General features: G+C 36.9%; 52 protein-coding genes and 6 pseudogenes (1 of these 58 running past the window's edge). 8 read left to right on the forward strand and 50 right to left on the reverse strand.

The features are described from left to right. Positions 1-955 precede the first annotated feature (955 nt). From JCM15092_RS08235 to map, 23 genes and pseudogenes are all read right to left on the reverse strand, one after another. Complete coding sequence (locus JCM15092_RS08235; protein ID WP_024994250.1) at positions 956-1,507, reverse strand: hypothetical protein; 552 nt, start codon at positions 1,505-1,507, stop codon at positions 956-958. A 20-nt stretch (positions 1,508-1,527) separates the two neighbouring features. After that, positions 1,528-2,937 carry an amidophosphoribosyltransferase gene (locus JCM15092_RS08240; RefSeq protein ID WP_024994251.1) on the reverse strand — a complete coding sequence of 470 codons (1,410 nt, stop codon included), beginning with the start codon at positions 2,935-2,937 and terminating at the stop codon, positions 1,528-1,530. 145 nt (positions 2,938-3,082) lie between these two features. Then, the gene (locus JCM15092_RS08245) at positions 3,083-4,210 is read right to left on the reverse strand and encodes a universal stress protein (RefSeq protein WP_024994252.1); all 1,128 of its coding nucleotides are present in this window, start codon (positions 4,208-4,210) and stop codon (positions 3,083-3,085) included. Between the two features lie 71 nt (positions 4,211-4,281). Beyond that, a complete protein-coding gene (locus JCM15092_RS15465; RefSeq protein WP_034541774.1) occupies positions 4,282-4,545 on the reverse strand; it encodes a hypothetical protein in 264 nt (87 codons plus the stop codon). 122 nt (positions 4,546-4,667) lie between these two features. Continuing rightward, the gene (locus JCM15092_RS08255) at positions 4,668-5,354 is read right to left on the reverse strand and encodes a phosphatase PAP2 family protein (RefSeq protein WP_024994253.1); all 687 of its coding nucleotides are present in this window, start codon (positions 5,352-5,354) and stop codon (positions 4,668-4,670) included. 10 nt (positions 5,355-5,364) lie between these two features. After that, positions 5,365-6,111, reverse strand: coding sequence for a tetratricopeptide repeat protein (locus tag JCM15092_RS08260; protein WP_024994254.1), 747 nt, complete (start codon positions 6,109-6,111; stop codon positions 5,365-5,367). Between the two features lie 20 nt (positions 6,112-6,131). Then, positions 6,132-7,943 (reverse strand): BatD family protein, encoded by a 1,812-nt coding sequence (locus JCM15092_RS08265; protein WP_024994255.1) that lies wholly within the window; start codon positions 7,941-7,943, stop codon positions 6,132-6,134. Between the two features lie 33 nt (positions 7,944-7,976). After that, on the reverse strand, positions 7,977-8,675 hold the full coding sequence (locus JCM15092_RS08270; protein WP_024994256.1) for a tetratricopeptide repeat protein: 699 nt from the start codon (positions 8,673-8,675) through the stop codon (positions 7,977-7,979). 7 nt (positions 8,676-8,682) lie between these two features. Beyond that, positions 8,683-9,703 (reverse strand): annotated as a pseudogene (locus JCM15092_RS15470) (vWA domain-containing protein). Positions 9,704-9,715: 12 nt separating this feature from the next. Next, a complete protein-coding gene (locus tag JCM15092_RS08280) occupies positions 9,716-10,714 on the reverse strand; it encodes a vWA domain-containing protein (RefSeq protein WP_024994257.1) in 999 nt (332 codons plus the stop codon). A 23-nt stretch (positions 10,715-10,737) separates the two neighbouring features. After that, on the reverse strand, positions 10,738-11,832 hold the full coding sequence (locus JCM15092_RS08285; RefSeq protein ID WP_024994258.1) for a membrane exported protein: 1,095 nt from the start codon (positions 11,830-11,832) through the stop codon (positions 10,738-10,740). Positions 11,833-11,837: 5 nt separating this feature from the next. Beyond that, positions 11,838-12,707 carry a DUF58 domain-containing protein gene (locus JCM15092_RS08290; protein ID WP_024994259.1) on the reverse strand — a complete coding sequence of 290 codons (870 nt, stop codon included), beginning with the start codon at positions 12,705-12,707 and terminating at the stop codon, positions 11,838-11,840. An 81-nt stretch (positions 12,708-12,788) separates the two neighbouring features. Beyond that, positions 12,789-13,784 carry an AAA family ATPase gene (locus JCM15092_RS08295; protein ID WP_024994260.1) on the reverse strand — a complete coding sequence of 332 codons (996 nt, stop codon included), beginning with the start codon at positions 13,782-13,784 and terminating at the stop codon, positions 12,789-12,791. Between the two features lie 286 nt (positions 13,785-14,070). After that, positions 14,071-15,585 carry an HU family DNA-binding protein gene (locus JCM15092_RS16595; protein WP_024994261.1) on the reverse strand — a complete coding sequence of 505 codons (1,515 nt, stop codon included), beginning with the start codon at positions 15,583-15,585 and terminating at the stop codon, positions 14,071-14,073. A gap of 16 nt (positions 15,586-15,601) precedes the next feature. Then, entirely contained in the window at positions 15,602-15,874 is a 273-nt protein-coding gene (locus JCM15092_RS08305; protein ID WP_024994262.1) for an HU family DNA-binding protein, read from the reverse strand. Between the two features lie 70 nt (positions 15,875-15,944). After that, positions 15,945-17,243, reverse strand: a complete 1,299-nt coding sequence (rimO, locus tag JCM15092_RS08310; RefSeq protein WP_024994263.1) for a 30S ribosomal protein S12 methylthiotransferase RimO — start codon at positions 17,241-17,243, stop codon at positions 15,945-15,947. Further along, complete coding sequence (gene ftsY, locus JCM15092_RS08315) at positions 17,243-18,199, reverse strand: signal recognition particle-docking protein FtsY (RefSeq protein WP_024994264.1); 957 nt, start codon at positions 18,197-18,199, stop codon at positions 17,243-17,245. The genes rimO and ftsY overlap by 1 nt, the downstream gene beginning before the upstream one ends. A 172-nt stretch (positions 18,200-18,371) precedes the next feature. Continuing rightward, positions 18,372-18,527 carry a DUF4295 domain-containing protein gene (locus tag JCM15092_RS16855; RefSeq protein WP_005841293.1) on the reverse strand — a complete coding sequence of 52 codons (156 nt, stop codon included), beginning with the start codon at positions 18,525-18,527 and terminating at the stop codon, positions 18,372-18,374. A 9-nt stretch (positions 18,528-18,536) separates the two neighbouring features. Continuing rightward, entirely contained in the window at positions 18,537-18,725 is a 189-nt protein-coding gene (rpmG, locus tag JCM15092_RS08325) for a 50S ribosomal protein L33 (protein ID WP_024994265.1), read from the reverse strand. Positions 18,726-18,744: 19 nt separating this feature from the next. Further along, complete coding sequence (rpmB, locus tag JCM15092_RS08330) at positions 18,745-19,005, reverse strand: 50S ribosomal protein L28 (RefSeq protein WP_024994266.1); 261 nt, start codon at positions 19,003-19,005, stop codon at positions 18,745-18,747. Positions 19,006-19,107: 102 nt separating this feature from the next. After that, positions 19,108-19,608: a CinA family protein gene (locus JCM15092_RS08335; protein ID WP_024994267.1), complete on the reverse strand. Its 501-nt coding sequence runs from the start codon at positions 19,606-19,608 to the stop codon at positions 19,108-19,110. 10 nt (positions 19,609-19,618) lie between these two features. Next, positions 19,619-20,638, reverse strand: coding sequence for a tRNA (adenosine(37)-N6)-threonylcarbamoyltransferase complex transferase subunit TsaD (gene tsaD / locus JCM15092_RS08340; protein ID WP_024994268.1), 1,020 nt, complete (start codon positions 20,636-20,638; stop codon positions 19,619-19,621). 20 nt (positions 20,639-20,658) lie between these two features. Continuing rightward, positions 20,659-21,512 (reverse strand): annotated as a pseudogene (map, locus tag JCM15092_RS15480) (type I methionyl aminopeptidase). Positions 21,513-21,800: 288 nt separating this feature from the next. Here map and JCM15092_RS15485 point away from each other — a divergent pair. Both JCM15092_RS15485 and JCM15092_RS15490 read left to right on the forward strand, forming a co-directional pair. Continuing rightward, a complete protein-coding gene (locus JCM15092_RS15485; RefSeq protein ID WP_034541778.1) occupies positions 21,801-21,992 on the forward strand; it encodes a winged helix-turn-helix domain-containing protein in 192 nt (63 codons plus the stop codon). A gap of 229 nt (positions 21,993-22,221) precedes the next feature. Continuing rightward, a pseudogene (locus tag JCM15092_RS15490) lies at positions 22,222-23,471 on the forward strand (sensor histidine kinase). 4 nt (positions 23,472-23,475) lie between these two features. Here JCM15092_RS15490 and JCM15092_RS08360 read toward each other — a convergent pair. Beyond that, positions 23,476-24,675, reverse strand: a complete 1,200-nt coding sequence (locus tag JCM15092_RS08360; protein ID WP_024994269.1) for a DNA recombination protein RmuC — start codon at positions 24,673-24,675, stop codon at positions 23,476-23,478. Positions 24,676-24,830: 155 nt separating this feature from the next. Here JCM15092_RS08360 and JCM15092_RS08365 point away from each other — a divergent pair, with 155 nt between their 5' ends. Further along, positions 24,831-25,649 (forward strand): Cof-type HAD-IIB family hydrolase, encoded by an 819-nt coding sequence (locus JCM15092_RS08365; protein WP_024994270.1) that lies wholly within the window; start codon positions 24,831-24,833, stop codon positions 25,647-25,649. Between the two features lie 7 nt (positions 25,650-25,656). Here JCM15092_RS08365 and JCM15092_RS08370 read toward each other — a convergent pair whose 3' ends face one another. Both JCM15092_RS08370 and rlmD read right to left on the reverse strand, forming a co-directional pair. Beyond that, on the reverse strand, positions 25,657-26,547 hold the full coding sequence (locus JCM15092_RS08370) for an RluA family pseudouridine synthase (protein WP_051532524.1): 891 nt from the start codon (positions 26,545-26,547) through the stop codon (positions 25,657-25,659). A gap of 134 nt (positions 26,548-26,681) precedes the next feature. Further along, positions 26,682-28,099: pseudogene (gene rlmD, locus JCM15092_RS15495) on the reverse strand (23S rRNA (uracil(1939)-C(5))-methyltransferase RlmD). Positions 28,100-28,296: 197 nt separating this feature from the next. Here rlmD and ppdK point away from each other — a divergent pair. Together ppdK and JCM15092_RS17055 are read left to right on the forward strand one after the other, a co-directional pair. Further along, positions 28,297-31,020, forward strand: coding sequence for a pyruvate, phosphate dikinase (gene ppdK, locus JCM15092_RS08380; RefSeq protein WP_024994272.1), 2,724 nt, complete (start codon positions 28,297-28,299; stop codon positions 31,018-31,020). A gap of 288 nt (positions 31,021-31,308) precedes the next feature. Further along, positions 31,309-31,836: pseudogene (locus tag JCM15092_RS17055) on the forward strand (transposase); the annotation flags it as partial. A 15-nt stretch (positions 31,837-31,851) separates the two neighbouring features. On the opposite strand, the gene JCM15092_RS08390 reads toward JCM15092_RS17055, so the two are convergent. From JCM15092_RS08390 to JCM15092_RS08400, 3 genes are read right to left on the reverse strand one after another with little or no spacing between them, the layout of a single operon-like run. Beyond that, positions 31,852-32,691 carry an MBL fold metallo-hydrolase gene (locus JCM15092_RS08390; protein ID WP_024994274.1) on the reverse strand — a complete coding sequence of 280 codons (840 nt, stop codon included), beginning with the start codon at positions 32,689-32,691 and terminating at the stop codon, positions 31,852-31,854. A gap of 39 nt (positions 32,692-32,730) precedes the next feature. Then, positions 32,731-33,537 (reverse strand): Mrp/NBP35 family ATP-binding protein, encoded by an 807-nt coding sequence (locus JCM15092_RS08395; RefSeq protein ID WP_024994275.1) that lies wholly within the window; start codon positions 33,535-33,537, stop codon positions 32,731-32,733. A 26-nt stretch (positions 33,538-33,563) separates the two neighbouring features. Beyond that, positions 33,564-33,965 carry a 4Fe-4S binding protein gene (locus JCM15092_RS08400; protein WP_024994276.1) on the reverse strand — a complete coding sequence of 134 codons (402 nt, stop codon included), beginning with the start codon at positions 33,963-33,965 and terminating at the stop codon, positions 33,564-33,566. 224 nt (positions 33,966-34,189) lie between these two features. On the opposite strand from JCM15092_RS08400, the gene JCM15092_RS16600 reads away from it, so the two are divergent. After that, the gene (locus tag JCM15092_RS16600; RefSeq protein WP_051532519.1) at positions 34,190-34,777 is read left to right on the forward strand and encodes a radical SAM protein; all 588 of its coding nucleotides are present in this window, start codon (positions 34,190-34,192) and stop codon (positions 34,775-34,777) included. A gap of 436 nt (positions 34,778-35,213) precedes the next feature. Here the strand turns inward: JCM15092_RS16600 and JCM15092_RS08410 are convergent, their stop codons facing one another. The 20 genes and pseudogenes from JCM15092_RS08410 to JCM15092_RS08505 form a co-directional block, all read right to left on the reverse strand. Continuing rightward, positions 35,214-37,025: a TonB-dependent receptor plug domain-containing protein gene (locus JCM15092_RS08410; protein WP_024994277.1), complete on the reverse strand. Its 1,812-nt coding sequence runs from the start codon at positions 37,023-37,025 to the stop codon at positions 35,214-35,216. Between the two features lie 53 nt (positions 37,026-37,078). Continuing rightward, the gene (locus JCM15092_RS08415; RefSeq protein ID WP_024994278.1) at positions 37,079-37,375 is read right to left on the reverse strand and encodes a carboxypeptidase-like regulatory domain-containing protein; all 297 of its coding nucleotides are present in this window, start codon (positions 37,373-37,375) and stop codon (positions 37,079-37,081) included. 746 nt (positions 37,376-38,121) lie between these two features. Further along, on the reverse strand, positions 38,122-38,583 hold the full coding sequence (locus JCM15092_RS08425; protein WP_024994279.1) for a C-GCAxxG-C-C family protein: 462 nt from the start codon (positions 38,581-38,583) through the stop codon (positions 38,122-38,124). Between the two features lie 297 nt (positions 38,584-38,880). After that, positions 38,881-39,054 carry a hypothetical protein gene (locus tag JCM15092_RS17220; protein WP_159101380.1) on the reverse strand — a complete coding sequence of 58 codons (174 nt, stop codon included), beginning with the start codon at positions 39,052-39,054 and terminating at the stop codon, positions 38,881-38,883. A 39-nt stretch (positions 39,055-39,093) separates the two neighbouring features. Then, complete coding sequence (locus JCM15092_RS08435) at positions 39,094-39,498, reverse strand: acyl-CoA thioesterase (RefSeq protein WP_024994280.1); 405 nt, start codon at positions 39,496-39,498, stop codon at positions 39,094-39,096. A 52-nt stretch (positions 39,499-39,550) separates the two neighbouring features. Next, a complete protein-coding gene (locus tag JCM15092_RS16610; RefSeq protein WP_051532521.1) occupies positions 39,551-39,979 on the reverse strand; it encodes a P-loop NTPase in 429 nt (142 codons plus the stop codon). Continuing rightward, the gene (locus tag JCM15092_RS16615; RefSeq protein ID WP_051532522.1) at positions 39,973-40,413 is read right to left on the reverse strand and encodes a 4Fe-4S binding protein; all 441 of its coding nucleotides are present in this window, start codon (positions 40,411-40,413) and stop codon (positions 39,973-39,975) included. Before JCM15092_RS16615 ends, JCM15092_RS16610 begins: the two co-directional genes overlap by 7 nt. Beyond that, positions 40,394-41,284, reverse strand: a complete 891-nt coding sequence (locus tag JCM15092_RS08445; RefSeq protein ID WP_024994281.1) for a nucleotide-binding protein — start codon at positions 41,282-41,284, stop codon at positions 40,394-40,396. The genes JCM15092_RS16615 and JCM15092_RS08445 overlap by 20 nt, the downstream gene beginning before the upstream one ends. Beyond that, entirely contained in the window at positions 41,259-41,621 is a 363-nt protein-coding gene (locus tag JCM15092_RS08450; RefSeq protein ID WP_024994282.1) for a NifB/NifX family molybdenum-iron cluster-binding protein, read from the reverse strand. Before JCM15092_RS08450 ends, JCM15092_RS08445 begins: the two co-directional genes overlap by 26 nt. Before the next feature lie 11 nt (positions 41,622-41,632). Continuing rightward, the gene (locus JCM15092_RS08455; RefSeq protein ID WP_024994283.1) at positions 41,633-41,821 is read right to left on the reverse strand and encodes a DUF5320 domain-containing protein; all 189 of its coding nucleotides are present in this window, start codon (positions 41,819-41,821) and stop codon (positions 41,633-41,635) included. Positions 41,822-41,833: 12 nt separating this feature from the next. After that, positions 41,834-42,151, reverse strand: coding sequence for a NifB/NifX family molybdenum-iron cluster-binding protein (locus JCM15092_RS08460; protein ID WP_084488507.1), 318 nt, complete (start codon positions 42,149-42,151; stop codon positions 41,834-41,836). A 13-nt stretch (positions 42,152-42,164) separates the two neighbouring features. After that, positions 42,165-42,698: a DUF134 domain-containing protein gene (locus JCM15092_RS15515; RefSeq protein WP_024994285.1), complete on the reverse strand. Its 534-nt coding sequence runs from the start codon at positions 42,696-42,698 to the stop codon at positions 42,165-42,167. Positions 42,699-43,123: 425 nt separating this feature from the next. Next, positions 43,124-44,215 (reverse strand): Sb-PDE family phosphodiesterase, encoded by a 1,092-nt coding sequence (locus JCM15092_RS08470; RefSeq protein WP_024994286.1) that lies wholly within the window; start codon positions 44,213-44,215, stop codon positions 43,124-43,126. Next, a complete protein-coding gene (locus JCM15092_RS17060; protein ID WP_148296630.1) occupies positions 44,216-44,623 on the reverse strand; it encodes a hypothetical protein in 408 nt (135 codons plus the stop codon). It lies immediately after the preceding gene. Further along, a complete protein-coding gene (locus JCM15092_RS08480) occupies positions 44,544-45,728 on the reverse strand; it encodes a BACON domain-containing protein (protein WP_148296631.1) in 1,185 nt (394 codons plus the stop codon). The genes JCM15092_RS17060 and JCM15092_RS08480 overlap by 80 nt, the downstream gene beginning before the upstream one ends. 30 nt (positions 45,729-45,758) lie before the next feature. After that, positions 45,759-47,560, reverse strand: a pseudogene (locus JCM15092_RS15520) (RagB/SusD family nutrient uptake outer membrane protein). A gap of 19 nt (positions 47,561-47,579) precedes the next feature. Continuing rightward, the gene (locus JCM15092_RS08490) at positions 47,580-50,849 is read right to left on the reverse strand and encodes a SusC/RagA family TonB-linked outer membrane protein (RefSeq protein ID WP_024994289.1); all 3,270 of its coding nucleotides are present in this window, start codon (positions 50,847-50,849) and stop codon (positions 47,580-47,582) included. A gap of 54 nt (positions 50,850-50,903) precedes the next feature. Beyond that, positions 50,904-51,482: a calcineurin-like phosphoesterase C-terminal domain-containing protein gene (locus JCM15092_RS17555; protein WP_235782305.1), complete on the reverse strand. Its 579-nt coding sequence runs from the start codon at positions 51,480-51,482 to the stop codon at positions 50,904-50,906. Further along, complete coding sequence (locus JCM15092_RS15525; protein ID WP_235782306.1) at positions 51,377-52,855, reverse strand: metallophosphoesterase N-terminal domain-containing protein; 1,479 nt, start codon at positions 52,853-52,855, stop codon at positions 51,377-51,379. Before JCM15092_RS15525 ends, JCM15092_RS17555 begins: the two co-directional genes overlap by 106 nt. Positions 52,856-53,372: 517 nt before the next feature. After that, positions 53,373-53,927, reverse strand: a complete 555-nt coding sequence (locus tag JCM15092_RS08505) for an NAD(P)H-dependent oxidoreductase (protein ID WP_024994291.1) — start codon at positions 53,925-53,927, stop codon at positions 53,373-53,375. Positions 53,928-54,118: 191 nt separating this feature from the next. On the opposite strand from JCM15092_RS08505, the gene JCM15092_RS15530 reads away from it, so the two are divergent. Next, positions 54,119-54,934, forward strand: a complete 816-nt coding sequence (locus JCM15092_RS15530; RefSeq protein WP_024994292.1) for a DUF3298 and DUF4163 domain-containing protein — start codon at positions 54,119-54,121, stop codon at positions 54,932-54,934. 39 nt (positions 54,935-54,973) lie between these two features. After that, on the forward strand, positions 54,974-57,085 hold the full coding sequence (locus tag JCM15092_RS08515; protein ID WP_024994293.1) for a M3 family metallopeptidase: 2,112 nt from the start codon (positions 54,974-54,976) through the stop codon (positions 57,083-57,085). Positions 57,086-57,141: 56 nt separating this feature from the next. Here JCM15092_RS08515 and JCM15092_RS08520 read toward each other — a convergent pair whose 3' ends face one another. After that, positions 57,142-57,671, reverse strand: partial view of a tetratricopeptide repeat-containing sensor histidine kinase gene (locus JCM15092_RS08520; protein ID WP_024994294.1) — the final stretch only. 1,444 nt of this gene lie beyond the right edge of the window; the window shows 530 of its 1,974 coding nt (coding positions 1,445-1,974); the start codon falls outside the window, past its right edge; its stop codon occupies positions 57,142-57,144.

Genomic DNA, 57,671 nt, shown 5'->3' on the forward strand with positions numbered 1-57,671 from the left:
TATTGTTATATATAATAAATCCATGCATTGTTTTAATACTGCATCTATGTATAAGAATGTTTATCAAAATATTAAGCAATTGTGTTGTTAACATTTTTTCAAGGGCTATTAAAGAGTACTTAAATATCACATTATTAATGGTTTTCTCTACGCTTAATATTTTGTAAATCAGATATTTATTATAGGAATTGATGCGGACATGTATACTATAACGACATTATTTCATATATACTTGTTAGCTGATATGATCGGCATAATGGTTGGTAAAAATTATTGGTGATAAATTTAAATGGTAAATTCTTGTCTAAAGGAGAGCACTGAATCTAGGTCGAGAGAAAAATGATATAATTGCAAAATAATTATGAAGATCATTTTTTCGTTTAATGCATAGGTATTTGAGTTAGAATAATTATCAAACAAGTATGAATTAATAATAAATACGATTGAACAAATATTAGTTTCTTTACAAAAATGACTAAGAAATTTATTGAGAAGATAACAAATATAGCGATACTTCATATTATCTGTATTTCATTATAATTTACAATGCTTTTAGAAATTCGGACTTTTGAATACACATCTGTGAATGATTTGAAATGGCTTACTATATAAAAATGATATAATTGGTATTATGTTTAATTAGATTTATGCAAATAATAATCTATTTTTAAGTTCTCATATATCGTGTAGAATGAGAATCACTACTCCACATCTCTCGTTTCACCTACTATTTTAATATAAACTATTTCAAATGAACCAAGAATTTAATCTTATGATTGTTGTAGTTATATTATGAAATAAACTACAATAGTCTTTCAAATTCTATTTATTCATTTTATATATTTCTGAGATTATTCAATTATTATATTTCCTACATCAATAAAAAAATCAAAGTAAACTTACTCTGGACTTTTATCTATTTATTTTTTATAGAATTTATATTCAATAATCAATATCAGTTTAATGGAACCTTCTCGAAATTATAACCTAGCCATTTTAACTCTATTGAAGCCCCTATTCTATACATTATTCTGCATGTTCTAGCAAAGATATAAAAAGCAAGTTTGCTTTGTGGCTCAATCTTTTCATGACGAATCATACTTACTGCAGTCTCGCCACATTTACGTATAACTATCTCTAGGTCAGCAGCTTTCTCACTTTCTAGAGGGATCAATAGTATATCTCTTATAATATGTTCATCCATATCGTCGAAACCTTGTTCTCCGTAGAAATTCTTATAACCATATTTAGAGAATATTTCCCAATCTAAGTCCCATCCATATGCAACAGCCATACCAAGGAAACTAGCCCAAGCAACTGACACTGTCGGATAGTCAGGAATCTGTATTGCTGCATCTGCGATATATTCAGGAGCAATAACTTTCCAATAATCATCAATGTCGTCGGAATTAAGTAGCACTCCATCAAGCATTTTACATGCTGTACAGATTCGAAGTAATTCATTTTGAAGTTTCTCTTCGAAGACATCTAGATATCTATCTTCCATAAATAAGACTTAATAGTTAATTAGAAATGGCTACTTCCATCAAAACAATATGTACAAACCTTACATTTTGGTAGCCCAATTGCTTCAATTAAAGTTTCTAATGTATTGAACTTTAGAGAGTTAAGTCCAAAGCGTTCTCTTATTATCTCAACCATCTTTGTATATTCAGGAGAGTCAGTCTTTGCATATTTTTCAAGGTTTTTGTTAGGGTCACCTTCTAACTCTTCTATAATACGACGTGTGATAAGTTCCATTGGACTTTTTGATGCAGTAAATCCAACAAATTGGCAAGCGTAGATCAATGGTGGACACGCTATTCGCATATGAATCTCTTTAGCACCATATTCGTAAAGTACTTTTACATTGTCACGTAGCTGTGTTCCTCTAACAATAGAATCATCGCAGAAAAGTACCCTCTTATTTTGCAGAAGAGCTCTGTTGGGAATAAGTTTCATCTTAGCTACTAATGATCTCATTTCTTGATTACTAGGAGTGAAACTTCTTGGCCATGTAGGAGTATATTTTGCTATAGCTCTGTGATAAGGGATACCTTTTCCTTCTGCATAACCTGTCGCCATACCAACTCCTGAATCAGGAATGCCACAAGCACAGTCGGCTACCGAATTATCTTTCTTTCCCATTATGTAACCACTTCTGAAACGTACCTCCTCAACATTTTTACCTTCATAGAATGATGTAGGGAATCCGTAGTAAACCCATAAGAATGAGCATATCTGCATCTCCTCATTTGGTTTTCGAAGCTGTTCTATCTTATCTGATGTGAATCTTACAATTTCACCTGGTCCGACATATCTTTCTATTTCATAATCTAGATTTGGGAAGCTTGTCGATTCGCTTGAAGCTGCAAAAGCTCCATCTTTTTTACCTATTATAATTGGTGTTCTACCCAATTTATCTCGTGCAGCGATGATGCTTCCATCTTCACAAAGGATTAGTATTGAACAAGAACCTTTAATTTTATTGAAAAGGTTTTCAATACCATCGACGAAGTTTTTTCCCTGTATTATGAGTAGTGATATAAGTTCAGTCTGATTTGTTTTGCCGGAGCTAAGCTCTGTGAAATGCATGTTTTGAGCCAAAAGTTCTTTTTCTAACTCATCAATATTGCATATTTTAGCAACAGATGCGATAGCGAATCTACCGAAATGTGAACTTATAACAATGGGCTGTGCATCAGTATCACTGATAATTCCAATACCGGAATTTCCTTCAAATTTTGGCAACTCATCTTCAAATTTTGTTCTGAAATATGTACTTTCAAGATTGTGTATAGAACGGACAAATTCTCCTTTTTGATTTAAAGTGGTAAGACCTCCCCTTTTTGTTCCAAGATGTGAATTATAGTCTGTGCCGTAGAATAGATCTGTATGACATCGGTTGCGTGAAGCAACACCAAAGAAACCTCCCATTGTATTTGTATTAAGAGTTAATGAATTTGTTTGCAAAAGTATAAATAAAATTCATGTTATTTACTCATGTAAGGACAAAAAATAAAGGATTTACTCGATGCAAATCCTTTATTTTAAATTATTCATTTTGTATTAAATTCTTCATCTATTTTATAACTAAAATAGGTGTATTTGCATGGAAAATCATTTTTCTAGCAATGCTTGGATTAAATAGTCGGGCAAATATATTCCGCTTATAATTTGTTATTGCAATCACATCTATATTCTCCTGTTTCACAAAATTGTCAAGGTTAGAAAGCAGATGATCCTCTTCTATAACATTGTATTCTATTTCAAGATCAGGATACTGTTTTTGGAAATAGACCTTCACTCCTGCCAACCTTATCTCATCCCAGGCATTCTTATCATTAGTTAGATTAATAAGTGATATCGAGAACTTGTATGGGGCAAACTCTTTCATTAATGTGTCGAAAGCAATGAGGTCGCGTTGATCAAATGTAGTAACAAAAGCTATCTTCCTTGCATCTTCAAATGTCTTAATAGGAGTATGTTCAGGAATAGCATATACAAAACACTTAGCCCTCTCGATTACTTCTGCAGTAACACTTCCTATAAGGTCAAGGTCTTTCTGACTCTTACCTCTTGTTCCCATGATAATAATTTGTGGGTTATATTCATTTGCATAGTGCAATATCTCCTCTTCCGGGATACCATCACGCAGAACACACTTATACTTTACGTCAGGAAATTCCTTTGATGCGATTTTCTCCTTTATAGAGTCGGATAATTTGTTTAGTTCAATGTGAATACTATCCAACATGGTCTTGTATGAGTCCTCATTTTCAACTTGAAGATTGAAGCTATCAGATCCGTAAGGTAGTGATGGATAGTAGATTGGGCTGAAATAGACATGTAGCAATACAACTTCCGAATTAGTAGCTTTTGCAAATGAGAATCCTATCCTACATGCAATAAGAGAGTAATCAGAGAAGTCGATAGGAATAAGTACCTTTCTTTTTTTATCAAAATCGTCGTTGCCACCCTCCTTCTCTTTTACTATATCATCGGCAAGCCATGCTGAGCTTTCAATGATGGATAGAGCCTTTGGAAGGTCAGATTCTTTTATTCTAACTCTTACTCCAGTAGAGATTATTGGCTGGATAAGATTAATATTATGAATATACGATTCTATTCCTTCGTTTGCCAACACATTCTTGAGGATTTGCGCTTTGGCATAAGTCAAGATAGCTAGAGTAACAAGTTTATCTTCCATAACTTCTTTTTTTATTATAACATAAATCCCAAGAGAATTGTTTATAATCTCTTGGGATTTTCTTAATTTTTTTAAGCTATTTCTTTATTTTTCTCTTTTAAAATCATAAGAGCTTTGTCCAAAACAGTTGTATCATCTAACATAACCAATCCTCCGTCGGGTCCCGGTTCAATATGGATACCTACCGATTTACCGTAAACAAAGTTATGTCCTCCGAAGAAATTTCTTACTGTATCAACAGTAAGATTCAATTCATCTGCAATTCTATGCATGCTTCCGGTTGGTAAAGAATCTTTTATTTTACGCAACTCATTGAATGTAATAGTCCTATTCATAGCGTATTATTTTTAAGTTAATTATCATCGGTTATTTATCAAATCACAGCATAAACATAATAAATTAATGATATAATTCAAATTTTATATGATGAATTTTTATTGATACTTTATAATTGATTCTAAAACATGCTGGAGAGCATCAAACTAAGGATCGAAATTAAAATCAATGTAAGAATGAATGTGAGGTAAAGTATTGAGATCTCATTCGAATGATACTTTTTCGAATAGTATGATGAAGCCGGTATATATTTATAGCAAATCTTCTTGTAGAGGTAGTATACAGAGACACCACACAAAATACCTACAATTATACCTGCAATTATATCACCAGGGAAATGAACTCCTAAATATATTCTCGAGTATGAACTTAAGCATGCCCAAGTCAGCATAATGAACAATACTGATTTTCTCCTTACCAGCATGTAGATGAATGTAGTTATAGCAAACGTGTTTGCTGCATGACTTGAGATAAAGCCAAATCTCCCACCCTTGTATCCTCTTACAGTATCTACAATATTCATTATCTGAGGGTCGTGTGTTGGTCGCCATCTGTGAAACAACGGTTTGAATATACCAGAAGAAATTTGATCGGCAACAGTTACTACCAGAGCGATAGCTATGACGGTAAACAAAAAAGTCTTGATGTCACAGTTCTTATATATCATATACAGCAATGCTATTGCTGTAGGTATCCATATATATGAAGTGGTAGCGAACCACATAAATCCATCAAGGAATAGTGAATCGCTACCATTTAACTTTAGCAATAACTCTTTATCAAATTGTATGATACTGTTTATATCCATAAATCAGAGTCTAAATTATTTCTATATCTTTTGTTTGTACCCAACCTACGTTTCCATCTTCAAGTTTAATCTCTTTCCAATTCTTCATGGTATTGTCCTTTATAGTCACTTTTGTACCTTCGTGAAGTACGAAAAGATCGGTTCCCTCTCCGTTAGGAGTGTTCTTTATAGGCACGCTTGGAGTCATGATAATAGCACTGTCATGGCTTATTAATTCTGTTTTCTTTTCATAAGCAAATACATTTGATGTCAGACAGATAACTAACATTGCAATAGCCGATATGAATCCTATTTTCCTATAGATCACTTTATTACCAAAGATGTAAAGAGCAACCATAAGAAGAGTAATTATGAAAGTAACGATGGCAAGGTTGGCCCAGCTCTTCTCACTCTGTGTATTTATCAGATCTTTGGTCCAGGTAATGAAGAACATTTCGCTTGCCGGTGTAATCTTATCTACTGTCTTACTCTTTACAAATTCAAGGCTCGCTCTAGTATCATTATCTCCTGGATTTAGTAGAAGAGCCCTTTCGTAATTCAATATTGCTTTAGCAATTTCATTCTGTTTGTAGTAACTGTTGCCAAGATTATTATACACATCAGCCGACTCACCATTTTTTTGAAGCAGTTCCTCATATATTTGAGCAGCTTTAGCGAAGTTTTTCTTAGCGTAAGCATCATCAGCCTGTGCCTTAGTCTGTGCATTTAAAAGGAAGCAGCTACACAGCAATATAAATATTATATATATTTTTTTCATAATAGTCCTCTCCTCTTCTTTCAATGTTTAATACTATTTTCCATCTTGCTTATTACATTTATAGCAGATGAGTAAACCTTATCCATCGCTTCATTTGGATTACCTGGAGCATATCTTGCGAACTCACACTCATTAAGAGTATTGATGAACTCATTTTTCAGCTCTTCAGAGACTTCGTGGTCATTTAGCTTCTCTTCAATATTATCTTTTGAAAGCTGTGAAACCGGTATGTTCAACTTGTCACTAATATATCCCCACAATGCTTTCAACACCTCGTCATAGAATGCATCTCTCTTCTTCTCAGCAAGGAGTTTTCCAGCAAGACGCATACGTTTTGTAGCTACCTTATTAGCTTTTTTGGTCTTAACCTTAGCGACATTGGCATTCTCTATGGCCTTCTTTCTATAGATGATTACGAAAGCGGCAAATAGTATAAATGGTATTATAAACCAGAGTAAGTATGCAACAGAACCAAAGAAGTAGTCTCCTTTTGGTGTGAATGTTGTATCTCCTGTTTTGATATATCTTACATCATTTGCTAATACCTTTACATCTTCCTTGTTGGTAAAGTTAGCAATAATCTGATCTGCATTTCCTGCACCTTTCTCTACCTTAAGAGGGAAAGACTGAGTCTTTATTGTCTTGTATGAGTTGCTGCCCAAGTCGAAATAAGTGAACTCGATAGGTGGTATGGTAAAGTCTCCTGCCTGTCTTGGTATAGCAAGATATTCAATGACTTTATTACCGTTAAGACCATTTCTTGTGAGGTTGAATTTATTATCAACCTTCGGATCGTATGTCTCAAAATCTTCAGGGAACTTTATCTCAGGAGTTTTAATAAGCTTCAGGTTACCTGTACCCGAAATGACAACCTTAATGGTAATGGCATCATTAGTTCTAAGCTGTGATGTATTAGCTGATGCACTGATAGTAAACTTGCCCACAGCGCCTGAAAAATTAGCAGGTTTTGATGGCAGAGGTTTTACGTTTATAGTAATCTTAGGAGTTACAATCTTCTTCTTTACCTCCTGAACACCTCCTCCATTGAACAGAGCCTCGAAAGGATCATCTGAACCGACTCTCTGTTGGATAATACCCTCGAATGTCAGTGAAGGTATCTGAAGCTTTCCTGTCTGTTGTGGAAATAGGACATATTGACTCCATACTGTTGTATTATAGTTTCTCCCATTATAACGCTCCAAAGAGAATGACTTTTGCTGTGGAAGAGGAACTTCCTGATTATGGAAACCGTTGAAATCAGGAGCTTCCGGTATAAGCTGAACAAGATTTACAAGAGTATAGACTTTATATGTAACCAATATAGCTTCCTGCTCGTATACGTTGGTACGGTTGGCTGTGACAGTAATGAAGAGGTCATCTTTTGATATTCTAGTACTTGAGGAACGGGATGATGAGCTTCTACTATTACCCCCTGATACTCCACCTGCTTTATCAGGAGGAAGAACCTTTATCCTTACAGAGTTTGATGTAATATTACTTCCATCTACATTAGCTGAAGCTGCAGGGATGGTGAAAGTACCCTCTTTATCTGCCAAAAGAATATATGTATATGTCAGAGTACTTGAAGATGAAACTTTTCCGTTCACAATACTTGTGCTGCTCTGCTGTGAACGGCTAGGGCCCATAAGTACCTCAAATCCTTTCATTGATGGAGCACGGAAGTCGCGAACATTTTGATTATTAAATGTATAAGTCAGCCTGAACTGATCACCGCTTACTACAACATCTGGTGCAGAAGCGACTACAGATACATTATCAGCATAAACAAATGCCGAGAGTGTTATAAATATTAAGAAAAATAATTTCCTCATCTCATTCAAAATTTAATTCACAAAAATATACAATTACCAGTCTTTATCCAACTTTTTGCCTTGAATCTGGATCTGCTTCTTTACTTTATCCTGTATATCTTTCTCATCCTGAGTCACAGCATTAAGAAGTTGTTCAGCATTCTCTTTTGACATTTGGCTCTTGTTCTGTTGTTGTTTGTTATTATTGTTCTGGTTTTGATTCTTATCCTTATTTTGATCTTTCTTGTTTTGATCTTTCTTATCGTCCTTCTGATCCTGTTTCTTCTGATCTTTCTTATCCTTATTCTGTTGTTGCTGTTGTTCTTTCAGCATTTTCTGTGCGAGAGCAAGATTGTATCTTGTCTCATTATCCTTAGGATTTCTCTTCAGAGATTCTTTGTACATTTCGATACACTCAGGATATTTCTTAGAAGTCTGCAAGATAACTCCCATGTTATGATAAATCTGGGCCAGCTTTCCTTTATCTTTCTCTATTTTTGCTGTAGATTGATACATCTCCATAGCCTCCTTAGCCTTTTGCTGCATAAGGAGTGAGTTTGCCAGGTTGAACATGGCATCTGTTGACTGAGGATTCTTTTCCAATGCTTTTCTGTAGTCAACCTCTGCTTTTACAAAAACACTGTCGTTATAGAGTTTATTTCCACTACGGATATAATCTCTGTAACTCTTCTGAGCAAAGCAGCCACCTGAAATGCAGAGCATGAAAAAAAGTATATATATTTTTTGTAGCATAAGTCATTTATTTAAATAGTCTGACATTTTTGAATAAAGGATTCTTACGATCCAATAATATCATCTCAATTATTAAAATGATAAAAATCAACCATGCAATAGCCTGGAACTGTTCGTTATATTCGCTGTAAACCTGACTCTCAACATCTGTTTTTGAAAGCTTACCAATCTCGCTGTTCAATAGACGTTCTGCTGAGTTTGTGTTATCAACACGAATATACATGCCATTACCGGCTTTAGCCAGATCCTTACACATCTGCTCATTAAGACGGGTTATGATTACATTGCCCTCTCTGTCCTGACGGAAGTTATTACTTCCATTGCCAACAGGTATTGGAGAGCCATCAGGAGAACCTATACCGAGAACAAAAACGTGAATACCTTCTTGCAGCCTCAGTTGCAGCTTCTACAGCACCACCTTCATGGTTCTCTCCATCTGTGATTAGTATTATAGCTCTTGCTACATTTTCCTGTTGTGTAAAACTCTTCATTGCAAGATTAATAGCTCCTCCAATATCAGTACCTTGAGTAGTAATCAACTCAGGAGTAATAGATTCCAGGAACATCTTTGCCGATATGTAATCGCTTGTAATAGGTAGCTGAGTAAAGGCTTCACCCGCAAATACGTTGAGTCCTATCTTATCATTATTAAATGTATCGATAAGACGTGAAATCAGTTTCTTTGCTTTCTCAAGCCTGCTTGGAGTGACATCCTCAGCGAGCATTGAGTTAGATATATCAAGTGCAATCACTGTTTCCACTCCTGCCCTTTTTACTGTTTCCAGTTTAGAACCGAATTGTGGTCTGGCCAACATCAATATAGTAAGTGTAAGAGCAGAAAACATAAGCCAGAATTTAATGTCCGGTCTATATTTTGATATGTTAGGCATCAACTCTTTCAAGAGTTTTGGGTCACCATATTTTTTTATTCTATTGCGGCGTTTCCAGTTTGAATATAAGTACAACGCAACGATAAACGGCAATATGATAAGCAAATATAGATAATATGGGTCTGCGAATCGAAACATAACTTTCTTGTTTTAAGGTATTTTCTTTAATAGAGTATTACGGAGGATTATCTCTAAAAGAATACAGATGAATGCTATAATTGCAAATATCTGATACTCTTCCTCACGCGTACTGAACTCTTTTACATTCAGCTTAGTCTTCTCTAATTGATCAATTTCTTTATATACAGCCTTCAACTTATCTGTACTTGTAGCACGGAAATAGTTACCATCTGTTGCCCCGGCAATCTCAGTAAGAGTCTTTTCGTCAATCTCCACTGGAACATTTACATACTGCACTCCGGCATAAGTTGGCATTGGATATGGTGCGGTACCATTTGTTCCCACACCTATAGTATATACACGGATTCCGAATTGTTTTGCTATATCTGCAGCTGTCGATGGAGATATATCGCCACGGTTGTTGCTACCATCTGTAAGAAGTATTATAACCTTCGATTTTGCCTTGCTGTCTTTAAGTCTTGATACAGCGTTGGCAACTCCCATACCTATGGCAGTTCCATCCTCAATAAGTCCTTTCTGTGCAATATCACATTTAATGCCATTAAACAAGTTCAGTAGCACTGCGTGGTCAACAGTTAGCGGACATTGAGTGAATGCCTCTCCGGCAAAGATTGTAAGACCAATGTTATCGTTTGGGCGTCCGTTGATAAATTCTGTTGCTACCTCTTTGGCAGCCTCAATTCTGTTTGGTCTGAGGTCTTCTGCAAGCATACTTGTAGAGACGTCCATCGCAAGCATTATATCTATTCCTTCTATCTCAGAATTTTGCCAGTTATCAGTTGTCTGAGGACGTGCCAGAATTAAAATAATCATAATTATAGTGATGATACGCAACAGGAATGGTGCATGCATCATATAATTTCTCCATGTCTTGGGTGCATTTAGATACATCCTCGTTGTGGAGATCTGTAGTGATGGTTCTGTCTTTTTTCGCCTTAATATATACCATGCAATGTATGGTATCAATAAAATCAGCAAAAATAGATATTCAATATTTGCAAAAGTCATCTTCTTAATTTTTTAATATTATGCTACCATAGGTAGTATATGTCACGTACAATTATATAGAGGATAATAATACCGGCTATGATAAGTGCACCTATGCAACTCATTAATATAATTCTACCAATTTTAGAACGTTTTTCCTCAATAGTGATCTCAGTCGGCTGAGGTTTCTCATTTGGATCGGGTTCAATCTTGGTATCGTTTATAAACTCTACTGCATTGACAAGGTTCATATCGTTCTCGTTCATAAGAGGAGAATGTTTTGCAAACTTCACCAGGTCGGCAGTATGGAATAGTTCTACAAGATCCTTTATTGACTCTTTATCCTTTTCACGACTAAGCATATCAATAATTTCACCAGAGGTCATCTCCATTGCATTGAAACCAAATCTCTTTTCCATATATGTTCTAAGCACATCTGTAAGTTCTGTATAGTAAGCCTTAGGATCAGATATACGTAGATTCTTATCAGCCTTAATCTCTTCAATCTTCTTGAGAGCCTCCTGATGAGGTGGCAGTTTTGGCTCAATCTTTATTCTCTTAATGATAGGTTTATTGTCCTTATATCGTTTGTATAGATAAAATCCAAGTGCACCAAAAGCAAATAGCAGTATTGATAAATATACTATAGTTGAAAGATCTTCCCATGTTATAGGAATTTTGCGTATATCCTTTGGCCCGAAGAACTTTTCAGGGTGAAGAGTATCAACAGGGATTGAATAGACCTTTAATGCAAGTGCTTTCGACATATACTTTTGACCATCTACAAGAACTTCCATCGGCGGCAGGTAGTAAAGTGCCGAGTCGAATGAAGTTATTGTATATTGCTGAGAAATAAGCATTCTCTTCTTGTCATTAAGATATTGTGTATCCGGTTTGGCAACATCAACCACTTCAACGCCTTTGATTATTGTGTCTTGAAAAAGAGGCAACTGAAGACGTTGTTTGGCATCCATGCTTACCTCGAGCTTAATCTTTGCCTGTTCGCCTATGAGCAACTGCAAAGAGTCGATACTTGCATTTACTGTCACATGCTGTGCAGAGACAGTATATGAAGATAGAGCAAGAGTTAATATAGCAAAGAACTTGCATGCACCTTTTGTTATATGTAATACTTTCATATTCATTAGTTTCGTTTTGCAAATAAGTTCAGTAATGATCTTACATAATCCTCATCAGTTCTTACAGATACATAGTCAACATTGCTTTTTGTGAAGATATCACTTAGTACATCCTGTTTCTTTTTCCACCACTCGCCATGAAGCATTCTAATCTTCTTGGATGATGTATCGATCCACTTTTCAACTCCTGTTTCTGCATCTCTGAAATTTACCAGACCTACATCAGGAAGTTCGGCTATGCGTCTGTCGTATACCTGTATAGCAATAATATCATGTCTTCTGTTAGCAATGGTAAGTGCAGTGCTGTACTGATTTTCATCAATAAAGTCGCTGAGAATAAATGCAGTACACTTCTTCTTTATAACGTGAGTAAGATACTCTATTGCCACTTTAATATCTGTTTTCTTGCTCTCAGGCTTGAAGTCCAAAAGTTCACGTATGATAAATAGAATATGTTTACGACCTTTTTTAGGAGGAATAAATTTCTCTATCTTATCCGAGAAGAATATTACTCCGATCTTATCATTGTTCTGTATAGCCGAGAATGCAAGGGTAGCGGCAATCTCTGTTACCATATCCTTTTTGAACTGTGTCTCAGAGCCAAAGTCAAGAGAGTTTGAAACGTCGACAAGCAATATCACAGTGAGCTCTCTCTCCTCTTCGAACACCTTCACGAAAGGTTTGTTGTAACGAGCCGTAACATTCCAATCAATATCACGAACGTCGTCTCCGTATTGATATTCCCTGACTTCCGAAAAGGCCATACCCCTACCCTTGAAGGCAGAGTGATACTGACCTGCAAATATATTATTTGAAAGTCCTCTGGTCTTTATCTCTATCTGACGTACCCTTTTTAATAATTCGCTTGTTTCCATTCTATAAATTAAAATGCAGATTTTTAATATTCATAAAAATCTATGTTAACAAAATATTCGCATTATGGAAAAGGCGATCTACTAAGGCACTTCGACTTTATTTAGAATTTTGCTTATTATTTCGTCAGCAGTTACATTTGATGCCTCTGCTTCGTATGTAAGGCCGATACGGTGACGCATAACATCGTGAGCAACGGCACGTACATCCTCAGGGATAACATATCCGCGGCGTTTGATGAATGCATAACTTCTTGCTGCAAGAGCAAGGTTGATAGAGGCACGAGGTGAAGCACCGAAACCGATAAGATTTGTAAGTTCTTTCAAATCGTATTTCTCTGGGAAACGAGTTGCAAAGACTATATCAACGATATATTGTTCAATCTTCTCATCGATATAAACCTGACGTACAACTTTTCTAGCCTCTATAATTTCCTCTTTAGTAAGAATAGGACGGATATCTATCTTGTCACCAGAAATGTTCTGACGAATAATCTTCTTCTCCTCCTCAAGTTTTGGATAGCCGATAACTACTTTCATCATGAAACGGTCAACTTGAGCTTCTGGAAGTGGATATGTACCCTCCTGTTCAATTGGGTTCTGTGTAGCCAAAACTAGGAATGGTTCAGGGAGTTTGAATGTCTCTTTGCTAAGTGTAACCTGTCTCTCCTGCATAGCTTCCAAAAGTGCACTCTGTACTTTAGCCGGTGCACGGTTAATTTCATCTGCAAGTACGAAGTTTGCAAAAATAGGTCCCTTATTAGCTATAAACAGCTCATCTTTCTGACTGTATATCATTGTACCGATAACGTCGGCAGGCAACAAGTCCGGAGTAAACTGAATACGGCTATATTTTGCATCAATCAAAGATGCAAGCGTTTTGATTGCTAAAGTCTTTGCTAGTCCTGGTACACCTTCAAGAAGGATATGCCCGTCAGACAAAAGTCCAATAATTAAAGATTCAATCAAATGTTTCTGACCCACGATGACCTGGTCCATACCTGTCATCAAATTGGTTACAAATGCACTTTGTCCCTCTATTCGTTCGTTGAGTTCACGAATGTCAATTGCTTCAGCCATAATTTAAATATTTAAGTTTTTCATTTTTATTGTTTAATTACGAACCACACTTTTTTCTGTTCGTTTGATGAAGCCAAAATTACTCCATTTAATTAACTGAAACAATTAATTTTCATTAAAAAAGGAAAGCATTATATCAAATTTTAAAGCTTATTGAATTAAAGTTTTATAAAAGAACAATACTTTGGTAAAAGGCTTCTACCAGCGACAAAATATGTATGTTGTAAACTACAGTAAAGAAAAAAGCAAGTATAAATACTAAAAATTATACTTGCTTTTTTGATAATTAATTCTGGGGCTTCAGTTCCGGGACTTTAACTTTGGTACCTATTCTTACCTTGTTTCCATCCTCACCTAACGTCTCCTTATTATATTCCAATATATATTTATAAAGTTTCTTTGTTCCGTAATACTTCAAAGCTACCCTCATTATTGTTTCTCCCTCCTTCAGGGTGTGAGTAGTTTTTGTTCCGGAAATTTTATAACTTATGTTTTCATCATAATTACTATTTCCTGTGACACTGTTGCTTTCAACCTTAGGCTCAACCTTTACACTCTCGGTTTTCTTAGTAGCCTCCGGCTTTGTAGTATTAGCTTCAACTTTCTTATCTGTTGCACTGCTCTCTTTCTTAAGATTTTCCTCTTTAATGCTCTTTACGCTGTCTTGAATAACAGGAGCTACAGCTAAAGTATCAGGTATAGTGTCCGTACTGTTTTTAAGTGCAGTACTATCTACCGCAACAGGTTCAGGATTATCTAATGTTGTTGAAGAACCATAATTAAAATAGTAGTACAGAAAACCTGCAAAAGCAAGGATTAATATAATTGCAATATAGAGTAGTATATTGTACTTTTTCTCTTTACTGTTATCTTCTATCTGACTGTCATCATCTACCTCCTCATTCTCGTCATTATTGCTCTTGTCAATAGATTCATTGTCCTCTACCTTCTCTTCTTCAGTTTCATTTTCATACTCTGTTGCTGAAAGCTCAGTCAACTTTTCATTTATGATGTTAGTTGCGGCTATTTCTTCAACAACTTCTACTTCTTTAGCCTTAGGCTCTGTATGAACTTGTTCTTCAACTTCTGAATAGTCTTCTTCGAAAGTCTGCTCAAACTCTTCAGTCTGTATTGTCTCTTCAGCTTGATCTACATTCTCAGCCTGATCTACCTCTTCATCATCATTGATAATTTCCTCAGCTTCAGCAGATGTATCAGCAAAGCTAATTGGTAAAGTTTCTTCTTCGGCTTCTATCTTAACCTCATTGTCATCGATATTCTCAGCAGTAATTTCCTCTGAAATTTCACTCTCATCTTCAACGTTCTCTTCAACATTCACCTGCTCTTCTTCGGCATTTTCACTCTCCTCAACGAAGTTGTCAGTATCTAAGCTCTCCTCCTGAAGGTCCTCACTGGATTCATCTGATGATATATTTGATGGATTCTCAAGAATTACATCAGTATCCTCAAAGTTAGTACCATCATTAAGTATTACTGTATCGAAATGCGAGAATGGTTTATTGATTATATTTTTAAGAGTTGAATCCGGAATAAAAGATATTTTGGAATGTCCCTCAATTCTGAATCGTTCTCCTGAATTTACATTGATACTCTCTCTGCTGTCTACATCTATAAGTTTAAACGTTCCAAGTCCTTTGATTTTAACCAGTTTCTCGGTCGAAAGTGTATCTTCAATCAGGTCAAACATTCCTTTAACAAAAGCTTCGGCATCTTTTCTCTCCATAGAATGCTTTTGTATAAGACTTTCAATAATATCTTGTAGTGTGATTTTCTTATTCATCTCTTTAGATATATGGTTATTTAAACTTCTCTTTTAAAAGGCTGCTGGGTTTATATGATAAAACTAATTTTGGAGGAACCAACATTCTTTGCTGTGTTGCCGGGTTTACAGAAATTCTCTCGAGTTTCTTTTTCACCTCGAAAGTTCCAAATCCGTGAATAGAGATAATATTGCCCTCTTGAAGTTCTTGGGTCATAATACCAATTACAGAAGACGTTAGTTGCGAAATATCCTTGTTAGTATATCCCAACTTGGCAGATAGTTCCGATATGAATTCTTTATTGTTCAATGTTTGTATAATTAATTTAGTTGCTATTTTACAAAAAAAAACAATTACTTCCAAATTCTGTAAAATAATGTCATTTTATAACACCATAAAGATCATAATCTTCGCTATCAGTTATTTCTACATTGTAGAAATCTCCTATATTTAGTTCTTCCCCATTCATCTTTATCAAAACCTCAGGATCTACTTCAGGTGAATCGAACTCAGTTCTGCCTATATAGTATTCACCTTCTATCCTGTCAATGATAACTTTAAATGTCTTTCCTACTTTAGCCTCAGAGAGTTCTGCAGAGATAGTCTGTTGCATATCCATAATTTCATCAAGCCTTTTTTGCTTGACTTCGTGAGGTATAGCATCTTCATACTCTTTGGCGGCAAAAGTGCCCTCCTCTTCCGAATATGCAAAAGCTCCCATTCTGTCGAAACGAACCTTTCTTATGAACTCTTTAAGTTCTTCGAAATCTAGTTCGCCTTCTCCAGGGTGTCCCACCATAAGAGTGGTACGTATATGTATTCCTGGAACCTCTTTTCGTAGGTTCTCAATTAGTTCGTAAGTCTCCTTTTTGGTAACGTGACGACGCATTTTAGTAAGCATATTGTCACTTATGTGCTGCAAGGCAATGTCAAGATATTTACATACATTGTCGTTCTCTCTCATTACTCTCAATAGGTCAAGTGGGAAGTGTGAAGGGTATGCATAATGTAGTCTTATCCACTCCACGCCCTCTATCTGTGCCATCTTCTCTATTAGTTCAGGAAGCTTCTGATTTTTGTAAATATCTACTCCATAGTATGTCAGTTCCTGAGCAATTACTTGGAACTCTTTCACACCTTCACTTACAAGCTCTCTGACCTCATCGAGTATCTCTTCCATAGGTCTTGAAATGTGATTGCCTGTAATGATTGGAATTGCACAGTATGAGCATTTTCTGTCGCATCCTTCAGAAATTTTGAGGTATGCATAATGTTTAGGAGTCGTTATAGTACGCTCTACTGCAAGTTCTTTCTTGTATGTTTTGCCAAGATCTTCAAGCAACTCTTTCCAATTGAATTTACCGTAGAACTTATCTACTTGTGGAATCTCAACTGCCAGCTCCTTGAGATATCTTTCAGAGAGACATCCCATGACATATAGTTTTTTCAGTTTACCCTCCTCTTTAGCCTGGCAGAATTCCAGAATCATATTAATCGATTCCTCCTTTGCATCACCAATAAATCCGCAAGTATTAATTACTGCAATTTCTCCCTGAGGATTATCTGAATCATGAGTTACTTTATATCCGTTAGCTTCAAGTTGTTTGATCAACTTCTCTGAATCAACTAGGTTTTTTGAACAACCTAAAGTTATAATATCTACACTATTTCTTTTCATCAATTTTTTCCAAATAATGAGTCAACAAATTCTTTCTTACGGAAGACCTGCATATCCTCTATTCCTTCACCAAGTCCAATATATTTTACTGGTATTTTAAATTGATCTGATATTCCAATTACCACACCACCTTTGGCTGTTCCATCAAGTTTTGTAATAGCCATTGCTGTAACCTCTGTAGCCAAAGTAAACTGTTTAGCCTGTTCGAATGCATTCTGTCCTGTAGAGCCATCGAGTACCAATAGTACTTCATGAGGTGCATCAGGAACGACCTTCTTCATGACGTTCTTGATCTTTGTAAGCTCATTCATGAGGTTTATCTTGTTATGAAGTCTTCCTGCAGTGTCAATAATGACAACATCTGCATCGTTGGCAACAGCCGAACTAAGGGTATCAAAAGCAACCGAGGCAGGGTCAGCACCCATTTTCTGTTTGATGACCGGTACTCCTACTCTTCCTCCCCATATGTCAAGTTGCTCAACGGCAGCAGCGCGGAATGTATCGGCAGCGCCAAGGTACACCTTTTTACCTGCTTTCTTGAACTGATAAGCCAGTTTTCCTATTGTAGTAGTCTTACCTACACCGTTTACGCCAACCACCATTATGACGTATGGCTTTAGAGATTCAGGAGTGCTGAAATCTTCATTGTCCACATTGTTATTCTCTGTAAGCAATGAAGCTATTTCATCTCTAAGAATGCTATTCAGTTCCTGAGTATTGACATATTTATCTCTTTGAGCTCTCTCTTCAATTCTTTTGATAATTTTCAAAGTAGTCTCTACACCAACATCCGAAGTAATAAGTACCTCTTCAAGATTATCTAGTACCTCATCATCAATCTTTGACTTTCCGGCAACAGCTCGAGTTAATTTGTCAAAAACGCTCTCTTTTGTTTTTGACAAGCCTTTGTCTAAAGTCTCCTTCTTCTCTTTTGAAAAAAAACTGAATATGCCCATTTTAATCTTTTATATAATCTATTAATAATGCAAAGATAAAACTAATCTGCAACATTAAAAAAATAATGAAACGAATATATTGATGTTCAAATGTCTAGGTACAAAAAAAGTTCCTTTTCTGTTATAGAAAAGGAACTTTTTATATTATTTATGTCTATAAGAAATAATATAATTATTTCTTGAAGAAGTCTTGTACTTTTTCGTTAGGAACCATTTGTTCGTCAAAGATGTAAGCACCTGTTTTTGGAGATTTAACCATCTTGATAACCTTAGTATAAGAACGTCCTTCTTTACCTGTCTGAAGGGTTGCGACTGTTTTCTTTGCCATGGTTTATAATTATTTAATTTCTTTATGAACTGTTACTTTCTTCAAAATTGGGTTGTATTTCTTCAATTCCAATCTCTCAGTGGTATTTTTTCTGTTTTTTGTTGTAATATAACGAGAAGTGCCCGGCATACCACTATCCTTCATTTCTGTGCACTCAAGGATTACCTGTACTCTATTACCTTTAGCCTTTTTTGCCATAGTCTATCTCTTTTTAAAATTAAGCAATAATTTTGATGCTTTTCCAATCACAATAACCTTTTGCAACTGCTTCGTTCAATGCTGCATCAAGGCCTTTTTTATTAATAACACGTAAGCCGTTAGCAGATATATTCAAGCTAATCCAGCAGTCCTGTTCTACATAATAGAACTTCTTTGTAAACAAGTTCACATCAAAAGTTCTCTTAGTTCTTCTTTTTGAGTGTGATACGTTGTTGCCAATCATGGCTTTCTTCCCGGTAATTTGACAAATCTTCGACATTGCTATCTTATTTTTTACAGTTTTTTTAATGGTTATCTCAAACAGAGCGCAAAGTAACTCTTTTTTTTTGATTAAGCAAACATTTATTAAATAATTATGTGCTTATTCCTCATTTTCTTTACTTTGGCACATCTCGAGGAGAAGTTCAAGAGCCTTTTGAGTTGCAGCAGAAATGTTCATAGCTCTGCCATAATCACCATCTAATTTTATTGTTTTTACTTCATCTTTGCTAATTACTGCTATCCAGACTGTTCCTACCGGCTTTTCAGGTGATCCGCCTGTTGGTCCTGCTATGCCCGATGTTGCTACAGCACAATCTGTATCCATCACTCTAATAGCGCCTTTTGCCATCTCTATTACAGTCTCTTCACTTACTGCACCAAATTTCTCCAAAGTTTCGTGACTTACACCAAGAATAGACTCTTTTATTTCGTTGGAATAGGCAATAATTCCACCTTTGAAGAAGTGTGAGCTACCTGGGATTGATGTAATAGTTGCTGCAATATTTCCTGCTGTGCAGCTCTCAGCCGTGGCAAGCGTAAGGCTCTCTTTCCAGAAGAGTTCATTAATCCCTTTGCTCAAAAATTTACCGGTTAATAACATATCTCTAAAATTATACTGTTACTCGTGAATATGCGGGTTTATCAATGCTGCAGAAGTCTTTGTCCAGAAACTTATAGTATCCTGTTATTGCTATCATGGCTGCATTATCTGTTGTATAGCTGAATTTAGGAATGAAAACCTTCCATCCATATTTCTTGGCATGTTCGTGGAATGCATTTCTAAGTCCATTGTTTGCAGATACACCTCCTGCTACTGCAACCTCTTTTATATTAAGATCTTTAGCTACTTTTCTAAGTTTATCCATAAGTATTTCTACTATGGTATTTTCCAGTGATGCAGCTAAGTCATTCTTATGATGCTCGATGAAATCGGGATCTTCTTGAATCCAATCGCGTAATGAGTATAGGAATGAAGTCTTAAGTCCACTGAAACTGTAGTTATATCCCGGAATATGTGGCTTGCTGAATGTATAGGCTTTTGGATTTCCCTGACGAGCTAGTTTGTCGATGATAGGTCCTCCCGGATAACCGAGTCCCATAACCTTAGAACATTTGTCTATAGCCTCTCCGGCTGCGTCATCTATAGTTTGGCCAAGCACCTCCATATCGTTGTATGCCTTAACTAGGATAATCTGAGAGTTTCCTCCAGATACCAAAAGGCATAAGAATGGGAATCTTGGCTTATCGTTATCATCATCCGATTCTTTAATAAAATGAGCTAACACGTGCCCATTCAGATGGTTAACATCAATCATCGGTATACCAAGTGAGCGTGCGAAACCTTTTGCAAAAGAGACACCTACTAAAAGGGAGCCCATAAGTCCCGGTCCTCTTGTAAAGGCTACAGCACTAAGTTCCTCTTTTGTTATGTTAGCTCTTTTCAGCGCCTCATGCACTACAGGCACAATATTCTGCTGGTGTGCTCTTGATGCCAGTTCTGGCACCACTCCGCCATAAGCCTCATGTACGGCCTGACTTGATATAACGTTAGAAAGCAGTATACCGTTCTTGATTACCGCAGCAGATGTGTCGTCGCAAGAGGATTCAATACCCAATATTATTGTATCCATTTTATAGTAATATTGTTATTCTAATATGTTAGTATTTCTAGTCCGTTCTCTGTCATTACGAATGTATGTTCCATTGTGCCGATGGTTTTTCATCTTCAGTCACAACAGTCCATCCATCCTCTTCATCTATAAAGACCTTATAAGTACCTACGTTTATCATTGGTTCTATGGTAAATACCATTCCCGGTACAAGTAACATTCCTGTACCTTTCTTACCATAATGTTCAACATCCGGCTCTTCGTGGAACTCCACTCCTACGCCATGTCCGCAAAGGTCTTTCACTACTGAGAAACCGTTATTCTTAGCATGTTTCTCTATAGCGTTACCTATATCACCAACAAACGAGAATGGTTTAGCTGCCTCCATACCTATCTGCAGGCACTCTTTGGCAACCTCTACAAGTCTCTGCTTCTTAGGAGTAGTCTTTCCTATTACGAACATTCTTGAAGCGTCGGCATAATAACCATTATATATTGTAGTACAATCAACATTTATAATGTCACCCTCTTCTAGAATTTCATCCTCATTTGGTATTCCGTGGCATACTACCTCATTTATAGATGTGCAGCAGCTTTTTGGAAAACCTTCATAACCTAGTGTTGCAGGAATTGCTCCATGAGCAATAGTATAATCGTGAACCAGTTTATCTATATCTAGGGTGCTCATTCCTTCGTGTATCTCTTTAGCTACTAAGTCTAGAACGCCTGTATTAATAATGCCACTCTGTCTGATACCTTCTATCTGTTCCGGGGTCTTGATAAGCTCTCTTTTAGGAACCAGGTGTCCATGATTTTGGTAATACATTACCATTTTATCAAGTTCAGTTGGCTCAACACCACTGGGGACTCTCCACCTTATATCTCTTTTACTCATAATGTTTATTTAAAAGTGATACAAATTTAGGTGAAATATTTAGAATAAAGTAATATTAATAATAAATGTGATTATTAATTTGCTCAAAAATAGGTACTCTCTTTACTTTTATATGAAATGAGCCCGTTTCTGAAATGTGTATGCAACAAAATGACGAATATTTGTTAAAAGAGCTCGAATCTCGAGAATTTTTTGTTGTTTAAGGAATCTTTCTTCATAGGATAATTGTTTATTACTATAAAATAGATGCGAGTTGACTAATAATTTATAAATATAAATAATATGATTATGAATAAAGAACAAATAGGACTAAATGCTGGGAAAATATGGAAGTTACTCAGTAGTGATAATAGACGTTGGAAATATGCAGATGTCAAGGAAGCTACAGGTTTGTCTGATCGTGAAATGAATACAGCTATAGGTTGGCTTGCACGTGAAAACAAAATTGAACTTGAGACTAAAGGTGATAGCTACGATTGAATGTGCTTAATTCTTAATGTATATATTGGTTAGTTAATATTAAAATTAAAGATATAATGAATCCAATAAGAATATTTATTCTGAGAGTCATATCATTGTTGGATATGACTCTTTTTCGCTTTAATTAATCATAGTTAAAAATAATCAATGTTTATAATAAATATATATCTATATTTGCGCACTAATTTTCCGGCATATATCTATTAACTAGACAATATATTTTATTCTTATGAACATAAAGACAAAATTGACTTTTGGAATCGGGACTTTAGTACTTATGATAGTACTAATAATAATTCTGTCTGTTGTTAATCTTCAGATAATAACAGATATTGCCCCATCAACTACTCATGCAGCCGATGCATTGCATACAGCTATATTATGGATAGTAAGTGTAGGTGCATTATGCATTATCGTAGGTATAATTCTTCTCTTTCACTTGCCATCATCCATTGTTAATCCGATTAGAAAACTTGTTGACGGTATTCAGGAGATAGCAAATCACAACTACTCTAAGAGATTGGAACTTAAGGGTACTGATGAGTTTATTAAGGTATCTAACAACTTCAACAGAATGTCTGCACGATTGCAGGAGTATCATGTCAGCACTCTTGCCGAGATGAAATCAGGTAAACAATACCTTGAAGCCATCATCAATGGAATCAATGAACCTGTTATCGGTATGAATAATGATTTCGAGATACTCTTCATCAATGATAAGGCACTTAGCGTTATGAATCTTGATCGCGACAATGTAATAAAGGTATCAGCTCAGAAGATAGCTATCACAAACGATTTGATGCGCAGAGTAATCCGTCCGGTTGTAGATAACGTAAGGCCACAGGATCCTATCCGCTTATATGCTGATGATAAGGAGAACTATTACCAGGTTGAATACTCCGATATTACTCAGCCTAGAAAAGACAGAAGTGGAATGGAGCATAAAGGCTACGTAGTGCTGCTCAAGAATGTAACAGAATATAAGCTGAAAGAGTCAGGTAGTGAATTTGGAAGACTTGAATTAAAACCAAAGATAACAAAGCCTATAGAGTTGATTGATTATGCTCTCAAGGTGAACAATGTGCAGGCTGAAAAATTCAATATTCAGATAGAGGTAGATTATCCTGAAGAGAAAATTGGAAAACTCTTTGTCGATAGTGAGAAGATAGCTTGGGTACTTACTAACCTTCTCTCTAATGCGATACGTCACTCTTACGAAACTCAAGAGTTGTCATAGGCGCTAGGGATACCGGTGATGGATTTATCGAACTCTTTGTAACAGATTTCGGCAAAGGTATTGACCCACGCTACCACGAGTCAATATTCGATCACTACTTCAGAGTCCCAGGTGCAAAAGTACAGGGAAGTGGTCTAGGACTATCCATCTCACGAGATTTTGTTGAAGCTCATGGTGGTACACTGACCATCGATAGTGAAGTTGGAAAGGGATCTACCTTCATCATCAAACTCAAGAAATAGCATTTTAATCATCCTCATAATCAGATGCCTCCGGTAGTTGCAGCATAATATTGCTCTCTGCCTCAGGCATCTCTTCTACTTGTCTGAGCTTTCTCTCTATAGCTTTAGTACGTTTTCCTATCATTTCATCAAGTTGGTCTCCTGCATTTTGCAGGTTCTTCTGAACCTTTTCCAACATACCTCCGAATTTACCAAACTCAGTCTTCACTGCTCCAAGCACTTTCCATACCTCGCTAGTCCTCTTCTGTATAGCAAGAGTTCGGAATCCCATCTGCAGACTGTTCAGTATTGCCCCAAGAGTAGTCGGTCCGGTAACAATAACCTTCATCTCCTTCTGGAGATATTCCACCAATGCTGTTCTTCTTATTACCTCAGCATATATACTTTCAAAAGGCAGGAACATAATAGCGAAGTCTGTTGTATAAGGAGGATCAAGATATTTGTCATGTATATCCTTTGCCATCTTCTTTATTGTAATCTCCAGCTGTTTGGATGACGAATCGATAAGAGCAGCATCACCTGCTTCGTAAGCATCATAATATTGCTCATAAACATCCTTAGGAAATTTTGCATCTATAGGTAGGTAAACTGTTCCGTCTACATCATCCTTGCCAGGGAGCTTTATGGCAAACTCTACAAATTCTGTGGCGTTCTTTTTAGTCTTAACATTTGACTCGTACTGCTCAGGGCTTAGCATCTGGTCAAGCAGCGCGCTCAACTGTACCTCTCCGAATGTACCTCTGGTCTTTACGTTTGTAAGCACCTTCTTCAGTCCACCCACATCCTGTGCAAGCGACTTCATCTCTACCAGTCCTTTCTGTACGTTCTCCAGTTGGTTGCGTACCAGTTCGAACGACTGTCCTATCCTCTCATTGAGAGTCTTCTGAAGTTTTTCCTCCACCATTATGCGCATCTCGTCCAGTCTCTTCTCAGTACTCTTTATAAGAGCATCCTGCTGACGGCTCATCAGTTCAAACTTCTCTTTCTGTATGTCGTTGTTGGCACGTTGGTTGTTGTATAGAGTCTGAGTAAGTTCATTTCTCAGATTCCTTATCTCCGAGCTTATCTCCTCTCTGTTGCTTTTCATCTCAAGACGGATAATGTTCTCGAGCCTCTCACTATCTCCTTTGTTACTCTTAGTCAGATGTATAGCAATGTTTACAACCAGCAAAGTTGTAATGATAATTAGTAGAATCAATTCCATATATAATATTGTTTTGAACAAAAATAGTCAATTTGATTTTATATGACAAGAAAGTCCTTGTCAAAGCATTAAATCTAGGTTACATCTCACTTTTCAGGAGAATATTTCCATTTCTTGTTGTATATTTGTACCATATTATATAAAGATTTTATTCGATGAAATATAAATTGCTTGTCCTAGACCTAGATGGAACTGTAACAAATTCAAAAAAGGAGATAACAGATCATACGCGCGATGTGCTTATTGAGGCTCAAAAGCAGGGAGTGAAGATTGTGCTTGCTTCAGGTCGCCCTACATATGGCATTGTACCTATAGCCGATAAGTTGGAGCTTAATAAATATGAGAGTTATATCCTTTCATACAATGGCGGTGAAATCATAGATTGGAAGACCGGTGAGATGATGTACCAGAAGATGCTCGATGAAGATGTCATTCCATATCTTTATGAGTGTTCAAAGAAGAATAACTTCGCTATCATAACCTACGACGGAAAGTATGTACTTACCGAACATCCGGATGACGAGTATGTGCTGAAAGAGGCAATTCTCAATGTTATGTCACCAAAGAAGGTGGACAATTTCCTTAAGGAGATAAAGTTGCCTATTGCAAAGTGTCTTATCGTTGGTGAACCAAATCGCCTTGCGGAACTTGAGAAAGAGATGTACCATGAGTTAAAGGATAAGATGGGTGTATTCCGTTCGGAACCATATTTCCTCGAGCTTGTACCTAAGGGAATAGATAAAGCGCAGTCGCTCTCTGTGCTGTTGGATGAGTTGGGAATGACAAAAGATGAGATGATAGCTGTTGGAGATGGTTATAACGATCTCTCTATGATTAAATATGCCGGACTGGGTGTGGCAATGGCGAATGCTCAGGATGTAGTAAGGGAGAATGCAGATTATATTACCCTTTCTAACGATGAAGATGGAGTAGCAGCCGTTGTCGAGAAATTCATTCTCAACAAGGCTGACTGATATTTTACTAGTTCTGCTTCTTAATTAAAAGAGACTTGAAAGCTGATGGATATGGAGTATCAAATTCCATCAGTTCATTAGTCACAGGATGATAGAAGCAGAGCTTGAATGCATGTAGGGCCATTCTTCCCAAAGGATTTATCTCACTTCCATATCTCTCATCTCCCACCACAGGATGTCCCATCTCAGACATGTGTACCCTGATTTGGTTTTTTCTTCCTGTTTCCAGATTGAGCTCTACCAAAGAGTATCCGTTAGCTCTTTTAATTGTCTTGTAATGAGTTATAGCCTGTTTTCCCTCTCCGTCATCAAATGGAGATGAGCTTACATAGAGTTTCTTGTCGGTAAGCCATGTCTCTATGGTACCGAAGTCCTTCTCCATCTCTCCCTCCACAATAGTCACATATCTTCTGTCTTTTACTATCTCGTGCCAGTTGTCACGTAAAGTATTCTGAGTTCTTTCATCTTTAGCGTACATCATCAGACCTGAAGTCTCTCTGTCAAGACGATGAACGACAAAAATTCTGTTGCCTCTGCATTGTTTCTTTACATATTCACTTAATATGTGCTGGGCAGTACGCTCTTTTTGTTGCTCTGTACTTACAGAGAGAAGTCCCTCCTTCTTCTCAACTACTATAATATATGCATCCTCATATACTATTTTCAGCATAGGGTTATTGAACTCTACGTTGTTCTTTGCCTTGCTCATCAGCACCTTCATTCCCGGCAAGAGTTTGAAGTTGTATTGAGTTACGATGGCGTTGTCTACTAGGATAACTCTATTTGTCAGAAGTGCTTTCACCTTGTTGCGGCTTATTCCTGCCATCTTCTGCATCAGGAATTCCATCAGCTCAGCAGGTTCATGCACATTGAATACTGTATATTTAGGTGCAGCCATAGCTCTTGGAGGTCTCTTTCCGTCGCCTCTTTTGGCTGGAGCACTCTTACTTGGAGCACTCTTTCTTGGTCCACTTTTGCTTGGCGAGTTCTTTCCCACCCTTTCGCTATTGCTCTTTTTTGTATAAGCCATATTTATCTTTTTTCAAGTAAAACAACATTCTCCACATGATGTGTATGTGGAAACATATCTACCGGTTGAATAGCTTTAACGCTATATTTAGCATCAAGCAGAGATAGATCGCGTGCTTGAGTGGCAGGGTTGCAGCTTACATATACAATGCGCTTTGGCTCAGCAAAAAGTATAGTATTTATAACATCGTCATGCATTCCCGCACGAGGTGGGTCAGTGATTATTACATCAGGGCGGCCATGCTCATTGATAAACTCCTGAGTAAGGATATCCTTCATGTCACCTGCATAGAACAATGTGTTCTTTATTCCGTTTATCTCTGAGTTCACCTTTGCATCCTCAATAGCTTCAGGCACATACTCAATACCAATTACCTTTGCAGCTTTTCCTGATACAAAGTTCGCTATAGTACCGGTACCGGTGTAAAGGTCGTATACAAGTTCGTTGCCTGTAAGTCCGGCAAAATTTCTTGCCACCTTATAGAGCTCATAAGCCTGTTCCGAGTTTGTCTGATAGAATGATTTAGGCCCGATTTTGAACTTAAGTCCCTCCATCTCTTCAAATATATGGTCGTTTCCTTTAAACACAACAACATCCAAATCGTTTATTGTATCGTTGCACTTGTTGTTTACCACATATAGTAATGATGTTATTTCAGGGAATTTATCAGCAACAAATCCCAGGAGTTTATTAACCTGGTTGATATCATTCTCACCCTCTACTCTACATTGAAGAAGAACCATCAGTTCTCCGGTAGACGATGTTCTGATCATAAGGTTTCTTAGAAGTCCCTCTTGTTGTCTAATATTATAGAAAGAGAATTCGTGCTCATAAGCATAATCTCTCACAGCATTTCTTATTCTGTTGCTTATATCATCCTGAAGCCAACATTCATCTATAGCCAGCACCTTATCGAAAGCGCCCGGAATATGGAATCCCACAGCATTCATCTGATCATATTTCACATCAGCCTTAACCTCCTCTTCAGTCAGCCATCTTTTATTTGAGAATGTAAACTCCAATTTATTTCTGTAGACTGAGTCTTTGCAGAGCCTAGTATTGGTGACATCTCAGGCAATTCTATCTTACCTATTCTTGTGAGGTTATCGAATATCTGTTTCTGTTTATATTTCAACTGCTCCTCATAAGGCAACACCTGCCATTTACATCCGCCGCACACACCATAGTGTTTACAGAAAGGTACAGCCCTTTTTGGAGAATACTCATGAAAGTTCACAGCCACTGCTTCGGCATAATGATTTTTCTTGCGTTTCAACTGTAAGTCTACTACGTCACCCGGAACTACATAGGGAACAAAAATTACGAGGTCATTTACTTTAGCCAAAGCCTTACCTTCGGCAGCAACATCTGTTATAGTGATCTTCTCTAATAGAGGAAGTTCTTTTTTCTTTCTACCCACTTTTTAAAAAGTTAATTTGGGACAAATGTAGTAAAAAAAAGTCGATATGTTTTATATTATTTTTGTTAATATAAAATTGCAATGTCGAAATAGCAAAAAGCGTGATTTTTTGTTGTAGAAAATTTGCACATAAATAAAATATCAATAGTTTTGCGACAACAATAACCTTGAAACAATAAATTTAATACATTGAAATAATGGAGAAAAAAAGAGTCTACACCTTCGGTAATGGAGAAGCTGAAGGAAAAGCTGACATGAGGAACCTTCTTGGAGGTAAAGGTGCAAATCTTGCAGAAATGAATCTTATAGGAGTTCCGGTTCCTCCCGGCTTTACAATTACTACAGAAGTATGTAATGAATATTATGAGATAGGAAAAGAAGCCGTTGTAAAGATCCTCAAGGAAGATGTTGAGAAAGCTTTGCACGGAGTTGAAGTACTTATGCGTTCAAAGTTTGGTGATGTTGAGAATCCTCTTTTAGTCTCCGTTCGTTCAGGTGCCCGTGCTTCTATGCCCGGTATGATGGATACCATCCTCAATCTTGGTCTTAATGATGAAGTTGTAGAGGGACTTTCAAGAAAGACAGCCAATCCTCGTTTTGCTTGGGACTCTTACCGTCGTTTCGTACAGATGTATGGTGATGTTGTTCTTGGCATGAAACCTACAAACAAGGAAGATATCGATCCATTCGAAGCAATCATAGAATCAGTTAAAGAGGGAAAAGGTGTTAAATTAGATAATGAGCTTGATGTAGAAGATCTTAAAGAGTTGGTAAAACGCTTTAAGCTTGCTGTAAAAGAACAAACAGGTCAGGACTTCCCTGTATCAGCTTATGAGCAACTTTGGGGCGCAATCTGTGCAGTGTTCAATTCTTGGATGAATGAGCGTGCAATTCTTTATCGTAAGATGGAAGGTATACCTGCTGAATGGGGAACTGCTGTAAGTGTACAGGCAATGGTATTCGGTAACATGGGTAACAACTCTGCTACCGGAGTCTGTTTTTCTCGTGATGCAGGTTCAGGTGAAGATCTATTCAATGGAGAATACCTTATCAATGCACAAGGTGAAGATGTAGTTGCAGGTATCCGTACCCCACAACAGATAACTAAGATCGGTTCACAGAGATGGGCAGAGCGTGCCGGTATTTCCGAAGAAGTTAGATCAAGCAAATACCCTTCTATGGAAGAGGCTATGCCTGAGATATATAATGAGTTGGATAAACTCCAGACAAAACTAGAAAATCACTATCACGATATGCAGGATATGGAATTTACCGTTCAAGAAGGTAAGTTGTGGTTCTTGCAGACAAGAAATGGTAAGCGTACAGGAGCAGCTATGGTTAAGATAGCTATGGATCTTCTTCATCAGGGAATGATTGATGAGAAGACAGCATTGCTTCGTTGCGAGCCAAATAAACTAGATGAACTCCTCCACCCTGTCTTCGACAAGGCAGCACTTAAGACAGCAAAGACACTTACACGTGGACTTCCTGCTTCTCCTGGAGCAGCAACAGGTCAGATCGTATTTTTTGCAGATGATGCAGCATTATGGGCTGCTGATAGTAAGAAAGTAATCCTTGTACGTATCGAGACATCTCCTGAAGATTTGGCAGGTATGGCAGTAGCCGAAGGTATCCTTACCGCTCGTGGAGGTATGACATCACATGCAGCAGTAGTTGCTCGTGGTATGGGTAAATGCTGTATTTCAGGTGCAGGTGCAATGAATGTAGATTATAAGGCACGTACAGTTGAGATCGACGGAGTAGTTCTTAATGAGGGTGATTTTATCTCATTGAATGGAACTACCGGAGAAGTTTACCAAGGAAAAGTAAATACAAAGGCAGCTGAGGTATCAGGTGATTTCGCTCAGCTTATGGACCTTTGTGATAAATATTCACGTCTTAAAGTACGTACAAATGCAGATACTCCACACGATGCTATGGTAGCACGTCAGTTTGGTGCAGTAGGTATCGGACTTTGTCGTACAGAGCATATGTTCTTCGAAAGTCAGAAGATTGTAGCTATGCGTGAGATGATTCTTGCTCCGGATGTAGAAGGAAGAAAGAAAGCATTGGGAAAATTGCTTCCATATCAGAAAGATGACTTCAAGGGAATCTTCAGAGCTATGGATGGTTGTCCTGTAAATATCCGTCTTCTTGATCCCCCACTCCACGAGTTCGTTCCACACGATGAGAAGGGACAGCAGGAGATGGCAGATGCTATGGGGGTTACCGTATCATATATCCGTCAGAGAGTAGAGAGTCTTTGCGAACATAACCCAATGCTTGGTCACCGTGGTTGTCGTCTTGGAAACACATATCCTGAGATTACAGAGATGCAGACAAGAGCGATCATAGGTGCAGCTTTGGAACTTAAGAAAGAGGGCTTGGATCCACATCCTGAGATCATGGTTCCACTTACAGGTATTCTTTATGAGTTCGAAGCTCAGGAGAAGATTATCCGTGATACTGCAGCTCAGTTGTTCGAAGAATTTGGAACTGAAATACCATTTAAGGTTGGTACAATGATTGAGATACCACGTGCTGCCCTTACAGCAGACCGTATTGCTTCACGTGCAGAGTACTTCTCATTTGGAACAAACGACTTGACTCAGATGACATTCGGTTATTCACGTGATGACATTGCTTCATTCTTGCCAGTATATCTTGAGAAGAAGATCCTTAAGGTAGACCCATTCCAGGTACTCGACCAGAAAGGTGTTGGTCAGCTCATTGAGATGGCTGTCCAGAAAGGTCGTTCAGTACGTCCTGAATTGAAGTGCGGCATCTGCGGTGAACATGGGGGCGAACCATCATCAGTTAAGTTCTGCCACAAAGTTGGTTTGAATTACGTGTCATGCTCTCCATTTAGAGTGCCTATCGCAAGACTTGCAGCGGCACAGGCGGCAGTAGAAGAAAAATAAAAATATTAAATAATCAGATAGTTGGGTGTAAATATCTATAATTTGGATGTTTACACCCTCTATTTTTTTGCTAATCTAATTCATTTTTTGCGTAAAATGAGTTGAAAGATTAGTCAAAGTACTTCCAGAACATATTCCTTCTATAGTTATGAGATTACATCAATGTCACCTCCAGTTGCCCCGTTTGCACAGCTCATTGAGAACTGAGGTTCATGTGTAGAGGATTATGAGGTGTCGTAAACTGAAAGAATTTATTACTTTAAGCTATATTTTTATCTTGACTTCTAAGAGTCTTGCGAAATTCCAAGAGCAATGCGCTTTCAATGCGATTATGATAAAGCTGCTAATTATTGCTATTGTGCTTCACAGGGTAAACATTATTACGGATATAAATTGCATTCTAGTGGTGTTATACACTCTTTTGGCCTGACAAAGGCAAGTGTTCACGATATTCATTATTTGAAAAATGTAAAGTATAACTTTCAGAGTTGCACGATCATCTGTGATCGTAGGATATATTTGAGCGGCTATACAAATAGATTTATTTGAAAAAGTTAATATTAAGTTGGTAGTTCCATATCCGTCGAATCAAAAAGATTGGAAACCTTTATTTGTTCCATTTGATAAAGCTAGGAAAAGGATTGAAACACTTTCTGTACAATTAAGTGATCAATTTATGATAATCAGAGATTATGCAAAACAAACTGAAGGATTGTTTGCCATAATTAAAGGGAAATTAGTGCACTTACAATATTTTAATATATGAACAAGATTAATAAAAGACCCATTGGCGGAATTAAATATGCACTAATTTAATTCCGTCAACAGGTACTATATAGGAATTTCCATCCCACTATTAAAAACACAAAATCTATCTTTCATTTTACGGCTTAAAACGGAAATAGCATTTTCGCCAGTACAATGACCGGTATAGATCTTTATATCAGGATATATATTCTTAATCTCATCTGCAATACTCTCTACATCATCCTGCTCTTCGGATATACCATCAACCAGATGCATTCCACCTACAAAAGCATAAACATTATTGCAACTTGTAAAATTAGCACAAGATTGAAGTATATTCAAAACCCCATTATGCGAGCAAGCCGAAAGTACCATCAACCCTTTCTCTGTCTTTACAGCCAGTGCTACTTCATCGTTAAAAAGATCGGGGTGTTCGGATGTTCCATCAGAAACCGTGAGATACTGATTACCCTTTGGTTTAAGGTATAAGTAACTGTCATTGTAAACCAATGCTACAGAATCTGACAACCAAATGCTTTCTTTTACAGAAGTGAAGCGTGATGGATATTCGGTAAATAATGAATGGTCCGTACTTATATCGCGTTTACGCTCGTGTCTGTAAGTGTAATAATAGCGGTTACTTATTCCCTGAGGAACAAATATTTGAGCTGAAGTATTTGTTTGCAAGAAATCTTTCAGTCCGCCGGTATGATCTTTATGACCATGAGAAAGGATAAGATTATTGACTTCATTACCTTCTATCCCCAATTTTAAGGCGTTAAGCAGATACTTTCCAGACGCACCCACATCATATAGCCATTTCTTATTGTCGGCTTCAAAATAAATAGATAATCCATGTTCGCAAAGCAAATTACAATTTGATTGTGATTTGTTGTTATCTATCAGAACTATTACTTTTAGCATATAAGATGTTTCATAATTATTTCTTTGCAAAATAGAGTATTATGATAAAACAGGAACTATCTGAGTAACACTTTCTGCAAGTTTTTCAAAGATTGAATTCATTTCTTCATTCTGCAAATTACAGTAATTCTCTCCATGTTCGGCTACTTCACCAACTTCCTTAATCAAAGGAACTTGTACCAATAATGGTGTACCTAATTCGCTGGATAGTTTTTGACCTCCATCTTTTCCAAAAATGTAATATTTTTCTTCCGGATGCAGTTTTGGAGTAAACCATGACATGTTCTCAACCAGACCAATCAACGGAACTTCTATGCTGGAATTAAGAAACATTTCGGCTCCTTTGCGAGCATCATTTACAGCTATCTCTTGTGGTGTTGTTACTATTAAAGCTCCATTAATATTAAATTTCTGCACGGTAGTAATCTGTATATCTCCAGTCCCCGGAGGAAAATCGATTATCATATAATCAATATCACCCCAATGCGTGTCTGTAAACAATTGTGTTATTGCATTTGATACCATTGGACCACGCCATATTATTGATTTATCCTTATCAACAAAAAAGCCTATAGAATTTATTTTTACTCCGTACTTCTCTATCGGCTCCATTTTATTGCTTTCAACATCTGACAAAACCGGTCTTTCGTTTTCAATATCAAACATTTTTGGAATAGAAGGACCGTAAATATCGGCATCTACAAGTGCTGTTTTATAACCTTTCTTTGCCAGAGTTATAGCCAAATTGGCTGAAATAGTAGACTTACCCACTCCGCCTTTACCCGAAGCAACTACAATAAGATTCTTAACTCCAGGTATAAGAATCTTCTCAACAATCTGTTTCATTCTTTTTTCTTTAAAAAAATTAATATTTAACTTATAGCTTCTGAAGGGCATACCGTTACACATAAACGGCATTTCCTACATTTGCTTTCATCTATAAATGCTACACCATCTATTATTGAAATTGCACTGGTGGGACAAATTGCTTCACATTCACCGCATCCCATGCATAATTCTGAATTTACTTTAGGGAAAGGCTGAGCGCTTTTCTTATTTTTACTTTTTTTCGCCACGCTATCTTCAGGAATCTCAATAACAATTTTTCTAACTAAGTGACAATCACACTTTGGACATAACAATGTGTTACATGGTACTCCACATTCATGCTCTACTGCATATCCGCAAGATGGACATACACAAATATCTACTGTATTTTTAAGGGAGCCTGTTCTAAAAGGGCCTTTTCCATGAGGATTATTTCTACCAAACATTTCTTCTCAATTTAATTGTTTGCCAATGAATACACAATGCAAATATAATGAACATTTGTTCATAATGAGTTGTTTTAAAATTTATTTTTTATAAAAGACTTTCATACATAAATTAATAAAACATTAATGAACAAATGTTCATTAGAAAATGTTTATAACATAATATATTACTAAAAGGTGATGCTCTTTAAATAAATAGAACTAATAGTAAATTTAATATAAATATGATTAGTTTTAGTTCTATAAAATCACGCAGATTAGGCAAAAGTCTTGGAATAAACAATATACCAACTAAGAAAATATGTTCATATTCATGCATTTACTGCCAGATTGGTATAACAGATGAGTATAGAAGTACCAGAGCAATATTCTATGACCCGTCGGTTATATATGAGAAGGTTAAAAAGCATCTAAGCATATTAAAAGAAAAAGACAGGCCTGATTATCTGACTTTTGTGGCTAATGGTAAACCTACACTGGATATAAATCTTGGACAGTCAATTAAAAAGCTAAAAGCATTTAACATTCCTATTGCTGTTATAACAAATGCTTCATTACTGAAATCTTCATCAGTAAGAGAAGATCTGCAACTAGCTGATTGGGTGTCGGTAAAAATTGATACTGCCGATGAAAAGATTTGGAAGCAAATTAATAGGCCGTATACTAAAATTTACTTTGATGATTATCTATCCGGACTTATTCAATTTTCGCAAGAATATAAAGACAAACTGGCTACTGAGACTATGCTTGTAAATGGGGTAATGATGCTAGTGAGACTTTACAGCAAACAGCAGATCTTATTTGCCGGGTAAATCTGGGCACTGCATACATTTCCATTCCACCAAGACCTCCGGCTATAGCTTCTGTTATACCTCCCGATGAAAACACACTAACCGAAGCTTATCAGATTTTCCTTCACAACAAATTGAATGTAGAGCTTCATATTGCTTTTGAGGGTACAAACACAGGATTTACCGGTAAGGCCGACGAAGAAATTTTAAACATTTGTGCCGTACACCCAATAAGAGAAGATACGATGTATGAATTGCTTAAAAAAGACAATGCAGACTTTAAAGTGGTAGCGAATTTGTTGAAATACAAACTAATACAAAAAAGTGACATATAGATCGAACATGTTCTATCTCAGAAAAATTTAATATATAAATCCCTTATTTAACCTTTTATTAATGAAGGCAAATAAGGGGATTACATATTACAACTTACTTTTTACAAATAATATCGTTTTTTCTAATTTCCAAAATGTATAGTGAGAGTTAAACTAATATTACGTCCCGGATTATAAATGTTTACCGCTTTTAATGTAGATAGATGATCATAATATTTTGTATCAAATATGTTATTTATAGATAGCCCTAAATTAACAAGTTGATTACAGACTCTCAATCCTGAATTAATTCCTGCATCGCAAAGAGTATATCCATCTGTAGATGTTTCATACAATGAAGGATGATCTTGATTGAATGCCTTTAATGCAACAAACCACACATTGGGTGAAATCAAAACACCTATCCGATCTTTTTCGGCTTTAAGTTTTGCACGGACTTTCTGAGCCGGTATAAATGGCAGATTATTGCCATTGAATTGCTTTCCGGTAACGGTTGAATAAGCACCTTCTACTGAAAGCCACTGAAGACCTTTAAAACGATATTCAGCTCGGGCTTCACCACCAAAAAGCTTTGCGTTGCTTTGAGAAAACTGATAATAAAGTAAACCATTTGCATTCTTATTACCTGTTGGTGAAATATAGATATAGTTATCTATATAATTATAGAATCCTGCTATCTCAAATGATATGTACTCTCCATTATAATGCATACTTGCATCTGCTTCATAAGCATTCTGAGGTGTAAGAGCATTGTTACCTAATTCATATCTGTTTCCATGCAAACCATTGGAGGTTAATTCTGATAAATTAGGAACACGATAAGCTTTCGCAAAGTTTGTTCGCAGAATAATCTGGTTGGTAAGACTATAGTTAGCCCCTAATGAAGCATTAAAACTAGTGAATCTTTTTGAAAACGAAGCATGATAATTAGCAGTACCCTCAGTTCCCATTGAATAAGCTTTGGTTCTGTAAGTATCATAACGAACACCTGCCTGAAGCTTTAGTTTTGAAAAGAAAGTATACTGTGCAAGAGCCATGGTTCCAATATTATCAACATTGGCATCCGGCAAAAACTGGGAAACTCTGTTGTGCTGATTACGATTTGTTTGGCTCATTCCCTGAATACCAATTATATATTCTGCATTATTACTGGAAGGAAAATATAATTTTGAATCGTATGTTAGTGTATTTAATCTCATTTCTACTGCAGGATCAGCAATTGTTGTTCTCAATTTTCTTAACGCTGTTTGCCAGGCAATATTAGTCTCCCATTTAAACTGACCGAATAGAATTCTATTCTGAGATGAAACAAGATGATGCTCTAAATCCTGATACCAAATTTTAGTTTTACGCCCCTGTTCTGTTATAATTGGAACTACCGCAGGCACAGACATGCCAAGCTTCTGACCAAAATAATCGTAATTAATTTTAAAGAGGGATCTTTTTCCGGTGTAACCTGCATTAGCATTGAATGCCCATTCATTAAACCTTGAGTTGGGAACAAAAGTGCCTCCACCTTGCTTGTAATCGGAATGGCTTTTATTTGTAGCTCTTACTCCACCAAAAAAATGTTTTGAAGCTCCTTTTAGACCTAAGCTATTTGTTACTCCTAATGTGTTAGAAAAAAATTGGGTATGATATTCTCCAACAAGCTTATTTATTGGTGCAGGTGATTCTTTTATAAAATTAAGCACTCCACCAATTGCATCCGAACCATAAAGCATTGAAGCCGGACCTTTTATTATTTCAACCCTATCTATGTTATTATCATCAATACCTAATGGATGGTTTTCACTAAACTGATAATTTTCTATTCTCACACCATTGTTAAGTACCAAAACATCATTCATTGATAGTCCTCTGATTACAGGTTTTGAAATACCCATACCTTTAGAAATCATATCAACACCCGGAACAAAAGTAAGCGATTCCATTAAATTAGGCGTTCCGGAAAACAACATGTCATTACCTCTTGCAATATCAATCTTTACAGCATTATCATGTTGCGACGAAACGGACCACCTGTAACTACAATTTCTTCAGTTTGTACAAATGATGGTTTCAAGCTAATATCAGTCTTGTTTTCCCCTTTTACTATTTTTACAGTTTCAATTACAGTTTTATACCCTATAAAAGAAAAAATCATTTTTATATTTCCTTCAGGCAAATTTTTGAGAATATATTCACCTTGTTTATTAGCTATTGTGCTACAATTAAAATCGGGTATTTGAATAGTTGCACCTGTCAAAGGCTCATTAGTTATACTTGAAATTTTACCCGCCAACGTATTCTGCGCGTTAATTTTAGTTACAACGAACAGAATAAAAAAAAAGAATACTATATCTTTTCATTATTACTCTTATTTATATTATAATAAAACTTATTTATAATGTGTTTCAATCAATCTTTCTCGAAACAAAAAAACAAAATTATATTACAATACAGGAGGAGCTCTAAGATATATTGAGTCTGTATTCTCTACAAACCACTTGCACAGATAACAAGCAACACAAACAGCAATAAAAGACATGAAAACAGTTAGCCGAAGCAAACAATTCTCGGTGAAGGGTAAAAGATAAAAATGGCATATAGGACAGTTTTCTGATGAATGATGACTACTGTCGTTATGCGAACAAGAGTTCTCAGCAGAATTGCATTCTACGCAATGGTAGTGCAGCGCTTTAACCACATATAGCGGCATAAGCGAAACCAATAAAAACCATGCTAGAACAACAATTCTTTTTTTACTCTTTTTCATTACTTATTTTACTCTATAGAAAGGCACTAAGTTTATAACTATAAAATCTACTTAAAAGAAAGAATCATAGCTATTCTTTCCACAAATTGGCCGAATACTATATTTACTTAATTTATTATAATCCATCTACGCTTTTACCTAATGCAACAACTATTACATTCTTACACCAGTTAATGGAAGCTTTTCAAAGATCTTATCCAAATCTGTTCATTTTAAATGTTAATAAAAAAGTTAAGTTGTAAACAATCAAAAAGCTAGTCGTTTTTATCGTATCACTCTGATTTTTGAGATTCAAGATATTCAGCCCAGATTCTGGCAGCTTCTTCTACCATCTTTACACATGGGCGTTTTGCAAAATATGTGGTTGTACGTTCTTCTGGGGTAGATGAGATGGCATGATCTTTCTTTAGTCCCAACAGTTCTCCACAAATCAATGAGCCGTTACGTTCCTTAAACACAGTCGCCAGATTCTGAACAAGCTTATAATTTTCTCCTTTTCCCTTTTGGTCTTTTGCAATGGTTGTACCATTCTCCAGTCCCGCAAGGATAAACATTCCACATGCAGCTCCGCAAGTCTCCCTCATACGGCCAATGCCTCCACCAAAAGAAGCTGATATGCGCAAAGCCTGATCATCTGTAAGATCATATAAATCGGCAAAAGCTGCAACTACAGATTGTGAGCAATTGTATCCACTCTTAAATAACTCTACAGCTTTATTTATTCTTTCTTCCATTGTTCTAACTTTATACTATTAACAATTTCAAAGTCCGGAAAATAAAGTTGCTATTTCCCGGACATAATAATTACAAGAAACATAGCTTCTAGCTCATTTATTCACAAGAAATGGCTAACAAACTGAACCAGAAGCTATACAACGCCCCCTCTACTAACAAATAAATGATAATATAACTTATTACAAAAAACTACTGTTTTTATTTTTTATTAGTCTTTACTGACTTAACTTTCTTTATACCACTGCCATTACACAAACTTTCGTCTTTCACATTACGATTATTTACATGACTTTTTGCTATGACACAAGTACCTGATTCATACTTATCACAAACTTTATTATTGTTTGCATCTTTAAAACAACCTTTTTTTTGTAACAGTTTGATACAGTTTTTGCTTTTGCACTCTGTGCATTTACTTCACTTCCTAATAAGGCAAGTGACACAATAAATAGATATAAAAAACTTTTCATAATAATAATCTTTATTCTTCTTATTTTATTATAATAATACTATTGCCTTTCACTAATTGCTTTTAATAGCAATGATGAAGGATGACATGGCTTACGAGTATCTGCATTGACAAATGCAAGAGTAGTTTCGCCTTTATTTATCAATTCGTTCTCTTCATTAAAAATGGAATAAACAGATTTAATTAAAGGACCTTTTATCTCCTTCAACTCTGTTTCTATTCGAAGCAATTCATCATATACCGCAGGCTTTAAATACTTAAAACTCATACCTACTACCGGTAACATTATACCCGAATCTTCTATTTCTTTATATGTTATTCCCAACTCTCTAAGAAGCTCCCAGCGGGCTTTCTCACAATAACGGGCATAATTTGAATGGTGTACATATCCCATTTTATCTGTATCAGGATATAACACCCTTATTTTACATTGATGACTAATCATAATTACTTTTACTTAACAAAAATACTTTTTGCATTACACTCTTGGTAACTTATCAGAAGGCATAAATTGTGTTGTAAGCATTCTCTATTAAACGAGATACCTCACAATCTTTATTGTACTCAATTATTGTTTTACCGGCTATCATAGCTTCAACTATTTGTGCATCGAAAGGTAAATGAGCTACTACAGGAATTTTCATCTCTTCGCACCACTTATCTATTTGTTCACAAATACTGGGATTCAAATCGTACTTGTTCACAATGACTGACTTTTGAACGGAAAAACGGCAAACAACTTCAATTACACGTTTCATATCAAGAAAGCCTGAAATTGTTGGTTCTGTTACTACTACAACCTTATCGACTCCTGTAATGGTTGATATAACCGGACAGCCAATACCCGGAGGACCGTCGAGTATAACTGTATCATAACCATAATCCTCTACATATTTCTTTGCCTTCTCTCTCAATAGATTTACCATCTTCCGGAATTTTCTTCTCCGGGAGCTAAACGACCATAAACCATATCGCCGTAACGAAAGGTTCCGGCATACATACGGCTTTTATCTGCAGGAATCATCTTTATTGCCTGAACAGGACAGACACGAGAGCACAGGTAACACCCATCACAAGCGGATTCTGAGATTCTAATTTTACCATTGACTTTGGATATAGCATCAAAACGGCAAAGATCAATGCATGTGTTACAGTTAGTACATTTATCGTTGTTTACTACAGCATGACTACCGGACACAAAGACTTCCTCTTCTTTACACAATGGTGAAAACAGTAAATAGAGGTTTGAAGCATCTACATCACAATCAACAACTACTGCCGATTTTGCAACTGAAATAAAAGCGGAACTTATGCTCGATTTGCCTGTACCTCCTTTACCACTAATTACTGCTATTTCCATAACTAACTATATTATTTACTATATCTTGAAATATTACCTGTAACGAACTTAATTCTTTTACTGCAATTCTACCTTCTGAATAAAGAAAAGCAACTTCTTTATTGAATGGTATTTCGCCCAACAATGGAATTGATTCTTTTTCCAGATACTGATAAATATCTCTGTTTCCCAGTCCTGCCCTATTCACTACAACTCCCATTTCTTTACCAATTGTTTTCAGAGTGTCAACGGTTTGTTTTAAATCACTCAATCCAAAAGGTGTAGGCTCTGTTACTAAGACTACAAAATCGGCATGTGAAGCTGTCTGTATAAACGGGCAAGCTATTCCCGGAGGAGAATCCAGTATCACATAATCTACATTTTGCTGATTGGTTTGTTTCACAGCCATCTTTACAGCCGATTTTATGATAGGAACCGGAGATGAAACTCCCGGAGTCATTTTTGCTTCGAACATGCATGCACCATCTTCATCCGTTCTATAAGATGTAACTTTTCCTATAAACTTATAGGAATCTCTTATTGCTGAGTAATTACAAGCAACCGAGCAAGCAGCACATCCGTGACAGAGGTCATCGAGCAACTGAATTTTATTCATTGCCGGCAAAAAGAAGATGGCATGATAATTACAGTATTCAGCGCACTTTCCACATAAAACACAATTAGAACGGTCGAGAACCGGTCTATATTCTGTTACAACGTACTCACTTAGCTTTTTAACTGGAAAAAATATAAATGAATTGGGAGCCTCTGCATCACAATCAACCAATAAAGAAGAATAGCCCATTTGACGAAGCGAGTAAAACAAGTTCGTTGAAAAAAATGTTTTACCCGTACCGCCTTTACCACTAGCTACAGCTATGTTCATGCTCATGATGATTACATGTATTGGCTCCTGTAATTAAGTTCCCTTTGATAAAATCGAGTACTAATTCTTTAGGCTCCTTTTTCTCTGCACCAACATGTAAATCAATGTTCTGCTGACGGAATAGTTGTTTTGCTTTCTCTCCCATACCACCGGCTATAACAATTGATACACCCTTACCTGCTACCCAGGCAGGATAAAGACCCGGTTGATGTTCGGGAGGAGTAATCTGTTCTTCCTTAACTATTTTATTGTTTTCCAAATCGGCTACATAAAAATATTCACAATGACCAAAATGTTCACATAACATACCATCCTCTACAGGTATTGCAATTCTTTTATTCATATTCTATCTTATTATTTAAGTTTGTCACTACTTTTTAAACGTTTCTTATCTCCTTCTCCGCCACCGGAACGTCTTCTTTTTCCTTCACCTTTTCCAAGCTTTTCTAAGAGTTCTTCTTTTGTATGCTCAGCACAATTACCCAATTGGCGTCCGGTTCCTGAGCCTCTTCCTTCGGGGCCTGTTCCATCTAAACGTGGCATAGTTTTATGAATTTAATGTTTTAATAGCTGAATAATATCTTCGATTATTTTATCATCGTCTTTAACCACAATCATCTGAATTTTCAGTTCTACCAACAGTGATTTTATTTTAAAACCAAACTCTCCTGATACGATCTTCTCTACAGGAACTGAAGCTACTAACTGTACAGAGGCTGGTCCGGCTCCTTCTTCAGCATCTTTATTTGGGTTAGGAATAAATTCCACTTTTTCAGTCAGTGTGTCGTAGATTGCAAAAAACGAACAACGACCAAAACGCTTATCCAGAGTACTTTTTAATGTATTTCCGGAACTTGTTATTGCTACTTTCATATTCTATTTCTAATTACATTTTTTCTTGATTTTTCTGGCACATACGTCCTCTTTTTCGCTTATTGGAACAATGTCCGCGGCCGCAACCGCTTTTACCTAAATATGTGAATTCACCTTTTTCTTCTTTCGAAAGGTTATCGTAATTTTGAATATCACGACTTCCACACAAAGGACATATTTCTATCTGCTTTTCTTCGGCTGGATTATTAAAGAAGCAATTACATGAACAGCAGGAATACCATTCATTATCGAAACAAACCTTACCTCCTTCAATAATGATATTTCGACCTTCAACAAATGCCTGAGCTATTTTTTCACGAGCCGACATATAAATACGAGTCAAAGTGGGACGAGATACCTTCATAAAAGATGAAGCTTCTGCCTGAGTGTATTTTTCGTAATCGCAAAGGCGCAAGGCTTCGTACTCTTCATACAAAAGAAACAAAGATTCTTTCTTCTTTGCATTCTGCGCCATGCCATAAGGTCTGAAGCCTGAAGCAACAGGCGCAACAGATATTTTTCTTATTATTTTCGGTCTTCCTGGCATACTTTTAATTTATTGTCCAGTGCAAATATAATGAACATTTGTTCATAATGAGTCGTTTTACTATTTATTTTTATTAAAAATAAAATATAGGTATATTACAAATTAATAAAGCGAGACTCCCAATCTGGAATTCTCGTTTTGTAACTGTTAATTGCATTATTAATATAATAAAGTTTACTTTTTAATCTTTTTCATAATTTCATCTTTTGGAAATATGCACTAATTTAATTCTGCCAACAGGTTAATGTTATCTTTTGCCAACCGATCATGATCGGTTGGGCATCGGATCATGATCGGTTGATGATTCAATCATGATCGGTTGACTATCGGATCATGATCGGTTTACAAAAAAAGTATGCAACAAAGAAACTAAGTTCTTTATTGCATACTGATTCAAAAAGGCTATATTCAAATATCTACGTCACCTACAACTTTATTGTATAATTCAATCCCTTTTCAGGGTAAGTTATAAGATTAGTAATTTCAAAATTCATGTCTCCACCTTTTATGCCATCATTAAACAAAATCTTTATTGTATGTTTTGTATGTGGCTTTAAAGTATAATCTCTAAAATAGACCAGTGATGGATTATGTTCTGTCTTATGTAGTTTAAAGATCAAATCTGAATTATTCATAATAGAGAGGGTTACTCCCTTTTCATCACGATCGATCTCCTTAATATCTATGCATTTTTCAAAGAATGGTCTCATAAGTTCTTCCTGACCTATAACCATATCTGCATACCATACAAGGGTACGTCTGTTATCCAATGCTTCGCGTATACCATCCAAAGAGCGTTCCTTGGCAAAGACGAAAGTCATTGTTCTGTGCTCACCTCTGGCAAAGTCATAATCGGTCTGTATAGGCTCATGTATATCGGATGTTCCAAGCATAGTCAACTTCTTCTCAATACACCATTTCAATGCTTCAGGTGAATAAACATCACCATTTGCTACCTCGATACCATTGATGCATCCATTATTGTATAGCTCTGTATGTTCTGGCCACCATTTTGTTGAATCAGGCTGTTGTCTGTCCCACCCAGGATGATTCCAAAAGATAAATGCCTTCTGCTCTTTTGCTGCTTTGTATGCATCTTTATAATCTTTTGTGTCAAGAGGATTTGAATCTTGAAGGAAGATAGCATTCGAGTGTCCGGGAGCCATAGGACGAGTTATCTCACTGCCTTTTACCAATAGTATTCCCATGTCAGAGGCTTTCTTTTTACAGATTTCATAAGAACGGTTATGATCTGCATTGATATCTTTCTTGTGTGGCTGATACTCTATATGCTCGGTCAATGCTATAGCATCTAAACCCTCTCTGTAGGCTTCGTCAACACGAACAGTAGGCCAAACAAGTCCGTCAGAGAATACGGTATGCATGTGAAAATCACATTTCAGAGTTATATAACCATCTAAATCGGGTACCTTTATCTCATTTCGTTGCTGTGCTAATGAGGGCTGCAATCCTACCAAAATAAGGAATGCACAAATAATAGATTTCTTCATCATCATTTATTTTGTTTTTGTAAGTTTTATATTATCAATAAACCAACGGAGATAGACACTGCTTCCTGTATTAGCCTTATTCTCTCCCCATCCATTAGACTTTATTGTGATACGGGTATCTTTATTTACCGTAATATTACCAAGATTAAGTTCTGCATGAAGCCATGACAATTGATCGACTGAATTTTGGAAATTATGTCCTATAGGAGCCAGATCCACAACATTACTTCCATTGGTAATGGTTACAATTACCTGAACAGGGTCAAATTTTCTGGTTCCGCCTACCATAGGTGCCCAGTCAAAAGAGAGTGTAAGATTGGTATTTGCAGGTACATTATCGATAGCAGGAAGAGTTATACCTGCCTGAGTCTGTCTTGCCGAACTTGAGATAACAGTCCTGAAGATATATTGCATGACCCGGTATCTCCTCAAGTCTGTATCCACGATCTGTAAGTGCTTTATCGGCTGTTGTACCATCAGTATTTACTGCTGTATATATCTGTGGTGCTGATCCGTCGCCATCATTTTCGACTGTCTTCCCTGCCCCACTGCTCAAGGCCCATGGTTTCAACCATTCAAAATCTTCAGAGAAATAGATAACCTCTACGACACCCTTGTCTTCCACTTTTGAACATATCATTTTTATGGTTGGCTCTGCTACTCCTGCGAAATAACCTGAAACCTTTACTTTATGGCCATTTAGTGCGGCTAAATTGAGACTTTCTATAGCATCGGTTATTAGAAGTGAGTTTGATGAACCCTCTACAACAACGGTGTTATCGGAAAGTACTCCTGTAACACTTACATAGTCGCGTGTCTTTGAATTGTATGTGTCAAGTTTTGCCGTAATATCTGTTGCCTCAGGATATGTTGCATATGAACCTTGTGAAACTACACTCAAATTATCACACTGAACATATGTCAGTTTTTGAGAGTCGCTCTCCTTCACTCCTTTTATAGATACTTTATCGCCAACCTTTACAGGATCACTGCTCAACACGTATATGTTCGAAGCATTGCTGTTCTGTGCACCCGAAACTATAAATCCTTTTGTTGTAAGAGCCATTACATTTACATTTGATACAGAGAGGATATCTTCGTCGGCTAGTGCTGAGAGTTCTCCCAATGAGTACTCTTTGCAGTCTCTATATTTATCTCCTGCCTGTGATATTATCACCTCTGCACGACTCGCCAAAGTACTTCCTTTGAAGACAAGAGCTTTTTTACGTGGATTGTCTATTGCCCCACCACGCATATTATCATTAACAGAAATGGTTACATCCATCGTTCCTGTTCCTGATGCAGGGGTTACAGTCACCCAGTCGGGGGCATCCGATACCCAGTCGGCATCGGCATAGACTGTTATAATTTTACTTGTAGCAGCAGTAGCCTCAAAGTTCAGATTCGTAGCGCTTGCAAGCACAGCCTTAGAGAGAGTGTTCTCTTCATCGCAACAACTGCTCAATAGTGTTACTGTAAATGCCAGTACAGAGGCCATTATATAATTTACAAATTTCATAATTGTACTATTTTATTTCATTGTCTATTTTTAGAATGATAATCCATCTTTCCATCCAGGATTTTGAGTTAAATTATGGTTCAATGAGCGTTCATCTGTAGGTATAGGATATAGATAATCGCGTTCTTCAGAGAAAGGAGTACGGTTTATATTCTTATGATAATACAAATAGCCCTTATTTCCATCAGAGAGTATTACATCTTTTCCTATTTTGTAAACAAGAACTCCTGCATCGGCAGTTGGTTTTGCCTCTCCTTCTGCATAGAGAATGACATCAGCTTTACCATCACCTGAGAGGTCGTACCCTCCTGCTCCGGGGAAATACATGCCGACTATAGATTGGTCGATACAACTCCCGGCTTTCCAACGAACTAAATCATCGAAGCGGAATCCCTCTTGCATAAGCTCTATTGTTCTCTCACGGCGAATTTCAAGGATAACTCCCTTATTCGAACCATTTACATTTGGATAACCTGTCTCACCAGCAGAGAGATATCTGTCAGGTGCTGAATTTGCCGCATTCATATCAAGATTTGGCATACCTACACGTTTACGCAATAGATTGATAGATTTATCAAGGTCTGTTTGTGACAGTGTTCCTAGTTCGGCTTTTGCTCGGCATAATTTAATAGTATCTCGGCGTAACGGTATACAGGAAGGTCATTTGTAGAACGATCGTTTCGGTCTACATTACCTCCAGATGCGGTAGGCTCTTGAACAAACTTTATTGGCTGATAACCTGTGACACTCAATGATAAATCGGGAGCTAAAACCTTGGTAGTCTGAAGTCTCTTATAACCCGGGGTGCGGATACTCTGTGCCAGACGTGGGTCACGGTTCTTTGTCTCATCAATAAACTGCATCTCTTGCCATCCTGACTGATTGGTAAAGGCTGTTCCATCCTTCATGAGATAGGTGTTTACCATCTTACGTGTCAATCCCGGCTTGCCTTGTGTAGGTACAAGGGTGTGTCCGGCTGCATTATGAAGAATTGACATACCATAGTCAAATTTTATAGCGAGGATATATTCATCAGGATCGGCATCCTCTTTTGCAAATAAATTTACATAGTCCTCATTAGGCTTTCCTGTACTATAGAGTTTATACTTGCTACTGGCCATCAACTTTTCGGAAGCATCGACAGATTGTTGAAGGTAGTAATTGTAATCATGACCTGCTAAAGTGATTTTATGGTACTTTCTATATGTGCCTTCGTAAAGGCAGAACTGAGATTTAAGTGCCAAGGCAGCATATTTATTAACTCGGAAAGGACTGCTTTTTTCTTCATCCTTACTCGGTAGGTTTTCGATGGCAAAATCTACATCCTCAATCATATGAGTCATAATAAGTTCTCGTGAGTCGCGTGCTTTATATAGTGTTTCATCGGTTGAGGCCAACTCTGTGTCGTACCAAGGTACATCACCAAAGCGTTTCACCTTTTCAAAATAGAAGAAAGCACGGAAGAATCGTGTTACAGCCTTATATTTAAGGACAACATCCTTATCAGGACATTGGTCTGCATAGGTAAGTAGAGTATTCATCTTACGAAGATCGGTCCACGACCATCCTCCACCCGAAGCAGGTACATCACGATTGGTTCCGCCAAGCATTTCAACTGACAAGTTCTGTTGTACATAGACATCACTCTGCATATCGAATGGTGACTTATCGAGCAAATTATTATAAAAAGAGTTGCTGAAAAGTTGAAGATCTGTTTCTGTCTTGAAATAATCGGTCTGCGAAATCTGACTCTGAGGTTGAAGGTCCAATAGAGAATCGCAGGATGAGAGTCCCATGCACAATGTCATGGCTGCTAAAATATATCGTTTCATATCTTATCTAAATGATTAATTAAAATGTTATATCTATACCAAACATATATGACTTCTGCCAAGGATAGAATGAATTGCTATATACATCACTTCTATTTATAGAGCCTTCAGGGTCTATGTATTTAGAGTGTTTCTTTATAGGCGACCAATAACATAGGTTCTCACCGGTAAATGAAAGACGAACAGCCTCAATTCCTGCTCTCTTTGTAAGACTCTGTGGAAGTGTATAACCTATTGTGAGGTTCTTGAAGCGCAGGTAGCGGATATTCTGAATATAACGGTCATTTATGTTCTTCAAATAACCACCTGTTGTGAGGTATGCCATTGCACGTGGGAAATATGCGTTTTGATTATCTTCCGACCAGACATTATCCAAAAAATTATCCTGTAGGAAAGTCATATAAGGATATGAGTACGGACCCCAAAATGGCATAGATTGTCCTGAAGGATACCAATAATGGTTACCTGTTCCCTGGAATAGGGCTGATACATCTACACCACACCAGCGTATGCTTGCATTGATACCGTAAGAGAAACTTGGCAATGAATTGCCTAACTTCTTTCTATCACCGGGATTATCTACTGTGTTCTGACCTATACCGATATCTCCGCTGCCATCAATATCAAGGAACTTGACATCTCCTGCTTGCCACCCGCCGGTAAGACCTTTACCCATATAGCTAAGATCTACCTCTTTAGCATATGCCTGTGCCTCTTCGGTACTCTTAAACAGTCCATCTGTAACAAAACCCCATATTTCTCCAATATGCATTCCTTCATAATAATCTTTTGCAAAGGTTTTGTCTTTGTTATCATATTTAGTGATTACACTACTGTAATCGCTCAAATTGAATCCGACGCTATACTCAAATGGTCTGTTTGCTAAAAGAAACTGATCTTTCCATGATGCAGATATCTCATAACCTTTAGTTCGTAAATCGGCTGTATTCATCTGTGGAACGGATGCACCATATACAGATGGGAGCTGAATACCATCGGTAAGCATATCTTTCGTATTACGTGTATATCCGTCGACTGTTACGTTAAGTCGGTTGTCGAGCATGGTAAGATCGAATCCGAAATCCCATTGCTGAGCAGTTTCCCAAGTTAAATCGGATGCTATAGGTGCACCGAGTGATGAATATTTTGCCAAAGCACTACCCTCGCCAAATGAATATGCACTGAAGTCGCTTATAGAGACAAGACGCATATAGGTGTAGTATGAAGATACATTCTGGTTGCCAAGGCTGCCATATGAAGCTCTTGCCTTTAGATTGTCTATAATTTTGCGAGCATGTTTGAAGAATGGTTCTTCAGAAATGCGCCATCCTGCAGAAGCTGAAGGGAAAAATCCCCAGCGGCTATCCTTTGCAAAACGTGATGTTCCATCGTAACGTCCACTGAATTCTACAAGGTATCGTCCCTTATAATCATAGTTTAGACGTGTGAAAGCACCAGCCAAAGCATATGCATTCTGACCGCCACCAACACCTGTTATAGTCTCTCCTTCAGGATTTTGTCCTACAAGGTCCAGGTCATCTAGAGTTGTTGATGAGAGATACTCTCCATATGCGGATACATTTTTTCTGTTCAATCTTTCGTAGTTGACGCCTACAACACCCGATACATGGTGTTTGCCTGCGAATGTATCATCATAATTCAAATAGGCATTTGTTGAGTAGTAATTGCGTGAAAGTACCGCTTCATCAAGTCTGTTAGCACCGGCACCTGTTGCATACGATTCCATCTCTGCATCAGGATATTGACGGAAATACATGACATTTGAACGGCTTGTATTACGTTCCTGATACATACGGTATGTAAAGTCGGCAGTAAACTTGAGCTGTTTGATAGGCTGAATAACCAGACGGGTTGTTGTAGAGAAGTCATTGGAACGTTCTACATTTCTATGTGATCCTTCACCAAGCAGGATATGACGTCCATTGCCCACTTTATAGTTAAGGTAGGGAGTGCTGTACAACCATGATCCGTCAGGATTCTTCATAGGGAAACATGCCAATGCATGACGTGCACCATAGGCAAAAGTATTTTCTACACTCTCGTCACCTTGAAATGTATATTGAGAACCATAAAATGAGGTATTGTTTGACATTGTTGCATACTTGTTGATTCGGAAATCAATTTTAGCACGCATATTGTATTTACGGTAAATATCCGGATGCTCCTTAAGCATTCCTTTCTGATAGTCGTATGCTCCGGAAAGCAGATACTTTATATCCTTGTTTCCACCATTTATGGATAAGTTGTGTTGCTGTATAGGGTGATTATCATTATACATCATATGCCACCAGTCGTAGTTTCCATAATATACCCACTGATTGCGTCCGTTTCTCTGCTCCTCGATAACCCAGGGACGATCAGGATTTTCAGTTTTATCGTTTACACGTGCAAGCAGCTGCTGCATATCCTTGTCGGTATAGTCGCAATAGAGAGTTCCGTTCTTCTCTTTCCAGAATTTGTTGACTGTATATACTGACCAGTAACCTGTAGTCTCATAATCTGTAGATGTAGTTGGAGCCTCCCAACCTACTCTTCCGCTGTAACGTACTTTAGCTTTTCCATTTATATCTGATCCTGATTTGGTGGTTACAAGTATCACGCCAAAAGCGGCACGGGCTCCATATATTGCTGCTGCGGAAGCATCTTTGATGACTGATATAGACTCTATATCATTTGAGTTTATTCGGTTTAAGTCACCTTCTGCACCATCAATAAGGATTAATGGCGAAGAACTGTTGATGGAAGTCACACCACGTACATTTATTGACGGTGATTTTCCGGGGACACCTGATGAAGTAGTGATATTAAGTCCGGCAACAGCACCCTGCAGCATGTTTGTTACCGAATGTGAGATACGGTTCTCTAGAGTCTTGCCACTAACAGTAGATATTGCACCGGTAAGATTTACCTTTTTCTGAGTACCATAACCTATGACAACAGCTTCATCGAGCATAACTGCATCTTCCTGCATATACACAGTTATATCTTTCTGACTATTATTCACCTTGATCTTTTGTGGTAAATAGCCCACGTATGTGAAATTTAAGATTGCATTCTGTGATGGTATCTCAAGACTGAATGTCCCATCAACAGTTGTTATGGTTCCTTTTGAAGTTCCATCCATATGAATGGTAACTCCGGCAAGAGGCTCCTGCTGTGTATCAAGTACCTTACCTGACACTGTTCTGTTTTGTGCAGACATTGGGAATATACATCCCATTGTAAGAATTAACAGGAGTAAAATAATAGAAGGTTTGATAACTTTCATAATTTAAATTAATAACGTGTTTTTTATCTGTTTTATTTATGTTACTTTCTCTATCTAAAAGGCCTTTGGACGTTGCATATTCTCACTCCATGAATGACCAAACTCATCCTTTACAGTGATAACTAAATCTGTATCAGCATCTTTTGCCTTTACCTTAAAGAAATGAGTAAACTTCTCAGTAATAAAGTTTGGTGTAGAGGTTAGGGTTGATGAGTTGAAGCGTTTCACTGTAAGTGCTTTAATGTGAAGAGGATCGTATGCCCATACTTTTGAAACATTAAGATTGTTTCCACTTTCATCGGTTACAGTAACACTCCATCTTGGATTCCAATTCCATATATTTATAAGCACTTCATTGTCGCTATTTTCTGGGTAAGCATCGACATATTTCATATAGCTGTTCTTTATCGTTGCAGAGACTGTCGTCGGCATATTAGGAACATCGGCCAATGAAAAATGAACATTGTTGAGGTCGTAACTGCGAAACTGATAATCGATATCATATCCTGTTGCTTTGTATAAATACTTTATGTTATTATCTGATATATCCCAAATAGAGTAACCTCCAGGTGTACCATCGGGCTGAGATGAACGCCGGGAGTAAGATATCCAGACCACCACCATGAGCCACATACTGCTGCCGTATTGTGCTCATAGAAATTCTTACCATTAACGACTGATTCTTCGGGAACTACATTGTAATTAAGATGTGTATGTCCGGTTACAAAATGTACCTGATAACCACTCAAGATATCGAACAGTTGTGATGAACCTGCGTTATCGTGGTCTATCTTGAAGCCTCCTGCTTCCAAAGGATAGAAGACCTGAGCATGCATCATCACGACCAGTGGAGTGGATTTATTTATGTAAGAGAGATCGTCAGAGAGCCACTCCAACTGGTCGGATGTTATTCTTTTTATATAATTGCGTGATTCTGAACCATCATAACTGCTGCAGTCTATATCGTCCAAAATGACATAGTGTACTTTACCAATATTGAATGAATAATAGGTAGGTGCCAGAATGGTCACAAACGGTGTTGAGGCCGCTGCATCGGATGTAGCTTTATAGTCGTTGTCATGATTACCCATAGTATGGAATATCTGTAAATCCTTTAGCTGTGAGTTCATTGTACTTAAATATTCGGGTATTGCAAAGCTGTTTGAGTACCAAAACTGGTCCCATGTCATATCACCCAATGTAATGGCATACATCTTTTCATTAGGATATAGGCTACGGTAACTGTTTAAATCGGTAGTAAATTCTTTAAACTGTTTGCTGTCACTTGTTCTGTTAGCCAAATGCATATCTCCAAGCATGAACACCTTATAATTATCCTGACCGGAGACTATGTTTAATGTAAAATCAGCTCTTTCCTGAGTCGCTGCATCAGCATTAAGGAGTTTATAGAACTGAGGTAAAATACCTTTTGATGGTGCTTCGTAATTGCTTGGTATGGATATGAAGACATATCTTTTTGTCTTCTTGGATTTCAACTGGTAGATTCCGTTTTCATCTGTAGTTGTTGTCTCAACACCATCGGAGACCACTACTCCTTTCACTTTACCTTCCGCTGAAGATACTACACCATAAATAGTTGTTCCTTTATCGGGAGTAAAATCAAGTTTATCTACTACATTAAGGTATATTTTACCTAACTGTTTTTTCCTTGAGTCACGTCGTACATATATATTATAATAACCTGTCTCACACTCTTCAGGGATTTTTATAACACATTCATTGGAAGTTACATCAAGAAGTGTACACAAATAAGAGACGCCGTTAGCGGACTCGAGTAAAAATGAATCGGATGTTTTGTTTATACTTCCTTCACTTATGGTGAAGGCACATTCACAACCTTTACTTACATTTACTGAAGAAGGAACAGAAAGTGAAATTTTGATTCCTTCATCAGATGCTACCTGATTTTCGTCAGCACTACATGCCAAAAGTGGCAGTACAATAATAATTAAAGACCAAAGTAGATACTTATTAATTTTCTTCATTTCAATTTGTTAAAACTGAGCAGTAGCCGCCCTCTTTTTTCCATTTCGTTTAACTACTGTTCATAAATTTTTAGCAAAGTTGCATAAAGCTTTTTTCAATGATGGTACAAAAATGTTACGTAAATATTTAGTTTGGTGTTTACTCAATAATGGCTGTAGAGGCTGCATATAATTACTTTCAATTGCAACAAAATTGTAATCGTATGGTAAAAATAATAAAACATGTATCCTATAAATTTGCTTGGGAAAAGAGAAAATAATAATCAAGCATTTTTGCGAAATGAGTTAGAACTTAAAAAAAATACAGTTATGAAAATTCAAATGAATAAAGAAAAACAGAGAGAATATCTGACATTTAGTTTATTACTGTTCTCAGCTTTACTATATCTTGTATTTTTTGGATATCTACTCTATCTCCGCAATCATATTTAAATGTAATTAATAAAAAAATCATCCTTGCCTAAAGAGTATCGGCAAGGATGATTCCAAACATTTTCTTATAATGAAAGATAGAGAATTAAACTTTCTCAATAGCTTTTATAACTTCTTCAGCCTGAAGTCTTGCTTTTGCTTTTATAGCTTCAGGTGTATTTACAACGTTAGGGATGTAAAGATTGCCATAGCTGAAGATTGGCTCTGTAAATTTCAGTTCACATAGATAGGCAGTACATTCAATATTGTAGAAAAATTCTCTCAATCTGAAATGAACCTTACCTAGAGGTGAGTAATCTTCTTCACTTGCTCCTGAAGTAGCACTGATTAAAAGTGTCTTGCCTGCAAGCTTATCTCCTCCCGTGCCATATGCAAAACCATAAGTCAAGACTTTATCTATCCACTGTTTTAATATAGATGGCATATTATACCAGTTGATTGGGAACTGGAGAAGTATGATATCAGCATCTACAAGATTTTTCTGTTCTGCCTCTACATCGATATTAAAATCAGGATATAACTCACTTAAGTTTCTAAGTGAGGCATTGGGATATTTCTGGAGAACTGTCTCAACAGCAGTCTTGTTCGCAATAGAATTCTTTGGGTCCGGATGTGCGAAAATAATAGTTAGCTTTTTCATTTTATTGTTTCTGTTTAAGTTTATAATATTTACTTCTATAATACTAATAACAATATATTATTAATATTGTTTCTAAACATACTAATCTTTTTTATAATATATGTAGCATATATTGTGAATATATTTTCAATATTTGTCATGTTATTAAGCAACAATGACTATTTTTGTCAAAAGATAAATAGAGAATAGAGATGAAGGCGAAAAATATTTTAACAGTATGTGCATTGTGCATTCTAGCGTCATGTGCCAATTCGAGTAAGGATAAACAGACATTAAATGATAACGATTCTTTATCTGTTGTAAATAGTAGTATCGATGTTAATTCTTTGACAATAGATGAGATCAGTAAGAGTGATTCTCTTGTGCAAGGACAATATAAGATGCTGGCAAACTACGTTTTAGATTATCCTGGAAGCGGTAATGAGTATCTGTTGCGCAATTTACGTGAGTGGATAAACGAATCACTTGGGGGAAATTACGATGGTAATCTGGATAAGCCAGAGAAAATGTTGGATTATTATATAAAGAAGAACATAACTCCTGAGGAGACTGTTCTGGAATGGAATACAGACAACTATGTAGAAATAAAAAAAGATTACACGACAGATAAGTTGGTAACTTTTACCAAAACAGTATATGTTTATCTTGGTGGCGCTCATGGAAATACTTTTGTAGGTGGCAATACCTTCAGAAATAGTGATGGACGCAAATTCGGATGGGACATGTTCCGTACTGATTTTGACTATATAGAGCTATTCAAAAAGGCACTTATGCAACAATATTTTAAGGTTAAAACAGGGAAAGAGTTGGATGACTTACTGATGCTGCCTACACCGGGTTATCTTCCAAAGCCTGTATCTGATCCATATCTTACAAAAGAGGGTGTCGTTTTTGTGTATCAGCAATATGAGATTGCGCCATACGCTGCCGGTTCGCCTAAATTCACATTACCATATAGTGAAGTGAAGAAGTATATGACTCATACAGTACTTGAGCTGCTGAAGTAACTTTTATTTGATTATAATTTGACGTAATAATATAAAGTAATGAAACACATTTTTTATGCAGCTATCATGGCTGCTGTGATTAGTGGGTGTACATCAAAACAGAAGGGTAATGACATTGATCAGAACCCTTTTTTGACTGATTATAGCACTCCTTTTCAAGTACCTCCTTTCGAAAGTATTGAGGTAGGAGATTATAAACCGGCTCTTCTTAAGGGTATTGAGGATCAGAATAAAGAGATTGATGCTATTATTAATAATAGTGAGACTCCTAATTTTGAAAATACTATCGCTGCACTTGACAGAAGTGGTGCTCTATGCGAGAAAGTACTCTCTGTTGCCTATATGCAATTCGAGATAGATGCTAATGATGAGATGGATAATTTGAGCCAGGAGCTCTCTCCTATTGTCTCAAAACATAGTGATGACATCTCTCTTAATCCTAAACTATTTGCTAAGATAAAGCAGGTTTATGAGAAACGTGACTCGCTAAAGTTGGATAAAGAGCAGAAGAAATTGCTTGAGAATACATACAAGGATTTTGTGAGAGGTGGTGCAAACCTGGATGCAAAAAGCCAGAAGAGATTACGTGAACTGAACAGCGAAATATCTCTTCTTGAGATTACCTTCGAACAGAATGCCCTCAAGGAGACTAATGCTTTCCAATTGGTGGTTGATAAGAAGGAGGATCTTTCGGGACTCCCTCAGGCACTAATAAACAGTGCTGCAGAGACTGCTAAGGAGAATGGCAAGGAGGGTAAATGGATCTTTACATTACATAATCCAAGTGTAATGCCTTTTTTACAGTATGCAGACAACAGAGCACTCAGAGAGAAAATATTCAAAGGTTATATAAACCGTGGAAACAATGGTAATGCTAATGATAATAATGAGATAGTACGTAAGCTCGTCACAGCTCGTCTGGAGAAGGCTAAGCTTATGGGATACAAGGACTATGCTTCATTCGAACTGGAAGATAGAATGGCTAAGAATGAGCAAAACGTATATAAACTGCTTGACCAGATATGGAAACCTGCTATTGCCAAGGCTAATGAGGAGTTGGCTGACATTAACGCTGAGATAAAGAAAGAAGGCGGTAACTTTACTGCTGAAGGATGGGACTGGCGTTATTATGCCGACCGTGCCAAGAAATCGAAGTTTAACCTTGATGAGAACGAGATTCGTCCATACCTGCAACTTGAGAATGTGAGAAGCGGACTCTTCTATGTAGCTAATAAGCTATATGGTATCACAATGACTCAACTAAAGGATATACCTCTTCCTAATCCAGACGCTCAGGCTTTTGAATGTAAGGATAAAAATGGAGAGCATCTTGGCGTAGTCTATTTTGACTATTTCACAAGAGCAAGTAAACGTGGTGGTGCTTGGTGTGGTACTTATCGTGAACAGAAATATATCGATGGAAAGAAGGTTGCTCCTATCGTATCTATTGTATTCAACTTTAACAAACCTGCCGGCAACGAACCTGTTCTGCTCTCTGTAGATGATGCGTTGACTATGTTCCATGAGTTCGGACATGGATTGCACTCACTCTTCAAGGATGTACATTACAATGGTGTTGGTGAAGTGCCACGTGATTTTGTGGAGTTGCCATCACAGATAATGGAACACTGGACTTTCGAACCAGAAGTGTTGGCTAAATATGCCAAACATTATAAGAGTGGTGAGGTAATGCCTGCGAAACTTGTAGATAAGTTGGATAAGAGCGGCAAGTACGGACAGGGATTTGCAACAACTGAATATCTTGCTGCATCGCTTCTCGATATGGATTATCATGTGCTGAAATCTGTTCCTGCGAAATTTGACGTGATGAAGTTCGAACAAGAGACTCTTGGTAAAAGAGGACTTCTTTCACAGATTCCTTCACGTTACCGTACAACATACTTCAGTCACACAATGGGTGGAGGATATACTGCCGGCTACTACAGTTATATATGGGCAGAGGTGCTTGATGCTGATGCTTTTCAGGCATTTAAGGAGACAGGCGATATATTCAACCAGGGCGTAGCAGATAAATTCCGTAAATATATACTTACTCCTGGCGCTATAGATGATGCTATGGATATGTATGTGAACTTCCGCGGTAAGAGTCCTGACACAGAGCCATTGCTTAAAAACAGAGGATTGAAATAAATATAGAAATCCACTTTATCTGATACTCATTCTGAATAAAAGATAAAGTGGATTTTTTATGTGGTAATTGTATTGTCTTCTTCAATGATGATATTGTCGGGGATACAGTCTACAGGCATTGTTATAATTATCTTGTCTCTTTCAGTATAGTAGCTGCCATTGAATATCTCAACAAATAGAGAGTTTATCTGATTCTGAATATTCTGTTCTTTATTGTCTATTAAAGGAAGTACTAGTGGTGAACCCTCTACTATAATCGAGAACAGACTCTTCTCTATTGCTAAGAGGGTGAGCTTGATATTTATCTCACTATCAACAAGAGTTGATGCAGTAAGCAGAGAGTAAACTAGTTGGTTATATCTTGATACATCTCCTTTGACTTTCAGCTTGTCTATAGAACAAACGAATTCAATTTTTGCATTTGGATTCTTAAAAATTGCCTTGTTTATACTCTCCTTGCATATCAAAACCAAATCGAAATAATCGATGGTGAACTTCATCATACCAGACTCCAACCTTGATAGATCTAGGATATTGGTGATAAGGTGAAGAAGTTTCTTTGAACTTTTCTTTATCTCTCTGGAGT

Origin of the sequence: Phocaeicola paurosaccharolyticus JCM 15092, from assembly GCF_000613805.1 — a bacterium.
GTDB lineage: Bacteria > Bacteroidota > Bacteroidia > Bacteroidales > Bacteroidaceae > Phocaeicola > Phocaeicola paurosaccharolyticus.

What these genes read in the sequence shown, in the direction of transcription:
- JCM15092_RS08235 (WP_024994250.1), bottom strand. Translation starts at nt 1,507, where the DNA reads ATGGAAGATAGATATCTAGATGTCTTCGAAGAGAAACTTCAAAATGAA.
- JCM15092_RS08240 (WP_024994251.1), bottom strand. Translation starts at nt 2,937, where the DNA reads ATGGGAGGTTTCTTTGGTGTTGCTTCACGCAACCGATGTCATACAGAT.
- JCM15092_RS08245 (WP_024994252.1), bottom strand. Translation starts at nt 4,210, where the DNA reads ATGGAAGATAAACTTGTTACTCTAGCTATCTTGACTTATGCCAAAGCG.
- JCM15092_RS15465 (WP_034541774.1), bottom strand. Translation starts at nt 4,545, where the DNA reads ATGAATAGGACTATTACATTCAATGAGTTGCGTAAAATAAAAGATTCT.
- JCM15092_RS08255 (WP_024994253.1), bottom strand. Translation starts at nt 5,354, where the DNA reads ATGGATATAAACAGTATCATACAATTTGATAAAGAGTTATTGCTAAAG.
- JCM15092_RS08260 (WP_024994254.1), bottom strand. Translation starts at nt 6,111, where the DNA reads ATGAAAAAAATATATATAATATTTATATTGCTGTGTAGCTGCTTCCTT.
- JCM15092_RS08265 (WP_024994255.1), bottom strand. Translation starts at nt 7,943, where the DNA reads ATGAGGAAATTATTTTTCTTAATATTTATAACACTCTCGGCATTTGTT.
- JCM15092_RS08270 (WP_024994256.1), bottom strand. Translation starts at nt 8,675, where the DNA reads ATGCTACAAAAAATATATATACTTTTTTTCATGCTCTGCATTTCAGGT.
- JCM15092_RS08280 (WP_024994257.1), bottom strand. Translation starts at nt 10,714, where the DNA reads ATGACTTTTGCAAATATTGAATATCTATTTTTGCTGATTTTATTGATA.
- JCM15092_RS08285 (WP_024994258.1), bottom strand. Translation starts at nt 11,832, where the DNA reads ATGAAAGTATTACATATAACAAAAGGTGCATGCAAGTTCTTTGCTATA.
- JCM15092_RS08290 (WP_024994259.1), bottom strand. Translation starts at nt 12,707, where the DNA reads ATGGAAACAAGCGAATTATTAAAAAGGGTACGTCAGATAGAGATAAAG.
- JCM15092_RS08295 (WP_024994260.1), bottom strand. Translation starts at nt 13,784, where the DNA reads ATGGCTGAAGCAATTGACATTCGTGAACTCAACGAACGAATAGAGGGA.
- JCM15092_RS16595 (WP_024994261.1), bottom strand. Translation starts at nt 15,585, where the DNA reads ATGAATAAGAAAATCACACTACAAGATATTATTGAAAGTCTTATACAA.
- rimO (WP_024994263.1), bottom strand. Translation starts at nt 17,243, where the DNA reads ATGAAAAGAAATAGTGTAGATATTATAACTTTAGGTTGTTCAAAAAAC.
- ftsY (WP_024994264.1), bottom strand. Translation starts at nt 18,199, where the DNA reads ATGGGCATATTCAGTTTTTTTTCAAAAGAGAAGAAGGAGACTTTAGAC.
- JCM15092_RS16855 (WP_005841293.1), bottom strand. Translation starts at nt 18,527, where the DNA reads ATGGCAAAGAAAACAGTCGCAACCCTTCAGACAGGTAAAGAAGGACGT.
- rpmG (WP_024994265.1), bottom strand. Translation starts at nt 18,725, where the DNA reads ATGGCAAAAAAGGCTAAAGGTAATAGAGTACAGGTAATCCTTGAGTGC.
- rpmB (WP_024994266.1), bottom strand. Translation starts at nt 19,005, where the DNA reads ATGTCGAAGATTTGTCAAATTACCGGGAAGAAAGCCATGATTGGCAAC.
- JCM15092_RS08335 (WP_024994267.1), bottom strand. Translation starts at nt 19,608, where the DNA reads ATGTTATTAACCGGTAAATTTTTGAGCAAAGGGATTAATGAACTCTTC.
- tsaD (WP_024994268.1), bottom strand. Translation starts at nt 20,638, where the DNA reads ATGGATACAATAATATTGGGTATTGAATCCTCTTGCGACGACACATCT.
- JCM15092_RS15485 (WP_034541778.1), top strand. Translation starts at nt 21,801, where the DNA reads ATGAATAAAGAACAAATAGGACTAAATGCTGGGAAAATATGGAAGTTA.
- JCM15092_RS08360 (WP_024994269.1), bottom strand. Translation starts at nt 24,675, where the DNA reads ATGGAATTGATTCTACTAATTATCATTACAACTTTGCTGGTTGTAAAC.
- JCM15092_RS08365 (WP_024994270.1), top strand. Translation starts at nt 24,831, where the DNA reads ATGAAATATAAATTGCTTGTCCTAGACCTAGATGGAACTGTAACAAAT.
- JCM15092_RS08370 (WP_051532524.1), bottom strand. Translation starts at nt 26,547, where the DNA reads ATGGCTGCACCTAAATATACAGTATTCAATGTGCATGAACCTGCTGAG.
- ppdK (WP_024994272.1), top strand. Translation starts at nt 28,297, where the DNA reads ATGGAGAAAAAAAGAGTCTACACCTTCGGTAATGGAGAAGCTGAAGGA.
- JCM15092_RS08390 (WP_024994274.1), bottom strand. Translation starts at nt 32,691, where the DNA reads ATGCTAAAAGTAATAGTTCTGATAGATAACAACAAATCACAATCAAAT.
- JCM15092_RS08395 (WP_024994275.1), bottom strand. Translation starts at nt 33,537, where the DNA reads ATGAAACAGATTGTTGAGAAGATTCTTATACCTGGAGTTAAGAATCTT.
- JCM15092_RS08400 (WP_024994276.1), bottom strand. Translation starts at nt 33,965, where the DNA reads ATGTTTGGTAGAAATAATCCTCATGGAAAAGGCCCTTTTAGAACAGGC.
- JCM15092_RS16600 (WP_051532519.1), top strand. Translation starts at nt 34,190, where the DNA reads ATGATTAGTTTTAGTTCTATAAAATCACGCAGATTAGGCAAAAGTCTT.
- JCM15092_RS08410 (WP_024994277.1), bottom strand. Translation starts at nt 37,025, where the DNA reads ATGGAATCGCTTACTTTTGTTCCGGGTGTTGATATGATTTCTAAAGGT.
- JCM15092_RS08425 (WP_024994279.1), bottom strand. Translation starts at nt 38,583, where the DNA reads ATGGAAGAAAGAATAAATAAAGCTGTAGAGTTATTTAAGAGTGGATAC.
- JCM15092_RS17220 (WP_159101380.1), bottom strand. Translation starts at nt 39,054, where the DNA reads ATGAAAAGTTTTTTATATCTATTTATTGTGTCACTTGCCTTATTAGGA.
- JCM15092_RS08435 (WP_024994280.1), bottom strand. Translation starts at nt 39,498, where the DNA reads ATGATTAGTCATCAATGTAAAATAAGGGTGTTATATCCTGATACAGAT.
- JCM15092_RS16610 (WP_051532521.1), bottom strand. Translation starts at nt 39,979, where the DNA reads ATGGTAAATCTATTGAGAGAGAAGGCAAAGAAATATGTAGAGGATTAT.
- JCM15092_RS16615 (WP_051532522.1), bottom strand. Translation starts at nt 40,413, where the DNA reads ATGGAAATAGCAGTAATTAGTGGTAAAGGAGGTACAGGCAAATCGAGC.
- JCM15092_RS08445 (WP_024994281.1), bottom strand. Translation starts at nt 41,284, where the DNA reads ATGAGCATGAACATAGCTGTAGCTAGTGGTAAAGGCGGTACGGGTAAA.
- JCM15092_RS08450 (WP_024994282.1), bottom strand. Translation starts at nt 41,621, where the DNA reads ATGAATAAAAGAATTGCAATACCTGTAGAGGATGGTATGTTATGTGAA.
- JCM15092_RS08455 (WP_024994283.1), bottom strand. Translation starts at nt 41,821, where the DNA reads ATGCCACGTTTAGATGGAACAGGCCCCGAAGGAAGAGGCTCAGGAACC.
- JCM15092_RS08460 (WP_084488507.1), bottom strand. Translation starts at nt 42,151, where the DNA reads ATGAAAGTAGCAATAACAAGTTCCGGAAATACATTAAAAAGTACTCTG.
- JCM15092_RS15515 (WP_024994285.1), bottom strand. Translation starts at nt 42,698, where the DNA reads ATGCCAGGAAGACCGAAAATAATAAGAAAAATATCTGTTGCGCCTGTT.
- JCM15092_RS08470 (WP_024994286.1), bottom strand. Translation starts at nt 44,215, where the DNA reads ATGATGATGAAGAAATCTATTATTTGTGCATTCCTTATTTTGGTAGGA.
- JCM15092_RS17060 (WP_148296630.1), bottom strand. Translation starts at nt 44,623, where the DNA reads ATGCAATATATCTTCAGGACTGTTATCTCAAGTTCGGCAAGACAGACT.
- JCM15092_RS08480 (WP_148296631.1), bottom strand. Translation starts at nt 45,728, where the DNA reads ATGAAATTTGTAAATTATATAATGGCCTCTGTACTGGCATTTACAGTA.
- JCM15092_RS08490 (WP_024994289.1), bottom strand. Translation starts at nt 50,849, where the DNA reads ATGAAAGTTATCAAACCTTCTATTATTTTACTCCTGTTAATTCTTACA.
- JCM15092_RS17555 (WP_235782305.1), bottom strand. Translation starts at nt 51,482, where the DNA reads ATGTGGCTCATGGTGGTGGTCTGGATATCTTACTCCCGGCGTTCATCT.
- JCM15092_RS15525 (WP_235782306.1), bottom strand. Translation starts at nt 52,855, where the DNA reads ATGAAGAAAATTAATAAGTATCTACTTTGGTCTTTAATTATTATTGTA.
- JCM15092_RS08505 (WP_024994291.1), bottom strand. Translation starts at nt 53,927, where the DNA reads ATGAAAAAGCTAACTATTATTTTCGCACATCCGGACCCAAAGAATTCT.
- JCM15092_RS15530 (WP_024994292.1), top strand. Translation starts at nt 54,119, where the DNA reads ATGAAGGCGAAAAATATTTTAACAGTATGTGCATTGTGCATTCTAGCG.
- JCM15092_RS08515 (WP_024994293.1), top strand. Translation starts at nt 54,974, where the DNA reads ATGAAACACATTTTTTATGCAGCTATCATGGCTGCTGTGATTAGTGGG.